Genomic DNA, 57,671 nt, shown 5'->3' on the forward strand with positions numbered 1-57,671 from the left:
CCGTCGGTCACGGAGATGACGGTACCTTGGTTGCGAATGTCGGCAGCCGCGCCGAGACCTTCGATGCGGCTCTTGATCAGTTCGGAAATTTCTGCGGGATTCAGTTGCATTGCTTTGCTCCCAGTCTGGTCAAGGGCTGCACTGTGGCAAACCTCGTTGACAACGACCGGCGGTTGTCAGGAGTGGCATGAAAACCACCGGTAGGAATTGAGCGACTATTGGTTGCGTCGGTTCGGTTACCCGTACTGCGACTCAAGCCAAGAGAGTGGACTTCATGCGTTCGAGGCGAGCCTTGACGGAAGTGTCGAGCACTTCGTCACCCACCACGACGCGCACGCCGCCAATCAGTTCAGCGTCGAGTTCGACCTTGGCTTCCAGTTTGCGGCCAAAGCGCTTTTCGAGCGGCCCCATGATGTCAGCCAGTTGAGCGGCATCGATCGGGAAGGCGCTGTAGATTTGCGCTTCGGACACACCCTGGCGAGCCTTGACCAGCGCCTGGAACTGCTCGACCATCAAAGGCAGAGCGGCCAGACGACCGTTTTCCAGCACGGTGCGCAGGAAATTGGTCAAGGACGTAGCCAGTGTCACCTTGGCTGCCGCCACGATCACATCGAACACCTGGTTCGATGTGACCTTGGGGTTGTCAGCCAGGGCTTGCACTTGCGGATCACGGGCGACAGCTGCCACAGCCTCAAGGGCCTGTTGCCAGGCAATCAGCTCGGCATCAGGCACAGCTTTGAACAGGGCCTCTGCGTAGGGGCGGGCGATAGTGGCAAGCTCAGCCATGATCACAGCTCCGACTTCAGGCGGCTCAGCAGGTCGGCATGGACCTGAGCTGAAACCTCACGACGCAGGATCTGCTCGGCACCCTTGACGGCCAGACCGGCAACCTGTTCGCGCAAAGCTTCACGAGCTTGCACGATCAGTTGCGCGGCTTCAGCCTTGGCATCGGCCACGATCTTGTCTGCTTCGGCCGTAGCACGGCTCTTGGCATCTTCGACCAGGGCATTGCCACGCTTTTCAGCGTCAGCCAGGCGCTTGGCGATTTCGTCGCGGGATTGGTTGAGCTGCTCCTGGACGCTTTTGTTGGCGTTAGCCAGTTCAAGCTTGGCCTTGTCAGCCGCAGCCAAACCGTCCGCGATCTTGCTTGCGCGCTCGTCGAGAGCCTTCGTGATCGGGGGCCACACGAACTTCATCGTGAACCACCACAGGATCATGAAGACCACGATCTGCGCAATCAGCGTTGCGTTCAGATTCACGGCTCGGACCTTTCTCGGTTAATTGAAAAATTCAGTCGAGAAAGACCGATTACTTGGCGATGTTGGCGATGAAGGGGTTCGCGAAGGCGAACAGCATGGCGATACCAACACCGATCAGGAAGGCAGCGTCGATCAGACCGGCCAGCAGGAACATCTTGGTTTGCAGTTCGTTCATCAGTTCAGGCTGACGAGCGGTGGCTTCGAAGTACTTACCGCCCATCAGGGAGATACCGATACAAGCACCCAGAGCGCCCAGACCAATGATCAGACCGCAAGCCAGAGCGACGTTACCCAACACGATTTCCATGATTGCTCCTAGATAGAAAAAAGAAAAGAGAGGTTAGAAAAGAGACTGAAAGTGAAGACCCAAAGATCAGAGGGGGGGATAACTGATCAGTGACCTTCGTGAGCCTGACCGATGTACACCAGAGTCAACATCATGAAGATGAAGGCCTGGAGCGTGATGATCAGGATGTGGAAGATGGCCCAGGCGGTGCCGGCGATGACGTGACCGATCCACAGACCGATGCCGCCCAGCGACGAGAAACCGACAGCGCCCATCAAGGCGATCAGCATGAACACCAGCTCGCCGGCGTACATGTTGCCCCACAGCCGCATGCCGTGGGAAATGGTCTTGGCGCCGAATTCGATCAGGTTCAGACCGAAGTTGGCAGGAGCCAGCAGGATGATGCCGACCGGGCCGTGTGCATGGAAAGGCGCCGTGAACAGCTCCTTGATCCAGCCGAACAGGCCCTTGATCTTGACGTTGTAGTACAGGCAGATCAGCAGCACGCTCAGCGACATGCCCAGCGTGACAGACAAGTCAGCCGAAGGCACGATGCGCAGGTAGGCGTGGTGAGGATCCAGACCCTTGGCCTCGTAGACCTTGCCCCAGATGGTGGGCAGCAGATCCAGGGGCAGCAAGTCCATGGCGTTCATGAAGAAGATCCACACGAACACGGTCAGGGCGACAGGGGCCACGGCCTTGCGGGACGTCGCGTTGTGGATGATGCCCTTGGCTTGCGTGTCGACCAGCTCGACGATCATTTCGATCGCAGCCTGGAAACGGCCAGGCACGCCGGAGGTGGCCTTGCTGGCAGCACGCCACAGCATGAAGATCGCCAACAGACCCAGGGTCACCGACCAGAACAGGGAGTCATAGTTGACGTAGGAAAAATCGGCAATGCTTTGCGCATCTGCATGGTTTTGCAGGTGGCGCAAGTGGTGATTGATGTATTCACCGGCCGTTGGCGCGTGGTGCGCGGCGTTTTCAGCCGTCGCGGCGTGTGCATCAGCAGACATCAGCAACTCTCGTCAAACAAAATTCTTCTTGCGACGCTGCCACACGAGCAACGCCACCCCAATGACTTTCAAGCACAACACCAGGGTCACCAGCATGGCAGCCCAGTTCAGCGGCTTGATCCATACTGGCGCCAGCGCGAGCATCGCGCCGGTCATTCCCAGCTTGAGGATCTCCCATACAAGAAGACCCCCCACGCTGCGCCCCGCGTTGCGTCCGAATACCCCACGCGCCATGAGCGCATTGGGCACCACCGCCACCGCAGCGCCATACAAAGAGGACACTGCTGCAGCCGGACTGCGCGACAGGGCACCCCAGACCAGCGCGACCAGCACCCCGAATGCAGCCTGAACGGCCAGCACATGCCACACGGACATCGAAGGGTGCCTGGCAGAAAGGGCTTGCGCCTCTTCCCGCGTCAGCGGCCGGACAGGGAGGTCGTCGTCTTTGGACCAGTCAGAGTCGTCAAATGGCATGTTGGTTGCCTGCATGGCGTCTGCTACTCGGCACAAAAACGCCGACCCTGGCGTCGGCAAAACCTAAAGATTATACGCACTTACCCGGGAACAGTCCAAGCCCTAGTTGTGCGCTTGTTTGAAACACCCCCTCAGCCACGGGTGCGGCCGCGACAAATCGAGTCGCCCGCGAACCACACCCCCGCGTTACCCCTAACGTTAGATACCCCTCATATAGGTGCCCCACTGGGGCAAGCACTGTGTCGAACAAATCACGCCACGGGCATGCTTCGTTACAAGTCATTAATCGAATTCAATTCAGGTCTCACCCCACTGCTAGAAGCGGGGTTGGGGCTTGTGTTTTCTGAAGCCCGGTGCTCAGGTGGAGTCCAGCATGTCATCAACGGCGAAAAAAGAAAAAGTCAGCACGTTCTTCCGTCCCATCAAGTCGGTGACGGTGAGCAACATCAAGCAGATGTATGACATCTACGCCAGCTACTATGAAAACACCTCGCTGGACATCTTCCTCAACGACCTGAGCAAGAAGTCCGGCGTGATCCTGGTGACACGCAAGTCCGACGACAAGATCGTGGGCTTCTCGACGCAGACCTTTTTTGATATCAAGGTCGATGGCAAGCGTGTGCGCGGCATCTTCAGCGGCGACACCATCATCGAGCAGGCCTACTGGGGCAACAACGCCCTGGCCAACACCTTCTATCGCCGCCTGATCATCGAGCGCATCAAGCGCCCGTTCACGCCGTTCTACTGGTTCCTCATCTCCAAGGGTTACAAGACCTATCTGCTGATGACGAACAACTTCTACAACTACTACCCCAAGGTGGATGGCAACCGCGGCGACCGCAACGAGCGCTACCACAACATCACGCAGGCTTACTGCGAGGCCCTCTTCCCCGAGGCCTTCGACAAGGAAGCCATGCTGCTGGACTTTGGTCAGGAGTATGTGCGACTGAAGGGCGACGTGGCCGACATCACACCCGAACTGAAGGCCGCCAATCCGCACATCGCCTTCTTCGAGAAGGTGAACCCCACCTGGCGTCGCGGCACGGAAGTGCCCTGCCTGGCCGCCTGCGACTACGAAAGCCTGTTCCGCTCCATCGTGGACGTGCCCTGGAAGTGGATCAAGAAGCACATGCTGGGCACACACAAGCCAGCCGGGCTGGACATCGCCAAGCAGCATGCCCAGCAGCAAAGCCGCCAGGAATGGCTGGAATCCGACGCTGATCAGGCCAGCGCGGGATCCAAGGCTTCCTGAGCATGGGCGTCGGCACCACACTCGGACACCAACTCCTCAAACTGCTTGTCGCCCCCGGGCGGCGCCGCTTTGAACAGCACCTCGGCGAACTGGAATCCGTCCAGCGCGCGCGGCTTGCCCGTTGGTTGTCTGCCGCATCCCGCTCACCCGAAGGACAGCGCCGCAACATGCGCGCGGACTGGTCCTGGGAGGAGTTCGTCCGCCAGGTCCCGATCTCGACCTACAAGGACTACGCGGACGTCATCACGGCGCAGCGCGAGCGCAAGCAATCCCTGCTGATCGACTCCCCCGTGATGCGCTACCAGCCCACCAGCGGCTCGACATCCGGCGTGAAGTGGGTGCCCTATACGAAGATGTTCCTGGACGAACTCGACCAGGTCATCACCGCGTGGGTCGGCGATCTGTATCGGCAATTCCCCGGCCAGGGTCATGGCACGCACTACTGGTCACTGTCGTGGATCCCCACCGAGATGCGCAGCCAGACGGCTGGCGACATCAACGACGACATGAAGATGCTGTCATGGGGCAAGCGCCTGCTGGCCTATCTGACGCAAGCAGCCCCCCAGGACATCGCGCTGGCCGAGACCTCGGACGACTCGCTGTTTGCCACCATCGCCTATCTGGCAGCCGATCAGCACCTGGGCTTCATCTCGGTGTGGAGCCCCACATTCGGCCTGGGCCTGCTGGAGCAGATGTCGGTCTGGCGCACGGAGCTGGTCAACGTGCTGGGCTCGGGTCACTGGGGTGCACGCACGCCGCGCATGGCCGGGCTGCCCTGCCCTCAATCACCGCGGGCCGCCCACCTGCTGATGAAGTGGGATGGCCAGTTGCAAGCCCAGTTCTTCGAGCAGCTGTGGCCTCAGCTGGCTGTGCTCAGCGCATGGGACACGGCCGCAGCGGCTCCCTGGGCGCGCAAGCTCAAGAACTTCCTGCCGCACGCCAGCTTTCAAGGCAAGGGCCTGTGGGCCACGGAAGGCGTGGTGACCTTCCCCTTCGACGGGCGCTATCCACTGGCCTACCTGAGCCACTTCTACGAATTCGCCGATGCCGTGGACGGCAAGATCTTTGCGCCATGGCAGCTGCGCGAAGGTCAGGATGTCATTCCCATCATGACCACCGGCAGTGGCTTTGCGCGCTACCAGATGGCCGATGTGATCCGCGTCGAGAAGCCCTTGGGCCAGGTGCCCTGCTTCACCTTCCTGGGCCGCAACGATGGTGTCGACCTGGTGGGTGAAAAAACCAGCGCCACCACGGCGCAGATGGTGCAGGACCAGTTGCATCTGGCCGATGCCATGCCGGTGACCCTGCTGGCGCTGGATGAAGCCCGCAACCGTACGCCCGGCTATGTGCTGCTGGTCGAATGCAGCGCCGACGCACCGCGCGAAGCCATGCAGCGCGCGCTGGCCGACCAGGTCGAAAAGGCGCTGCAAAGCAACTTCCATTACAAGCTCGCCCGCGAGCTGGGCCAGCTGCAACATGCGGCCTGCGTGGCCTTGCCGCACATGCGCGCCATCTACCTGGATCAGTGCCGTGAGCGCGGCATGATCGAAGGCAACATCAAGATCGAACCCTTGCGACACTGGCGCGGCGAAGTGCCGGCCGTGTTGCGTCAGTCGCTGGACAGCTGAACGGCGCCAGCCCTTTCACCCACTCATTTGATCCACTGTTCACCATGGCCATCACCGTACGACAGGGCACCCCCGCCGACAACGCCAAGATGCAGGATCTGATCACCAAGATCACGATGCCTGGCGTGGCACAGATGTGTTTCCAGCGCGCCCCCGACTTCTTCGTGGGCGCCAAGGTCATTGGCGACGAGTTCGTCCTGACCGTGGCCGATGACGACGAGCGCCCTGACGTGCTGGCCGGGCTGACCGTGATCTCCGGCCGCGATCTGTACATCAGCGGCAAGAAGCGCCGCGTGTACTACTCGGGCGACACGCGCGTGGACCCCTACTACCGCCGTCGCGGCATCGCCTCGAACCTGTTCATCGAGCAGAAGAAGCACCGCTCCAACGACGACCTGCTGCAAGGCATCGTGCTCAAGGAGAACACCGCACCGCTGGACGCTGCCAAGAACACGGCCGACGGCGTGCTGTTCGACTACTGGATCAGCCACACGATCGAGACCAGCTTCATCTTCACGCGAAAGATCACGCCACGCATCCCACAGGGTGTGCAGATGCGCGCGGCCACGGCCGCCGATGTGCCATCCATGCAGGCCTTCTTTGATCGCGAAGCCCCGCGCCGCAATGGCTACCCGGTGTATGACTTCACCAGGCTGCTGGCCGGTGACCCGTATTACGCCGGCCTGAGCATCGGCGACTTCGTGCTGGCCACGCGTGACGGCCAGATCATCGGCATGATCGCCGGCTGGAACCAGAAGTCCTACAAGCAGACGCGCATCGTGGGCTTCAAGCCCATCGTGAAGGTGCTGCGCCCGATCTACAACCTGTACGTGGGCATCACGGGTGGCTTCAAGCTGCCTCCGATCGGTGGCGTGCTGAACTACCTGACCTTGTCCAACATCCTGATCGCCAACGACGACCAGGCCGTGCTGCAAGGCCTGATCGACTACGTGATGGCCAACCAGGGTCAGAAGTTCGACGCACTGGCCACGGCCTTCACTCACGGCGACCCGCTGGAAAACGTGCCGCGCGGCTACAAGCGCCAGAAGCTGTTCTCCAGCCACTTCTGGCTGAGCTACGGTGCCGACCCACGACCTGGCATCGACAACCGCCCGCTCTATGTGGAGTTGGGCAGGCTGTAAGGCGATGTCATCAAGGTAGCCGAGCCACCTCGGCTACCAACCGCTCGAAGGTTTGATCCAGCCGAGCCAGGAATGCATCGACATCCTCTGCCGAGGTTTCAGACAACTGCCAGACATTGGGCAAGGCCAGGCGCCCGCCTGCCTCGCAGAGCACCTGCAAAGGCGCCACGCTGCTGACGATGGGAATGAACTGCTCGATGCGCACCGGCACATCCGGCGGATTGATCACCGGCCCGGCGTCACCCAGACTTGTGGAGTGGCAGCTGATCAAGGGGAACTTGTCGTTGCGCTTCATCTGCACACCGATATAACCCACCAGTGTGCGCCCCAGGAACTGCATGAACTCTTCCTGCAGGTAAGTCCAGGACATTTCCCTGCGTGCAAAACGAGCCTGTCCCTCCTTCATCTGCTCGCCCACCGACCGCACACGGTCCACCAGCGACTTGCGCGCGTCTTGCTCGATGATCAGGAAGGCGCCGACATGGTTGCCCCACAGAGGACCATGCCCCGCAGACTCAGGGTAATAGCGGCGCATGTTCACGGAGATCCGGATCACAGCGGCCGCACGGGGATCATCAGGAGATTGATCCAGGAAGGTCTGCGCAATGGCCGCCACCTGAAAGGTGTTGGTGGACACGCCCAGCTTGCGCGCTGCCTGGCGCACCTCCTGCGCACCAATGCGCAATACATGGTGGCGAACGCCCGTGACCGAGAAATTGGGTTGTGGCCGCCTGGGGATACGCTGCACATTCAGGGTCTTGAGCAAGCGGGCCTGCGCGACCTTGTGTTGACGCGAGCGCCAGACCTTGGCGGGCCACTGCCACCAATGATCCGGCGCAATGGCCCCGATCAATGATGGCGCCTCGATGGGCATGGGCGTCATGGGCATGCCATTGAGACCGCGCACCATCTGGTTGACCAGGTGCATCATGGTCATGCCATCGCCGAAGATGTGGGGCACGGCAAACAGGATGATGGCGCGCTGCGCATGCGGCACGAAGCGCACCCGCATGCCGATGCCGCGCTCCAGCGGCAGCACCTCGTTGACCATGCGCTGATGCCAGGCCTCCAACGCCTTGGGATCGTCCACATCGATGTGGGCATCCACCTGAAAGGCCTGCTCGAACAGCTGATCGACCACGTGGTCATCGGGCAGGATGCGGAAGTGGTAACGGTGCAGCCCTGGCTCCAGGATGGCCCGCAGCTTGGGATAGATCGTGACCAGCTCGCGCAGGACGCGTCGAACCAACCCCTCATCCAGCGGCGCATTGAAGCGCAGGATGTAGGGCTGCAGCACGCCGGCTGCCAGCCCCTCCAGCGCCGCATAACCATGCTCGGATCGATTGAGGGGAACGACGTCGGAGGTGATGAATGCCATGCATTTGATGCTGCCAGAAGCTCGCCGCAAGCGGCCTCATGATTTGTGCGGATCACCCCTTGGATAAGGGCCAAAGCAGAAGCCTTGACCGCCATCCCGGAGACCGTTTGGCGGGACTGCCTACAATCCCGGGATGACTGCCGCAGCCTCCACCCCCGACATCGCCCTGCCAAAACTGGCCAATGACCGTTTCCTGCGCGCCTGTTTGCGCCTGCCCACGGACTACACGCCCGTCTGGCTGATGCGTCAGGCCGGCCGCTATCTGCCCGAATACCGCGCCACGCGTGACAAGGCGGGCAGCTTCATGGGCCTGGCCACCAACAAGGAGGCCGCATGCGAAGTGACCCTGCAGCCGCTGGACCGCTACGCCCTGGACGCCGCCATCCTGTTTTCCGACATCCTGACCGTGCCCGATGCCATGGGCCTGGGCTTGAGCTTTGCCGCCGGTGAAGGCCCCAAGTTCGCCTCACCCGTGCGCGACGAGGCCGCGGTGGACAAGCTGGCCGTGCCCGACATGGACAAGCTGCGCTACGTGTTCGACGCGGTCAGCACCATCCGCTCGGCGCTGGCCGACAAGGACGGCGTGGGGCGCGTGCCGCTGATCGGCTTCTCCGGCAGCCCCTGGACACTGGCCTGCTACATGGTCGAAGGTGGCGGCTCGGATGACTACCGCCTGGTCAAGACCATGATGTACCAGCGCCCTGATCTCATGCACCGCATCCTGGCGGTCAACGCCGATGCCGTGGCGCTTTACCTCAATACCCAGATCGAAGCCGGCGCACAGGCCGTGATGGTGTTCGACTCCTGGGGCGGCGTGCTGGCCGATGGCGCCTTCCAGGCATTCAGCCTGGCCTACACGAAGCGCGTGCTGGCCCAGTTGAAGAGAGAGCACAACGGCTTGCGCATCCCGCACATCGTGTTCACCAAAGGCGGCGGCATCTGGCTGGATCAGATCGCGGACACCGGCTGCGATGTGGTCGGACTGGACTGGACCATGAACCTGGGCAAGGCCCGCGCCATGGTGGGTGACCGTGTCGCCCTGCAAGGCAATCTGGATCCCAACGTGCTGTTTGCCGGCCCCGAGCAGATTCAGGCTGAAGTCATCAAGACACTGGACAGCTTTGGTGTGCCCGGCCCGCAGACAGGCCACGTGTTCAACCTGGGACACGGCATCAGCCAGTTCACGCCGCCTGAACACGTGAGCGTCCTGGTGGACACGGTGCACGATTACAGCCGCAAGCAGCGCGGCTGATCACCTCGTCGCACTGTTTTCAGCACGTCAACGGCGCTCGACCACCAGCGGCGTCAATTGCAAGGCATCCCTGGCCTGCTGAGCGGCGGCCAGCGCCTCGCCGCGCGAGCCATAAGGCCCCACTTGCAGCTTGAAGTAGGGCGCCTCGTGAAACACGGCCAGCAAAGGTAGCAAGGACGTCAACTCGGACGCCACTTTCTGCTGCAACCGATCGACCCCGTCACGCTTGCCCAGCGCCGCCAGCTGCACCCAGAAGCCCTTGGCATCCGGCGTGTAGGCCCTGGCTTGCCCCTCCTTGACTGCGGCAGCCACGGCGGTGGACACAGGCTGAGCCGAGGGCACCGGGTCCTCAGATGGCGGCGCGACTGGCAGGCTGGCCTTGCCCGCCACCGACATGATCGGGTCATCCAATGCGGCTGGCTGCGACAAGGCCACTTGTGTTGCGTCACCTTCGGCCGGCGTGCGGCGCCAGGCACCTGTTCTGATCTGATCGAAGGTCAGCCGCTCGATTTCAACCTCGGCGCTCCCCAAGCTGACAATGCCCAGCTTCACAGCGGCTGCATAGCTCAGGTCCATCACGCGCGACGAGTGGAAAGGCCCGCGATCGTTGATGCGCACCAAGGTTTCCTTGCCGTTGCGTACATTGCGCACACGGGCATAGCTCGGGATGGGCAGCGTGCGGTGCGCGGCCGTCAAGCCATACATGCTGAACATCTCGCCGCTGGCCGTGCGCCGACCATGGAACTTCGTGCCGTACCAGGAAGCCACGCCACGCTCCTTCCAGCTCACATCGGCTGCGATCGGCTCGTAGGCCTGCCCCAGCACGACATAAGGCTTGTTCGGGCCACCGGACTTGATAGGCTCGACCTGCGGCACTGGATCGGGCAAGGTGGCCAGATTGGGCGGCGCATCACTGGGCGCGCCGTCCCTGTCTGAAGGCCGGGCACCGGACTCGACCGGCCGAACCCCGGGCGCAGAGGCCCGCGATCCTCCCGGAGGGCTCGACGCGCAGCCTGCCATGAGGGCCACGATCACCGAGAGCGCCAGCACAATCCAGGGGCGGGTGCCCGCAGGGGCGAGCAGATGGCGATTCGGTGGCATGAGACTGGCTTGCATGCTGCGCACCATAACCGATACGCGACAAGCTGTGCACACGGTAAGCCCCTGACGCATTGCGTCACGCGTGGATTGCACATCGCGGCACAATGGCACCCTGTCACCGAACTCGACCAGCCCTCTCTCACCATGTCCAAACCTCTGGAACAGCCCTTCGATCACCCCTTCGAGCGCGGCATGCGCAACCGTCGTGCAGCACTGGGCGATGCCTGGGTGGACAAATCGGTTGCCAAGGCCAACACCTTCAATGCGGAGTTCCAGCACTTCATCACCGACTACGCCTGGCACGGCGTATGGGGTCGTCCCGGTCTGGACTGGAAGACTCGCCGCATCATCGTGATGGCCGTGACCTGCGCGCTGGGCCGTTGGGACGAGTTCGAGATCCACATGCGTGGCTCGCTCACACCCGGCAACGCCCACACGCTGACGCCTGAGGAAGTGCGCGAAGCCCTTATCCAGATCGCCATCTATGCTGGCGTCCCCGCAGCCAATACCGGCTTTGCCAAGGCCCTGGGCATCATGCGTGAACTGGGCATGGAGCCCCCGGCCCACCCAGCCGATCAATCCTGGCATCCCGGCGTCGGCCGCTCGGTGTTCACGAGCACACGCCCCAAGCTGCATGCCACCGTGCGCGAACCCCGGCACGGCAAGGCGGCGCACACCATTGTGTTGAGCCACGCGCTGGGCCAGGACGGTTCCATGTGGGATCTGGTTGCCAACGAGCTGGCCGCCACCTGCCGCGTGATCTGCCCTGACACACGCGGCCATGGCCGCTCGCAGACACCGGCCGAGCCCCTCACCATGACCGAGCTCGCGGCCGACGCAGCCCGTCTGATCGACGAGCTGGCCGAAGGCGAGCCCGTGATCTGGGTCGGCTTGTCCATGGGCGGCATGATCGGCCAGGAACTGGCCATCCGCCACCCCGACAAGGTCAAGGCGCTGGTGCTGGCCAACACCACCAGCAGCTACACGGCAGCCGGCCGCGAAGCCATCGGGCAACGCATCGAGACCGTGGAGTCACACGGTCTGGGCGCCATCAGCACGACCACCATGGCACGATTCTTCAGCGAAGCCTTCCGCCAGCAACAAGCGGCCACCGTTGCGCGCCACCAGCGCCTGCTGGAATCGACCGATCCGGAAGGCTACACCGCCTGCGCTGCGGCTCTGTGTGATGCCGACACTTCCGGCAAGCTGCACCAGATCCGTGTCCCCACCCTGGTCATTGCCGGCAGCCTGGATGAGGGCACACCGGTGGAGATGGCTCAGAACCTGGCCAAGGCCATCGCGGGCTCGCAACTGGTCACACTGCAGGGCTGCGCCCACCTGAGCGCGGTCGAACAGCCACAGGCATTCGCCGAGGTGCTGGGCGAATTCGTCGCTGGCATCTGAGTCAGCCAAAAAGAAAACCCCACCACGCCAGCAGCGTGATGGGGTTCTCGGAGGGTGCCCGGCCGGACTTGGCCTCGCCGGGGCTTGTTTCGCTTGTCTCTTCTACACTCAGGCTGCGCGACGGCGTGCTGCCGCGGCGATGCCGATCAGGCCCAGGCCCATCAGCGCGTAGGTCGCGGGCTCAGGCACCGAAGCCTGCAGCTTGCCGATGAAGTGCACTTCGTTATTGAGCCCCAGCAGACCGTTGTAGGGGCTGCCGATGTTGCCCAGGTTCAACATGGGCACGGTGCCAGCCTTGGCAAAAGCGGCCGCATTGACGCCCGAACCCTTGATGGTCAGCGTCGACGTGGTGCCTTCGGCAAACTTGCCCGTTGCGAAGTCAATGTTCCACTGGTAGGTGTAACCGGCGTCCTTGATCAGTGGCAACAGCCAGCTGTAACCCGAACCCGCAGCCAGACCCGTACCGGAGGTGCTCGCCAACGTGCCGTTGGGGCCGGACAGCCACAGCGCCTCGATGAACGTGCCGGACGAAGTCTTGGCAGGGAAGGGGTTGGCAAGCTGGCTCAGCGTCAGCTGCACACCACCGGTGATGTCGGCGATGTTCAGCGTGGCCACCGAGTAACTCAGGGTCTTGGTGTCCAGCAGGTCCAGAATGGTCGACGTATCAAAGAACGTCTTGAAATCATACGTATAGCTGGCAGCCCAGCTGGCATTGGATGCCAGACTGAGCGCAGCGATGCCGGCGGCAACTGCCGTTCGGCGCACTAGCTTGATCATGGATGCTCCTCTCTTGGCGGGTGGGCGTTGAGGACAGTCCACATACAACTCGAATTGCGTGACTTTTTACCCAACGTTACCCCATCGTATTGATTTAATGCGAGGCATCAAAGAGGGGTTGCCCGCCCCCCCATGTGTGGGGGCCGCAGGCGTCAATTTCACGATCCGATAACACCCGTTGCCCACGCTCGACAGGGCTGCGCTTGATCTATGCTTGCCCCCTTGCCCGAATTGTTCTGATTTTCCCTGTCTGCGCGCCCGATGTCGTCCCACGCTGCCAACGCCGCCCCGCCCATGATGAACCCGGCCCAGATGGCCGCCGTGCAGCACCTCCACAGCCCCTGCCTCGTGCTGGCGGGCGCCGGCTCCGGCAAGACCCGGGTGATCACCCACAAGATCGCGCGCCTGCTGCAACCTGGCGACGGCGCAGACCTCGCTCCTTCGCAGATTGGCGCCATCACCTTCACGAACAAGGCCGCGGCCGAAATGCGCGACCGGGTCAAGGCGCTGATCGGCGCCAAGGCGGCCAGCAAGCTGCTGGTGTGCACCTTCCACTCGCTGGGCGTGCGCCTGCTGCGCGAAGACGGCACCGAACTGGGGCTCAAGCCGCAGTTCTCCATCCTGGACTCCGACGACGTCACCGGCATCCTGCGCGATGCTGGCGCCACGACGGACGCCAAGCTGGCGCGCAGCTGGCAATGGCAGATCAGCCTGTGGAAGAACATGGGCCTCAACAGCGCCCAGGCCATGTCCCACATCAAGACGGACGAAGAGCAGATCGCCGTGCGGGTCATGAAGTTGTACGAAGAGCGCCTGCTGGCCTACCAGGCCGTGGACTTCGACGACCTCATCAGCCTGCCGCTCAAGCTGCTGGCCGAGCACGAGCATGTGCGCCTGAAATGGCAACGCCAGCTGCGCCATGTGCTGGTGGACGAATACCAGGACACCAACGCCACACAGTACGAGCTGCTCAAGCTGCTGGTCGGGCAGCAAGGCATCTTCACCGCCGTGGGTGACGACGACCAGTCCATCTACGGCTGGCGCGGCGCCACGCTGGACAACCTCAAACGTCTGCCGCAGGATTTCCCCAACCTCAAGGTGATCCCGCTGGAGCAGAACTACCGCTCCACCAGCGCGATCCTGCGGGCAGCCAACAACGTCATCGAGAGCAACCCCAAGCTCTTTCAGAAGACGCTGTGGTCGGACCTGGGCGAAGGTGACCCGGTCAAGCTCATGGAATGCGACAACGAAGAGCACGAAGCCGAGCGCACCGTCTCGCACTTCATGATGCTGCGCATGAACCTGCTGGAGCGCCACCCGGGCGATCCGAGCAAGACCGACTGGAGCAACTTCGCCATCCTGTACCGAGCCAACCACCAGGCACGCCCGTTCGAACAGGCCCTGCGCAAGGCCAACATCCCCTACAAGGTCTCGGGCGGCCAGAGCTTCTTTGACCGCACCGAGATCCGCGATCTGTGCGCCTGGTTGCGCCTGCTGCTCAACAACGACGACGATCCGGCCTTCCTGCGCGCCGTGACCACACCCAAGCGCGGCATCGGCCACCAGACGCTGGGCGCCCTGGGCGAGTTCGCCGGCAAATGGAAGGTCAGCCTGTTCGAAGCCCTGTTCGCCGATTCGCTTTCCGCCTGCCTGAGCGCCAAGGCCCTGGGCAGCCTGCACGAGTTCGGTCGTTATGTGAACGACTTCGAATACCGTGCGCGACACACCTACGGCAGCGAAGACGCCAAGGCGATGCTGCTGGAGTGGCTCAAGGACATCGGCTACGAACAGCACCTCTACGACAACGAGGAAAACGAAAAGGTCGCAGCCGCCCGCTGGACCAATGTGATGGACTTCATCGACTGGGTGGCCAAACGCTGCGGCGGCCAGATCGAGAACGATGGGGGCATGAGCCACGAGTCCGAGAAGAAAAGCGTGCTCGAGATCGCCCAGTTGATCTCGCTGATCACCAGCCTGGCCGAGCGCGAAAGCGATCAGAAGATGGTGACGCTGTCGACGCTGCACGCCTCCAAGGGGCTGGAGTGGCCGCACGTGGTGCTGGCCGGTGTCAACGAGGGCTCCCTGCCCTTCTCACGCGAAGAAGGCGAGATCACGCCCATGCAGGTGGAAGAAGAGCGCCGCCTGATGTATGTGGGCATCACCCGCGCCCGGCTGACGCTGGGGGTGAGCGTGCTCAAGCGCCGCAAGAAAGGCCGCGAATACATCCAGGCAATGCCCAGTCGCTTTGTGGCCGAGATGAAGCTGAGTGAAGGCGCAGGCCCGAAGGAAGATCCGCGTGAGAAGCTCAAGCGGCTTCGCGAGGAAATGGCCGCCAAGGCCAAGGCGAACGCAGCGCAACAGGCGGCCAATCGCTAGTTACGCGCGGATGCGATCAGTAGCAACCACAACTTGACTTCGCGTTAAACCGGCCTCAACAATGCTGAAACCACGCTCCCCAACGTAGGGAGGGTGGGCGCCGTCCAAGACGGCATCCCATAACCATCAGGAGGATTTCATGCACACCATGCTCACTCGTGGCGGGCTCATTTTGAGCGCCTGCCTGCTTGCCTCAGTTAGTGGCCAGGCATTGGCTCAGACCGCTTTTACCGAGCCATCCTACGACTTCGGCCCCATCAACAGCTTTGCTGTACTGAATGACCCGAGTCATGCCGGAAACACCTCGACCTACGCAAAGCAACTGTCCTTTTCTCTGGACAGCGCAAGCGACGTCCGGCTGGATCTGCGATACGTGTGGTACTCGTACAGAAGCCTGGTCACCAGCGGCTTCTACAACGAGTCGTTCAAGCTCTACGACAGCGCACACACCCTTGTCGGCACGGGCAGCCTTGATTCGTCGTTTGCCGGCGGTTACTGCACCGGCGAGATCAGATACCAGCAATGCTGGGCCAACCACGGCCTGACGCTGGCGACGAACCTGTCCGCGGGCAACTACTCGATCGAATTCTCCGGCACCCGCGATTTTGGTCCGTACACACCGAATTTGTATTTCGGCGTCAGCAAAGCGGATGCTGCTGCGATTGATCAGTACTACAAACAAATCACGCCGGCTGGCGCCGTACCCGAAAACAGCACCATCACCCTGATGGGCCTGGGCTTGATCGGGCTGCTGCTGACCCGTCGCCCGTCACGCCAGGCACTAGACAACACCATCCAACTCTCGAGGAGCAGCAAATGAAACACATCACCACCGCACGCTTGACATGCACCATGATCATGGCAATGGCCGCGGCAAGCCACCATGCACAAGCCCAAAGCTGGAACGCCATCGACCTGGGCGTCAGCACAGCCACCGCACTGAATGAAGCGGGGCAGGTGGTGGGCTTCTTCAGCACGGCCAGTGGTGCCACGCATGCATTTGCCACAGGCGCCAATGGGAGCGGCTTTGTGGATCTGGGTACCCTGGGCGGCACAAACAGCCGCGCGTGGGACATCAATAATGCAGGACAGATTGTGGGCGCGGCCGATACAGCAGGCGGCACCAGCAATGCGTTCATCACGACCGCGAATGCCGCCACGCTGACCAACTTGGGCACATTCGGCGGCACGAACAGCTACGCCAACGGCATCAACAACAACGGACAGGTTCTGGTTGGCTACACTGCGGCCGGCGCATCACGCACCGCCTTGCTGACCCTCAGCACCACGAGCACCAAGGAACTGACCCCATACGGCTACAGCGGACACTACCTGGTCGCGCAAACGGCATCGGCCTCCAGTCTCAATGACCTGGGCACGGTCGTAGGTTCCAAATACGAGTCCTGCAATTGCACGGCCAATGCTTACGTGTTTCAAGGTCCTGGCTACCTGGTCACGGGTAGCTCGACCATGGACAGCAGCGCCAGCGATGTGAACAACCAGAACCAGGTCGTTGGTCGAATGAACCTGACCCAGGGTTCGAGTGGCCCCGCCTACAGGGCCGGCTACGCCGTCTTGTCGAGCGCAGGAGGCAGCACTTTTCAGGACATTGGAACCTTGGGAGGCGCATCCGCCTACGCCAACGGCATCAACAACGCGGGGCAAATCGTTGGCGCAGCCGCTACGGCGTCAGGGCAATTCCATGCATTCCTGACCGGCCCTGGCGGTGTCAACATGCTGGACCTCAATAGCCTGGTCAGCCTGACGGACGGCAGCTACCTCACCGGCGCAACGGACTTGAACGACCTCGGTCAGATCATTGCCTCGGCCAGCAACGGTCACAGCTACCTGCTGAGCGCGGTCCCTGAACCCTCTACCCTGGCCTTGGGCCTCCTGAGCGGGTTGGCATTGGCCCTGGCGACGGCTCAAAGACGGCGCCAGAAGTGAGAGCAAGTACTCACTTCTTTGCATAAGCAAAAAAAACCCGAGACGGTGATCTCGGGTTTTGAATATTCCACCAAAAGGAGGAGTGGAGGAGACAAACGAAACAAGCACGTGTGGGACGCCTCAAAATTCGAAAAGTTCCACGCGGCTGAAACAAATTGTATCTGCCGTGATGTTTTTACGCAAGGGTTCGCCCGAGGCACAATGCGAGCCCAATACGAGCCCCAATCACGAGCCCATTTCGCCAGCTTCCCTCCCTGGCGCGCAAGGACACATCACATGGAATGCACGATCAACTGGCAACCCGCTTCCGGCATGGCCTTCATGGCTGAAACCGGCAGCGGTCACATCATCAACATGGACGGTGCGCCTGAGGGCGGTGGCCGCAATCTGGCCCCCCGTCCCATGGAAACCGTGCTGGCGGGCACCGGGGGTTGCACGGCGTACGACGTCGTCCTGATCCTCAAGCGTGGCCGCCATGACGTCCGCGGCTGCCAGGTCAAGCTGACGGCCGACCGTGCCGAAACGGATCCCAAGGTCTTCACCAGGATCAACATGCACTTCGTGGTGACCGGTGTGAACCTGACGGAAACCGCCGTGGCCCGCGCCATCCAGATGTCGCACGAGAAGTACTGCTCGGCTTCGATCATGATCGGCAAGACCGCCGAGATCACGACCAGCTTCGAGATCGTTGCGGCCTGATCCCCTGCGGATCAGATGTGGTGCGCCGCCGTGGTCATGACCTTGGCGGCCAGTTTCATCAGGCCACGTACGGGCTTGGGCAGCTCGACGCCCCCGGCCTGCAAGGCCGCGTTGGCATGGGCGACTTCGTCGTCGCGCATCTGAGCCACGATGGCCTTGGAGGCCTGATCCCCTGCGGGCAGGCGGTCCATGTGGCTGTTGAGGTGGTGCTCCACCTGGCGTTCGGTTTCCACGACGAAACCCAGGCTGATCTTGTCACCTGCCTTGGCGGCCAGCAAGCCGATGCCGAATGCGCCGGCATACCAGAGCGGGTTGAGCAAGCTGGTGCGGCTGCCCAACTCCTTGAGGCGTTGCTCCGTCCAGGCCAGGTGGTCGGTTTCTTCGCGCGCCGCCGCATCGAACTGGGCCTTGAGCACCGGGCTGTCCGTGCCCCAGGCCTGCGAAGCGTACAGTGCCTGCGCGCACACCTCGCCCACGTGGTTCACCCGCATCAGCGCGGCTGACAGGCGCTTTTCTTCTGCACTCAAGGTCGTGCCCTCTGCCGCAGCTTGCGGGCAAGGGCGCGCCGCCGTGTGCTCGGCAAACACCGTGCGCAGGGCCGTGTCGAAGGACATGAGCAGGCGGTCCATGCCGTCATGACGGATGGCCGACGAAGAGGTAGAGGAAGGAGCGTTCATAGGCGAATGGTAGTACCGCAAGCCAACACGGCGCTTGCGCAGGCTCAACGCTGCATGAGCCCCCGGCTCTTGGCAATGGACATCAACATGCCCAGCCCGAGGCCCAGTGTGACCATGGCCGTGCCCCCGTAGCTGATGAAGGGCAGCGGCACGCCCACCACGGGCAGGATGCCACTGACCATGCCCATGTTGACGAAGGCATAGGTGAAGAAGCTCAAGGAAATGGCGCCGGCCAGCAGGCGCGAAAACAGCGTGGGCGCCTGCGCCGCGATCACCAGCCCCCGGAAGATCAGCGCCAGGAAGCCCACCATCAGGGTGACGCCGCCAGCCAGGCCATGCTCTTCGGCATAGGCGGCGAAAACGAAATCGGTGGTGCGCTCAGGGATGAATTCCAGGTGGGTCTGCGTGCCCTGCATGAAGCCCTTGCCCATCACCCCGCCCGAGCCGATCGCGATCATGCCCTGGATGATGTGGAAGCCTTTGCCCAGTGGGTCCGTGGTGGGATCCAGCAGCGTGCAGACACGGTTCTTCTGGTAGTCATGCAAGCCCACCCAATTCACGCCGGGCTGGCACAACTGCGCCTGGTAAGACACGATGAGGATCACACCCACGGCCCCGACCAGCAGTACGGGCACGATCAGGCGCCAGTTCAGCCCGGCAAAGAAGATCACGTAAAGTCCGGACGACATCACCAGCATGGCGGTACCCAGATCCGGCTGCTTGAGGATGAAGGCCACCGGCAACAGCACCAGCGCCCCGGCGGCTGCGAAATCAAGGCCACGCAACTGTCCTTCGCGGCGCTGGAACCACCAGGCCAGCATCAAAGGCATGGCGATCTTCAGGATCTCGGAAGGCTGGATGACCATGCCCAGGTTGAGCCAGCGCGTGGCGCCCTTCTTGGTGATGCCAAACAAGGCTGTGGCCACCAGCAGGATCACCCCCACCGTGTACAGCGGCACAGCCAGAGCCATGAGACGTTGCGGCGGCACCTGCGCCACCAGGAACAGCATGAGCCCGGCCAGCATCATGTTGCGGGACTGATCGATGAAACGCGAGCCGTTGTCAAAGCCCACGGAGTACATGTTGACCAGGCCCAGACCACACATGAAGACCACGATGCAGATCAGGGGCAGATCGAAGCCTTGAAACACGGGCTTGATGCGCTGCCACCAGGAAGGTTTGTCAAAGGCCACGCTCATGGCTGCTCCTTCGATGCGGCGGGGCTGACCGCGCTGGTCTGTGGACGAGATGCGGGGGCCAGCACCGGCACACTGGCGGTGCTGTCTGATGCAGGCGCCGTTGGCGGCTTGGGAGCCGAGGCTGACCTGGCGACCGAAGCGGGCGCGGAAGCCGACGACGCAGCAGCAGGGGCAGAAGCTGCCGACGCCGCGCCATCCGGCACGGTCGGCACATCCGCACCAAAGGCATCCAGGCCGCGGGGCAGCGGCATGGCCGAGGCCTTGCGTGGCACGCCGATCGGGCTGGCCGCCTTGCCGAGCTGTACGGCGGCGATGTCTTCCTCGCTGGGGTAGACGTCCATCAGGAGATAGTCCAGCACACGGCGGGCGATGGGCGCTGCGGCTTCGGCGCCAAACCCGGCGTTTTCGACGATCACGGCCAGCGCGACGCGCGGCTTGTCCAGCGGGGCAAAGGCTTCATACAGCGAATGGTCGCGCTTGTACTCGTCCACCTTGGACGCCACGTACTTTTCGTTCTGCCGCAAGCCCACCGCCTGGGCCGTGCCGGTCTTGCCACCACTCTGATAACCGGCGCCCATGAACACGCGGGTGGAGGTGCCTTCCTGCGTCACGCCAAACATGGCATCACGGATGAAGGCGGTGTGCTCCGGCTTGTAGACGACAGGCGTCAGGGCCTGACTGGAGCTGACACGGCGCTGGCGGGTCAGCACATCTTCGATTTCACGGACGACACGCGGCTGGTAGCGCTGGCCGTCACTGACGACCGTGGACAAGGCCGTGGCCATCTGCAGCATGGTGAAGTTGTTGTAGCCCTGGCCAATGCCCAGCGAGATGGTTTCCCCGGCATACCAGCGACGCTGCTCGGCACGCTTGTAGGCATTGCGCTTCCACTCGGTGGACGGCAGGATACCCGTGAGCTCACCCTTGAGGTCGATGCCCGTCAGGCGACCGAACCCCAGCGGGGCCATCTGGTCATGAATCAGGTCCACGCCCAGTTCGTTGGCCAGCGAATAGAAGTACACATTGCTGGACTTCACGATGGCGCGGCGCATGTCCATCGCCCCGCCCAGCTCGTTCTCCGGGCTGCGGAACTTGTGGCCCCCGAACATGAAGAAGCCGTTGTCCATGATGACGGTGCTGGGGCTGCGCTTGCCCGTGTTCAAGGCTGCCAGCGCCATGAAGGGCTTGTAGGTGGACCCGGGTGGATACGTACCCCGCAGCGCGCGGTTGAGCAATGGCTTGTCCGGCGACTCGTTGAGGTCCTTCCAGTTTTCGCTGTCGATGCCGTCCACGAACAGATTGGGGTCGAAGGTCGGCTTGGACACGAAGGCCAGCACCTCGCCGTTGCGCGGATCGATGGCCACCAGGGCGCCGCGGCGATCACCGAACAGGCGCTCGATCAGGGCCTGCAGCTTGATGTCGATCGACAGGTGGACGGTGTTGCCGGGCGTCGCCGGGTTGGAGCGCAAACGCCGCACCGCTCGGCCACCCGCGCTGGTCTCGACCTCTTCGAAGCCGGTGATGCCGTGCAACTCGCGCTCGTAGCTTTGCTCGATGCCCAACTTGCCAATGTATTCGGTGCCACGGTAGTTGGCCAACTCCTCATCGGGCCATTCGTCCATCGCATCAGCTTCTTTCTGGTTGATGCGGCCGATGTAGCCCAGCACGTGGCTGGCCAGCTCACCATAGGGGTAATGGCGAAACAGGCGCGCCTGGATATCGACCCCAGGGAACCGGAAGCGTTGAGCGGTGAAACGCGCCACCTCCTCGTCCGTCAGACGCGTGCGGATGGGGATGGACTCGAAGCTCTTGGATTCTTCACGCAGGCGTTTGAAACGACGGCGATCACGGGCCTGGATATCGACGATGTGCGACAAGGCTTCGATCGTGGCCTCGACATCGTCCACCTTGGAGGGCGTGATCTCCAGCGTGTAGGCCGAGTAGTTGTTGGCCAGCACCACGCCATGGCGGTCGACGATCAACCCCCGGTTGGGCACGATGGGCACCACGGCAATGCGGTTGTTCTCGGCCTGGGTGGCCAGGTCATCATGACGCACGACCTGCAGCACGTACAGGCGAAACACCAGCAAGCCGAAACAGAACAGCACGAAGCCGGCCGCCGCCCACAGGCGGGCCCGGAAACGGCTGAGTTCCTGCTCGAGGTTCTTGAGTTCGGTCATGCGGGGCGCCCGGATGCAGTCCGACTCACAATGGCCGGTTCTTGTCGCGGTCAGGCGCGCGGCGTTGCGGCGCCAGCAGCACGAAAGACGCCAGCGGCCACATCAACGACTCCAGCAAGGGCGCCACCACCAGCCCCCAGCCGGGGAAAGCCGCACCGGCGATCATGCGCACCAGCAGCGAAACCGCATGTGCCGCCACGAACAAGGGCACGATCTGCACGGCCTGAGAGGCCACCGTGAACCACAGCAGGCGGCGGTGCACGGTAATGGCAAAGAAGCTCAGCAGCGTGTAGGCCAATGCGTGTTGACCCAGCAAGGCGCCCTGGTGCACATCCATGATCAGGCCCAGCACGAAGGCCGAGCCCACGCCCACTCGGCGGGGCTGGTGCACGTTCCAGAACACCAGCGCGACGGCCAGGAAGTCCGGCACCCCGGCCACGCGGCCCCAGGGCAGCATGTCCAGACTCAAGGCCAGGAAGAGCGAGAACCAGATGAAAAAGGGGTTGACGGGCAACAGCAGTTCGCTGCCACGGGGCATCATGGCTTGGCTCCCGAGGCCGCCTTGGCGGCATGGTGACCCTTGCCATGTCGGCCCGAGGCGTCCACCGCAGAGGCGGATGCTGCGGCATCGGCCGGGCGCTCCGGCATCTTGCTGGCCGTGGGCTCGAGCAGCAGCACATGGCGCGTGCTGTCCGGATTGGCGGTCGGTGCCAGGGTGATGCGGGCAAAGGCCGAGTCAGCGCGGCGGTCCACCTGCAGCACCTTGGCCACGGGCAGCCCAGCCGGGTAGACGCCATCCAGGCCTGAGGTTTGCAGCACGTCGCCCACCTGCACGTCGGCGTTGCCGGCCATGAAGCGCAACTCCATGCCATGCGCCTGTGGTGTCCCGTAGGCCACACCACGTTGCTGTGTGCGCACATTGACCACGGGCACGGCCGCGTCCTTGTCGGTCACCAGCGTGACTTCAGAGGTCAGCGGATACACGCGCGTCACCTGGCCGAGCACACCGGCTTCATCGATCACGGGCGCGCCCAGCACGACGCGGCTGGCACTGCCCTGATCGATCACGACCTTGCGGGTGAAAGGGTCCGGCGCGTCATACAGGATTTCAGCGGCCATGCTGGCCACCTCGATGCGCGGGCGCAATGCCAGCAAGCCACGCAGGCGGGCGTTTTCGCGCTCCAGCTGGTCAGCGCGCATCACGCGTTCCGATTGCTGGGCCACCAGGCGTTGCGCCGCCAGTTGAGATTGTTTGGCCGCATCCAGGCCCGAGAAGTAGTGCCCGGCGGTGTCCCACCAGCGTGCGGGTGCCATCAGCACCTCCTGCACGGGTTGCAGCATCGTGGCCACCACGGCACGCAGGGGCTGGGTCATCTTCCAGCGCGCGTCGGCCACCATGAGGAAGACCGCCAGCGCCGAGAAGAACATCAGACGTGTGAACGCCGACGGCCCTTGCTTGAAGAAGGGCGGTGGCGTTCGGTCCAGCGTGGCCAACGGCATGGCGGCGTGTCAGCTCCCAAAACACGACAGGCGCCATCTTGAGGGGCGCCTGTGGTCACGACAAGGGTGGTTTATTCCGATGTGAAGATGCTGCCCAGGCGCTCCATGCGCTCCAGGGCCATGCCGCAACCGCGGACCACGCAGGTCAGCGGGTCTTCGGCAACCAGCACCGGCAGGCCGGTTTCTTCGGCCAGCAGGCGGTCCAGATCGCGCAGCAGCGCGCCGCCGCCAGTGAGCATCATGCCGCGCTCGGCGATGTCGGCGCCCAGCTCGGGCGGCGTGTGCTCCAGCGCCATCTTGACGGCCGAGACGATGTTGTTCAGCGGGTCGGTCAGGGCTTCGAGGATCTCGTTGCTGGAGATGGTGAAGCTGCGCGGCACGCCTTCGCTCAGGTTGCGGCCCTTGACTTCCATTTCCTTGACTTCGCTGCCGGGGAAGGCCGAGCCGATGTTCTTCTTGATCGCTTCGGCGGTGGGTTCGCCGATCAGCATGCCGTAGTTGCGGCGGATGTAGGCAATGATGGCGTCGTCGAAGCGGTCACCGCCCACGCGCACGCTGCCCTTGTAGACCATGCCGCCCAGGGAAATGACGCCGACTTCGGTGGTGCCGCCGCCGATGTCCACCACCATAGAGCCGGATGCGTCCGACACCGGCAGGCCGGCGCCGATGGCCGCGGCCATGGGTTCTTCGATCAGGTACACCTCGGAGGCGCCGGCGCCCAGCGCCGACTCGCGGATGGCACGGCGCTCGACCTGTGTCGAACCGCAGGGCACGCAGATGATGATGCGTGGGCTCGGCTTGAACATCGAGCGCGGATGCACCATTTTGATGAACTGCTTGAGCATCTGCTCGGTGACGGTGAAGTCGGCGATCACGCCGTCCTTCATCGGGCGGATGGCCTCGATGTTGCCCGGCACCTTGCCCAGCATGGCCTTGGCCTCGTGGCCGACCGCCTGGATGGTCTTCTTGCCATTGGGGCCGCCTTCGTGGCGGATGGAGACAACCGACGGCTCGTCGAGCACGATGCCCTTGTCACGCACGTAAATCAGCGTGTTGGCAGTGCCCAGATCAATGGCCAGGTCGGTCGAGAAATAACGACGGAATGTTCCGAACATGGAATGCTGCTCCGGCAACCAGGGAGTGACGCAACAACGCTGCAGCGCGAACCACCAGCTGCGGGGGGTGATGGATAACCTAAGATAATACCTTATGACCCGCCCTTCTCCGGTGCGGACACCCCCTGTATCACCTACTGTCACTCTTGCAACACCATGGCATTGACCTCCAGTGACGTCAGCCGCATTGCCCAGCTTGCCCGGCTGGACCTGCGTGAAGACGAACGCGCCGCGATGCTGGACCAGCTCAACGGCTTTTTCGACATCGTCGAAAAAATGCGTGCGGTCGACACCACCGGTGTCGAGCCCCTCTACACCCCCCTGTCGGCCATCGAAGACGTGACGCTGCGTCTGCGCGAGGACGTGGTGACCGAATCCGACCAGCGCGAGGCCAATATGGCCAACGCCCCGGCCCGCGAAGCCGGCCTCTTCCTTGTGCCCAAGGTGATCGAATGAGTGCCCCTGCCCTGCATGACCTGACTCTGGCACAAGCCAGCGCGCAGCTGGCCAGCGGCCAGACCACCAGCGAGGCGCTGACCCGCCACGCCCTGGCGCGCATTGACGCCCACGCCCACCTGGGCGCCTTCCTGCATATCGACACCGACGGCGCCCTGAGCGCCGCACGCGCTGCGGACGCCAGGCGCGCCGCCGGCCAGGCCCTGGGCGCGCTCGACGGCCTGCCCATCGCCCACAAGGACATCTTCGTCACGCAAGGCCAGCCCACCACGGCAGCCTCGAAGATCCTGACCGGCTACCAGAGCCCCTTTGACGCCACGGTGGTGGCCAAGCTCAAGGCCGCTGGCGCCGTGAGCGTGGGCAAGCTCAACTGCGACGAGTTCGCCATGGGCGGCTCCAACGAGAACTCCGCCTATGGCGTGGCCCGAAACCCCTGGGACACCCAGCGCATCCCCGGTGGCTCCTCGGGCGCCTCGGCCGTGGCCGTGGCCGCGCGCCTGGTGGGCGCCACCACCGGCACCGACACCGGCGGCTCCATCCGCCAGCCCGCCGCCCTGACCGGCATCACCGGCATCAAGCCCACCTATGGCCGCTGCTCGCGCTACGGCATGATCGCCTTCGCCTCCAGCCTGGATCAGGCCGGCCCGATGGCCCGCAATGCCGAGGACTGCGCCCTGCTGCTGCAGGCCATGAGCGGCTTCGACGAGCGCGATGCCACCAGCGCTCAGCAAGCCGTGCCCGACTGGGTCGGCAGCCTCAAGGCGCCGCGCGCGGGCGCCACCGCGGCCCAGCCTCTGGCCGGCCTGCGCGTGGGCGTGCCGAAAGAGTTCTTCGGCGCCGGCGTCAGCGCCGACGTGCTGGAAGCCACCCGCGCCGCCCTGGCCCAGTTGCAGCAACTGGGCGCCACCCTGGTGGACGTCAGCCTGCCGCGCACCGAGCTGTCCATCCCGGTGTACTACATCATCGCCCCGGCCGAGGCCTCGTCCAACCTGAGCCGCTTCGACGGTGTCAAGTTCGGGCACCGCGCCAAGCAGTACGGCGATCTGGCCGACATGTACCGCAAGACCCGCGCCGAAGGCTTTGGCCCCGAGGTCAAGCGCCGTATCATGATCGGCACCTATGTGCTCTCGCACGGCTACTACGACGCCTATTACCTGCAGGCCCAGAAGCTGCGCCGCATGATCGCCGACGACTTCCAGGCCGCCTTCAAGGCCTGTGATGTGATCGCCGGCCCGGTGGCCCCCACGGTGGCGCGCCCCATCGGCTCGCAGACAGACCCGGTGGCCGAGTACCTGGCCGACATCTTCACGCTGCCCGCCTCGCTGGCCGGCCTGCCCGGCATGAGCGTGCCGGCCGGCCTGGGTGATCACGGCTTGCCCGTCGGGCTGCAATTGATCGGCAACTACTGGCAGGAGGGTGCACTGCTGCACACCGCACACGCCTTCCAGCAGGCCACCGACTGGCATCAACGCGCACCGCAAGGACTGTCATGACCGCTGCTGCCCACACCACCGACACCATGACCGTGCGCCACCTGGAGGTGGACCTCAGCACGGGCTTTGAGCGCTACTGGAACGGAGGCGACGCCTACCGCTCCACGGTGTTCAACGCCCTGTCGTTCATGTTCCCGGTGGGTGAGCAGTTCTTCATCGACTCGGTGCGGCGCTACGCCAAGCAGGTCGAACAACAAGGCCAGGCCGAGTTGCTGCGCGACATCAAGCTGTTCATCGGCCAGGAGGCCACCCATCGCCACCTGCACCGGCAGTACAACGACCAACTGATCCAGCTGGGCTATGGCGACTGGGTGGAGCGCACCTTGCAGAAGGTCATCAATTTCTTTGGTGACAAGACCCCGCGCCCCGACCTGGCGGCCACCGTGGCCTACGAGCACTACACCGCCCTGCTGGGCGACGGCCTGCTGCGCCACGCCTCCTGGACCGAGCGGATGGACCCGACCATGAAGTCGGTCTGGATGTGGCATGCCGCCGAGGAGTCCGAACACAAGGCCGTGGCCTTCGACACCTACCAGGCCACCGGCGGCGGCTACTGGCTGCGCGTGCTGATGTTCCTGTTCGTGACCTTCGAGTTTTTTGTCTACACCTTCGTGCAGACCTCGATCATGCTGCACCGCGACCGCCAGCTCTTCAAGTGGCGCACCTGGCGCAGTGCGATCGGCATGTGGTGGGGCAAGGACGGCATCGTCTGGCACATGCTGCCCCACTGGCTGGCCTACTTCAAGCCGGGCTTTCATCCCTGGCAACACGACAACCACGAGCTGCTGCAGCGCTGGCAACAAGACCATGCCAGCGACTACCGTGCCCTCCCCGGCACCCAGCCCACCCAACCTGCGCCCCAAGGCGCCTGATCCCCATGAGTTCTTTGTTGATCCGCGGCTTTGAAGTCGTCATCGGCCTGGAAACCCACGTCCAGCTCACCACCCGCTCCAAGATCTTTTCGGGCGCCTCGACCCAGTTCGGCGCCGAGCCCAACACCCAGGCCTGCCCGGTGGACCTGGCCCTGCCCGGCACCCTGCCGGTGATGAACAAAGGCGCGGTGGAGCGCGCCATCGCCTTCGGCCTGTCGGTCGGTGCCACGGTGGCTCCGCGCTCGATTTTCGCGCGCAAGAACTACTTCTATCCTGACCTGCCCAAGGGCTACCAGATCAGCCAGTACGAGATCCCCGTGGTGCAGGGCGGCACGGTGAGCTTCTTCGTGGGCGAGCAGGAGCACACCGTGCGCCTGGTGCGCGCCCACCTGGAAGAAGACGCAGGCAAGTCCCTGCACGACGACTTCGTCGGCTTCAACGGCGAGAAGTCCAGCGGCATCGACCTCAACCGCGCGGGCACGCCCCTGCTGGAGATCGTGACCGAGCCGGACATGCGCTCCAGCGCCGAAGCCGCCGCCTACGCCAAGGCCCTGCACACCCTGGTGGTGTGGCTGGGCATCTGCGACGGCAACATGCAGGAAGGCTCCTTCCGCTGCGACGCCAACGTGTCGGTGCGCCGCCCGGGTGCGCCCCTGGGCACGCGCCGTGAGATCAAGAACCTCAACAGCTTCAAGTTCCTGCAGCAGGCCATCGACGTCGAGATCCAGTACCAGATCGACCAGATCGAGGACGGCCACGCCATCCAGCAGGCCACGGTACTCTTCAACCCAGACGCCAACGGCGGCCGGGGCGAGACCCGCGCCATGCGCACCAAGGAAGACGCGCACGATTACCGCTACTTCCCCGACCCTGATCTGCCCCCGCTGGTGATCGCCCCCGAGTGGATCGAGCGCGTGCGCAGCGAGATGCCCGAGCTGCCCAGCGTGATGGCCGAGCGCTTCGAGAAGGACTACGCCCTGCCCGCCTATGACGCGACGATGATGACGCAGTCCAAAGCCTTTGGTGCGTTCTTCGAGGCGGCGGCCAAGGCCTGTGCTCAGCCCAAGCTGGTCTCCAACTGGCTGATGGGTGAGGTCTCTCGCCGCCTCAATGCCAGCGAGCAGGACATCAGCGCCAGCCCGGTGAGCGCCGCCGTGCTGGCGGCCATGATTGGCCGCATCAGTGATGGCACGGTGTCTAACAATGCCGCCCGACAGGTCTTCGATGCGCTGTGGAATGGTGAACACGCCGAGGTGGCCGACGCCACCGCGCGAGTCGATGCCGTGATCGAGGCCAAGGGCCTCAAGACCATGAACGACACCGGCGAGCTGGACCGCATCATCGATGAGGTGCTGGCCGCCAATGCCAAGTCGGTGGAAGAGTTCCGCGCCGGCAAGGACAAGGCCTTCAACGCCTTGGTGGGTCAGTGCATGAAGGCCAGCAAGGGCAAGGCCAATCCGGCCCAGGTCAACGAGCGACTCAAGCAGAAGCTGGGCGGGTGATCAGCGGACCGTCGGCCTGGCGGACACGCCTGGTTTGCTGACCGCCACGCCTGAAGCGGCCGAGGCCGCAGGGGTGGCGCTCACATCGGGGATGGACCCGGGCTCGGCGCCTGCCCACAGCTTGCGCAAACGGGCCAGTTCCAGGTCATAGAGGGCATTGATGCGCACCATCTCGGCCCGCTGGTTTTCGATGATCTCAAGCTGCGCCTCTTGAGAGGCCTGGTTGCCCTCCAGGGACGAGCGCAGCTTGAAGGGCATGGGCTTGCCCTTGTAGAACTCGGCGTCGGCCAACAAAGGCTTGCGCTCGGCCTTCAGGTCGGCAACACGTTTTTCTGAAGAGGCCATGGCCTTGCGCACATCGTCGAGCGCCGACTGACGCGCCTTGTTGTGGGCCGCCTCATGGGGATAGCGTCCCATGAGGTTGCGGTCACGGCGTACCGCATCCTTGTAGGCCAGCTCAGCGGTTTCCTTCTGGCGGCGCGCTTCTTCGGCCGCCGCACGCTCCTGCGGAGTCTGCCTGGGGGGCAACACCTTGCGCTGCGATCCATCCTTGTTGAGCACGCGCTGTTCGCGGTCCAGGCATTCGGGAATGGGGCGATCGGATGTCAGACGCTTGCCATGCGCATCCACACAGCTGTAGATCCCCCCCTGCATGGTGTAAGAGGACGTGCCCGTGGCCGCCTGCGCCGCCTGAACACTCACCCACACAGCCAGCCCACCCAGCCACCAGGCTGACACCTTGGCGGCGCTTGATTCAGCTCGAGGGGGTGTGGACAAGGGCATCGACGACAAGCTCCTGGTGGGTGACAGAGGACAACTCAGACGCCGTAACGCTGACGGTAGGCCAACACGGCCGGGTGGAAGGACGCCATCGACGGATCTGACTGATGTTCCAGATACTGCAACAGGTCGGCCAGGCTCGCAATGGAAACAACCGGCAATTTGTAGCGCTGTTCGACTTGTTGCACGGCGCTCTCGTCGCAGTCGACCCCATTGAGCGTGGCTTTTTCCTGACGATCCAGGGCGATGGCGACACCGCAGGGCGTGGCGCCCGCCGCGGCGATCATGTCGATGGACTCGCGCACCGAGGTGCCCGCGGAGATCACATCGTCGATGATGAGCACCCGCCCCTGCACCGGCGCCCCGACCAGGGTGCCACCCTCGCCATGGTCCTTGGCCTCCTTGCGGTTGTAGGCAAAGGGCTTGTTGTGCCCCAGGCGGGCCAGCTCGATGGACACGGCCGCCGCCAGGGTGATGCCCTTGTAGGCCGGGCCGAAGAGCATGTCGAAGGGCAGGCCCGAGTCCACCAGGCGCTGTGCATAGAATTGCGCCAGTCGACCCAGCTTGGCGCCATCGTCGAACAGCCCCGCATTGAAGAAGTAGGGCGACAGGCGCCCGGCCTTGGTCTTGAATTCACCAAAGCGCAGCACCTTGGACTCAACTGCAAAGGCCACGAACTCCTGGGCCAGGGCATGGGAGGGAGAGGGGTTGTTCATAACGAGGTCTCAACGTGTTTCGACTGGTATCCCTCAACCTCAACGGCATCCGCTCGGCGGCCACCAAAGGACTGATCCCCTGGACGGAGGGACACGCCGCTGATTGTATGGGGGTGCAGGAGCTCAAGGTCCATGTCGATGACATGCCCGCGCCCCTGAAGTCCTTTGCCGGCATGAATGGGCACTTCCATCACGCCGAGAAAAAGGGCTACTCCGGGGTGGGCCTGTACACCCGGCATGAGCCCTCCGATGTGATCGTGGGGCTGGGTGAGCATGACAGCAGCGGCGAATTCGACCCCGAAGGTCGCTACGTGGAGCTGCGCTTCGACAAGCCCGGGCGCCCGCTGTCGATCATCAGCTGTTACTTCCCCAGCGGCTCCAGTTCGGAGGAGCGCCAGGAGGCCAAGTTCCGCTTCCTGGACGTGATCGAGCCCCACCTGGCCCGCCTACGTGGTCAGCGCGAGTTCATCTTGATGGGCGACGTCAACATCGCCCACCGCGAGGCGGATCTCAAGAACTGGAAGGGCAACCTCAAGAACAGCGGTTTCCTGCCCGAAGAGCGGGCCTGGATGACCCGGCTGCTGGACCCTGCGGGCAACACACGCCTGGTCGACGTCTACCGTGCCCTGCACCCCGACACCACCGATGAGTGCTACACATGGTGGAGCAACCGGGGCCAGGCACGCGCCAAGAACGTGGGGTGGCGCATCGATTACCACCTGGCCACCCCGGGTCTGGCCGAGACGGCACGCCAGGCGGCAGTGTACAAGGAGCAATGGTTCAGCGACCATGCGCCGCTGACCATTGATTACGACTTCAGTGTGTGAGCAAACGCCCCGCGCCATCTGAGACTTAGCCCCCACCCCATGGCCATCAAAAAATCCGACCTGTATTCATCCCTCTGGGCCAGCTGCGATGAACTGCGCGGCGGCATGGATGCCAGCCAGTACAAGGACTACGTCCTGTTCATGCTGTTCATCAAGTACATCAGCGACAAGTACGCTGACTCGGACGACTTCGCGCCACCCGTGGTCATCCCCCCGGGCGCCAGCTTCAAGGACATGATCGCCCTCAAGGGCAAGGCCGACATTGGCGACAAGATCAACACCGACATCATCCAGCCGCTGATCGACGCCAACAGCCGCCTGGCCCGCAGCGACTTCCCCAACTTCAATGACCCCGAGAAGCTGGGCACCGGCGCCGAGATGGTCGAGCGCCTGAGCAACCTGGTCAGCATCTTCCAAAAGCCAGAGCTGGATTTCTCGCAAAACCGCGCCGAGCACGACGACATCCTGGGCGATGCGTATGAATACCTCATGCGCCACTTCGCGACTGAGAGCGGCAAGAGCAAGGGCCAGTTCTACACGCCCTCTGAAGTGAGCCGCGTCATTGCCAAAGTCATTGGCATCTCGCCCGCCAACACCCGCGCCAGCACCACCGCCTATGACCCCACCTGCGGATCAGGCTCGCTGCTGCTGAAGGTGGCCGCCGAGGCCGGCAACAAGATCACGCTGGAAGGCCAGGAAAAGGACGTGACCACCGCCGGCCTGGCGCGCATGAACATGATCCTGCACGACTTCCCCACGGCCAACATCGTGAGCGGCAACACCCTGGCCAGCCCGAAGTTCAAAGATGGCGAACAACTGCGCACCTACGACTACGTGGTCGCCAACCCGCCCTTCAGTGACAAGGCCTGGACCACCGGCCTGACCCCCGCCACCGACCCCTACCAGCGCTTCACCTGGGGCGAGCCCCCCGCCAAACAGGGCGACTACGCCTACCTGCTGCACATCGTGCGCAGCATGAAGGCCACCGGCAAAGCCGCGTGCATCTTGCCGCACGGCGTGCTGTTTCGGGGCAATGCAGAAAGCGTGATCCGCAAGCAGTTGCTGAACAGCGGCATCCTCAAAGGCATCATCGGCCTGCCCGCCAACTTGTTCTACGGCACCGGCATTCCAGCTTGCATCCTGGTGCTGGACAAAGAGAACGCATCCGCACGCAAGGGCGTGATGATGATCGACGCCAGCAAAGGCTTCATCAAAGACGGCAACAAGAACCGCCTGCGCGAGCAAGACCTGCACCGCATCGTCGATGTGTTCCAGAAGATGGCCGATGTGCCGGGCTATGCCCGCATGGTGCCGCTGAGCGAAATCGCCAGCGACAAGAACGATCACAACCTCAACCTGCCCCGCTACATCGACAGCAGCGAGCAAGAAGACATCCAAGACCTGAGCGCCCACCTGAGCGGCGGCATCCCTGACCGCGACCTGTTTGGCGCGGGCAGCACCTTGGGCCCGTATTGGCAGGTCATGCCCACGCTGCGCGCCACCTTGTTTGCACCGCTTCGCGAAGGCTACAGCCAGCTGCAGCAACCCGTGGCCGAGGTCAAAGCCGCCATCCTGGGCCACGCAGAGTTCATCGCCTTTCAGGCCAGCGCCACCCAACTGTTTGCCACCTGGCAAGCGCGCAACGAACCGCGCATGAAGGGCCTGCAGGTGGGCGACCACCCCAAAGCCTTCATCGAGCAATTGTCTGAAGACCTGCTGGCCACCTTCAAACCCGCCCCGCTGGTGGACGCCTACAGCGTGTACCAACACCTGATGGATTTCTGGGCGCAGGCCATGCAAGACGACGCCTACACCGTGGCCCAAGACGGCTGGGTGGCCAAGCCCACCCGCATCATCGAGACCGACAAGAAAGGCAAGAAAAAAGACAAAGGCTGGGCCTGCGACCTGGTGCCCAAGGCCTTGATGGTGGCGCGCTACTTTGCCGCCCAACAAGCCGCGCTGGACGCCGAACAAGCCAAGCTGGACGCCACCAGCAGCGCCATCACCGAACTGGAAGAAGAACACAGTGGCGACGATGGCTCAGGCGCCGTGTTTGCCGGCTTCGACAAGATCAACGCGGCAGCGGTGAAAGACCGCATCAGAGAAGTCAAGGCCGACCCGCAACAAGATGACAACAGCGCACTGGAATTGAAAGTGTTGAACGAATGGCTCAAGCTCAGCAGCGATGAGGCCAGCTTGAAAAAACACGTGAAAGAGCTGGACGCGCAACTCGACCAATTGGCTCATGACCACTACGCCCAACTGAGCGTGGCCGAGATTCAGCAGCTGGTGGTGAACGACAAATGGCTGGCGCGCATGAATGCCGATGTGCAGGGTGAACTGGAACGCGTGAGCCAGACCCTGACGCGGCGGATTCGGGAGCTGGCGGAGCGGTATGCCGTGCCGTTGCCGGGGCTGGTGGATGAGGTGGCGGCGCTGTCGGCCAAGGTGGGGGCGCATTTACAGCGCATGGGGGTGGCATGAGTTTGACTTCAACTACGCCCGACTGGCCAATCAAACCACTATCCACGGTGATCGTGGAGATGCGTGGCGGTGCCCCGCTCAAGCCCAATGACTTCACAAAAGACGGTGTGAAGGTTCTGCCCAAAGGGGCAGTGGGACGAACTGGTTGGTTGGATGTCACCGAGAAGGACTTGCAGTACTGCTCGCATGACTATGCCAACGCGCATCGAACCAATCAAATCGATGAGCAATACACGGTTGTTGTCCTCCGTGACTTGGTCCCAAGTGGGCCAAGTATTGGTTTGATAGTGCGGATTCGTGACCCTGAGCGATGGCTCTTGGCGCAGGGCGTTTACGGCTTCAAGTTGAACGATGAGCTTGATCCGTCGTACCTGTCCCAACTGTCGAATACGCAGTGGTACCGAAAGCTGATGAATCAGATCATGGTGGGCAGCACACAAGTGCACATCACCAACACTGCGTTCAAGGCGGCATCAGTCCCCATGCCCCCGCTCGCCGAACAACGTGCCATCGCCACCACCCTCTCCGACGTCGATGCCCTGATCGCCGGGCTGGAGCGGCTGATCGCCAAGAAGCGCGACATCAAACAGGCCGCGATGCAGCAACTACTCACCGGCCAAACCCGCCTGCCGGGGTTCAGTGGGGAGTGGGATTACTTCCGGGTGGCCGAACTTGAAAAACTTGGCCTTCTACGGCTAGGCCGAGGAAACGTCATATCAAAGAAAGACATTGACGCAACGCCAGGCGATTGCCCGATCTACTCATCTTCCGTCAAAAACGATGGTGAGTTTGGCCGATATGGAAACTTCATGTTTGACGAGGAACTGATTACTTGGTCGGTAGATGGCGGAGGCAACTTCTTCTATAGATCGAAGCACCGTTTTTCAGTCACGAATGTGTGTGGCTACATGCGCGCAGACTCAATGCGATTGAACTATAGGTATCTGGCTGCGCAGCTTCAATTCGAGCACGGGAAGAAGACCTTCGACTATCAGTCAAAAGCTCATCCAAGTGTCGTTCGCGCCGAGTACTTGATACCCATACCAAAAATCGAAGAACAAACCGCCATCGCCATCGTCCTCTCCAACATGGAGGCCGACCTCGCCACCCTCGAATCCCGCCTCATCAAAACCCGCGCCATCAAGCAAGGCATGATGCAGGAGTTGTTGACAGGAAGGACGCGCCTGATATGAATGAAAACGTCACCAATGAAGACGGGCCGAAAAGTCGCAATCGCATCGTGGCCTTCGTGGACATCCTGGGCGCCAGCCAAGCTGCGCTTTCGCAGCAACCTTCTGCATTGGTGGGAAACATCTTCCGCTTGGGTAGGGCCATGCAATGGACTCACCGAGTCCACAGCACCAGCCCAGATGGCGGGGTAACAACTCAAGAATTCAAACCCGGTGTTGCACAGTTCAGCGACTGCCTGCTGCTTTGGAGCGATCCGCTCGACGGCTTGGAGCCCGAGCAGTTCGTCGGTACCGCAGGATCATTTCTTTGGAACTTGTGCGCTGAATTGGGTAGCTTGCTGTTGAGAGGTGTACCGTTCAGAGCAGGCGTCAGCGAAGGCCCCGTGTTCATCTACCCAGAACTGAATATCTTCGCTGGCCGCCCCATCGTTGAGGCAGTCAAATTGGAGGGTGCTCAAGACTGGTTGGGCGCAGCAATGCTGTTTGCAGACCGCCCCGACCGACTCATCCAACGGCCCGACCAAGTTTATGGCGTTGGTGAGCGCTCCATGTTCGAACACATCGTGGTGCCCGCAACACCTGTTCCGCTTAAGGAAGACATAACAACTCAATTGTCGGGTGATGCAATCCTGGCATTGAACTGGGCTCTTTCGGCAAAAGAGTCTCAGGGCCCCACCTACCAAGCATTGAAAACAAAGCTGCAAGCGCTGCAGGCAAATGCTGGTGCCACCGCTCAACGCAAATACGAACTGGCGGTGCAATTTCTCGCGACTGTCGAGTCCATCAGCCTTGGTCACCCATCTGACAGCGCGAAGGTGAATGGACGATGAGCGAACGCTACCAGGTCAACGGCCCCGAAGGCGAGTTCGAGCCCGCCTCGAACAGACTGGTGCTGCGTAACTTGGTGGGCATCACGTCACCGGATGACATGGACGCCCTGGAGCTGCGGCTGCTGCTTGAGCTGTACGACGAGGTGCTGCTGCACAACCTGCCAGACCGCACCCTGACGGTGGCTGACCTCAAGCACTGGCATCACCTGTGGCTGGGCAATGTGTATGCGTGGGCAGGGCAGGAACGCTCGGTGAACCTGGGCAAGGGCGGCTTTCAGTTCGCCACCGCCGGGCTGCTGCCGGGTTTACTGCGCGATTTCGAGCGGCAATGCCTTGCGACATGGACACCCTGCGACAAGCTGGCCCCAGACGAGGTGGCCCACGCCATCGCCGTGACGCATGTGGAGCTGATCTTGATTCACCCGTTCCGCGAGGGCAACGGGCGCCTGTCACGCCTGCTGGCGGATGTGATGGCTGTGCAGGCAGGCCACGAACCGCTGGACTATTCCAGCTGGGAGCAAAACAAGCCGGCCTACATTGGTGCGATTCACGCCGGGATTTCGGGCAACTACGGCCCCATGCGCCAGTTTGTGGACCAGGCCATGGCCGCTGGCGATGCCAGCCTCAGCGGGCCAGCTTGATGTGGGGAAACCGTACCGTGGGCTGCTTCAACCTTTGCTCCAACAGCACAACGCTTTGGCCTGTTTCGACAGCCGTGGAGCTGGCCACAGACCGCAGCACGGCTTTACGGCTGGGTGTTTTGCGTTGGGGCGCTGTGGATTTGGGCATGCGGTGGGTGTGCGAGGTAAGTCTGTGAATTTTATCGACATTTCATGCTTTGCTGGGGCTGAATTTGGGGGATGGCGGATCACCCCGCAAGTCACCCGCCAAGTCACCCCGCAAGTAGCCCAACAACTCACCCCCTATGTGACCCCCGAAGTCACCCCCGAAGTCAGCGACCCAGTCACCGCACCAGTTGCCGACCCAGTCAGCGACCCACTCACCGGGCAAGTGACCGTGCAAGTTACCGGGCAAGTCAGCCTGCCCACCACCCTCAAGGACTGAGCCATGCCCCCCGCCCTGCGCCCTGAACGGGTCACCCAAAACCGCGTCGTCGCCCGCCTCACGGCCCCCACCAGCGCGGGCGGCCTGGGCTACGCCAACCTGGGCGACTGGGGCAAGCGCGAGGGCAACCGCTGCATCGAGCCCGATCTGCTGCGCGCCAACCTGCAACAGCGCGGCTATTCGCCCGTGCAAATCGCCCAAGCCCTGCAAAAGCTGATGGCAGCGGCCGATGCCACCGGCATCACCCTGTACCAGGCCAACCTGCGCACCTACCAGTGGCTGCGCTATGGCGTGCCGGTGCAGGTGGCCGCAGGCGTGCCGCACGACACGGTGCACCTGATCGACTGGGCCACGCCCAACAACAACCACTTTGCCCTGGCCGAAGAGGTCACCCTCAAAGGCGGGCACGAGCGCCGACCCGACATCGTGCTGTACGTCAACGGCATCGCCATGGTGGTGCTGGAGCTCAAGCGCAGCTCGGTGGACGTGGCCAATGGCATCCGCCAACTCATCACCAACCAGGAAGAGATCTTCAACCTGGGCTTTTTCAGCACCGTGCAACTGGTGCTGGCGGGCAGCGATTCGCAAGGCCTGCGTTACGGCACCACCGGCACGCCCGAGAAGTTCTTTGTGGAGTGGAAGCACCACCCAGCCGCCAACGTTGAAGGTGATCCCAACCTGGCCGAAGGCGCTTTGCTGGATGCCCCCTTGCTGCAAATGCTGACACCCCACCGGCTGCTCGATCTGGTCCGCAACTTCGTGATCTTTGATGGCGGCCAGAAAAAGGTGCCGCGCCTGCACCAGTACGAGGGCGTGAAGGCCGCACAAGAGCGCCTGGCGCGCCAAGAGGGCGGCGTGATCTGGCACACCCAGGGCAGCGGCAAGAGCATCTTGATGGTGCTGTTGGCCAAGTGGCTGCTGGAGCACGACCCCAACGCCCGCATCCTGGTGGTGACAGACCGCGATGAGCTAGACAAGCAAATCGAAGGCGTGATGCGCAACGCCGGGGTGATTGGGGCTGAAGCCCCGTCGCCACGCATCTTGTCGCGCCGCGATTTGCTGGACAAGCTGGGCGCGCCTTCGCCACGGCTGATGTGCGCGCTGATCCACAAGATCGACGCCGCTGACCTGAAGGATGAGCCGCCCCGCCTGGCGGGCCGCTTCTATGTGTTCGTGGACGAATGCCACCGCACCCAGGGCGGCGACATGAACAAGCAGATGAAGCGGTGGCTGGCCAGCGCCGTGTTCATTGGTTTTACCGGCACGCCGCTGCTGCGTCGCGACAAGCAAACCACGCGCGAGGTGTTTGGCACCTTCATCCACACCTACAAGTTCAACGAGGCAGTGGCCGACAAGGTGGTGTTGGACCTGAAGTACGAGGCCCGCGCCGTGCCCCAGCGCCTGACCTCACCCAAGGCGGTAGACGACTGGTTTGAAAAAGCCGCCAAGGGTTTGAACAACTACCAAAAGTCCATGCTGCGCAAGCGCTGGGCCACCATGGAAGAGCTGATGAGCTCAGGCGAGCGCAAGCGGCGCATCATGGCCGACATCATTCACGACTTTGGCGTGCGCCCCCGTTTGAACAACGACCGGGGAACGGCCATCCTGGTGGCCGCATCCATCTACGACGCCTGCCACTACTTCCGAGAGTTTCAGGGCACCAGCTTTGGCAAGCTCTGCGGCATCATCACCTCGTTCGAGCCCAACCACAACGCCATCTCGCAAGAGCCCAAAGACAGCGACGAGCGCTACAAATTCGACACCTACACCCAGCATGTGCTCAAGCCGGGGCAAACCACCACCCAGTACGAAACCGAGGCCAAGCGGCGTTTCATTGAAGAGCCCGCCAACCTGAAGCTGCTGATCGTGGTGAGCAAGCTGCTGACGGGCTTTGACGCGCCCAGCTGCACCTACATCTACCTGGACAACGAGCTGCGCGACCACAACCTGTTCCAGGCCATTTGCCGCACCAACCGCCTCGATGGCGAAGACAAGGACTACGGCCACATCGTTGACTACAAAGAGTCGCTGGAGAACGTACAGAAGGCCCTGGCCGTGTACACCTCTGACGAACTGGACACCGACAGCTGCGGCGAAGGCGCCGATTTGACCGTGAAGGATTGGCGCGAAGAAGGCCGCACCAAGCTGGACGCGGCCCGCGAGGCCCTGATCTACCTGTGTGCGCCGGTCAAACAGCCGCAGGGCATCGAGCAGCACATTCACTACTTCTGCGGCAGCGCGTGCGATGCGGCCGCACTGAACGACACCGAGCCCCTGCGCATTGCCTTTTACAAGGCGGTGGCAGCTTATGTGCGGGCCTACGCCGACCTGGCGCAGAACCTGGAAGAAGCAGGCTACAGCGCCACGCAGATCGACGCCTTCGAGAAAGAAACCGTCTTCTACACCGAGCTGCGCGCGGCCATCAAGAACCACGCGGGTGAGGAGCTGGACACCAAGCCCTTCGAGGCCGACATGCGCCACCTCATCAACACCTACATCCAGGCCGACCCGGCGGATGTGTTGGGCAATTTGAGTTCGCTGTCGCTGACCGAGCTGATCATTGAAACGGGCATCCACGATGCCATTGCCCGCAAGCTCAATGAGAAGGGCAAGCTATCAAACAATGCGATCGCCGAAGGCATCATCAACAACGTCCGCAAGACCATCATCCGCGACCAGTTGACCGACCCCAAGTTCTACGAGCACATGAGCAAGCTGCTGGAAGACCTGATCCAGCAACAGCGGCACGACACCGAAAGCTATGCTGAGTTTCTGAAAAAGGCCGAAGCGCTGGCCAAGCAACTGGGTGGCAAGGGTGGTGCTGACAGCGATCAGTTGCCAGCTGCCCTGCGTGGCAACAAAGAAGCGACGGTGCTCTACAACAACCTGCCCGGGGTATTGATGGCGGCTGAGGCGGCCAACTCCACGGCAGACCACCTGGCAGCAGAGCCCCCGGCCACGTATGGCGACGAATTCCTGAGCCTGGCGCTGAGCCTGGACAAAGCCATCCGCGACAAAGCCCCCGCAGGCTGGAAGGGCGACCCAGCTCGCGAGGCGCAGGTGCTCAATGCCATCTTCCCCGTCATGAAGAAGAACAAGGCCGCCACACTGGCCATCTTCGAAATCATCAAGAACCAACCAGGGTATTGAGCGGTGGAGACCACGCACAACACCACACCCCTCGAAGAGATCGTGCTGGGAGCCCTGCGCATCAGCCTGGTCCGCAAGCGCGTGAAGAACGTGCACCTGACCGTGCATCCGCCCGAGGGGCGGGTGACGCTGGTGGCGCCCGAGAACACCCGCCCAGAGATAGCGAGGGCCTATGCCATCTCAAAACTGGTCTGGATACGCCAGCAACAAGCGGCCTTGAAAGCTCAAGCGCGTGAGGCGCCGCGTCAGTTCCGTGAACGCGAAAGCCACGAGTTGTGGGGTCGTCGCCATTTGATGACGGTGCAAGTGGCCGATGCCAAGCCCTGCGTGAAACTCGACCACAAGCGCATCACGCTTACCGTGCGGCCTGAGCATGACTTGGCCAAACGCGCCGAGGTGATACACGCCTGGCACAAATCACTGCTGCATGGCCTGGTGCCAAAACTGATTGCGCAATGGGAGCCCAAGCTGGGTGTGCGTGTGTCAGGCTACTTTTTGCAGCGCATGAAGACCAAATGGGGCAGCTGCAACCACCGCGCGGGTCACATCCGGCTCAACACCGAGCTGGTCAAAAAGCCCAAGGACTTGGTGGAATACGTGGTGGTACACGAAATGCTGCACCTGCTGGAGCCCACCCACAACGACCGCTTTGTGGCTTTGCTGGACAGGCACTGGCCGCAATGGCGTGAGGCGCGTAAAGAATTGAATGCCTTGCCCTTGGGGATTTGAACCTCAAAGACCAGGCCCCGCAACCCGGATTGCCTTGCGGGGCCTGGTGAATCGCCTCAGATCAGATCAGATCAGTTCAGTTCAACGCACTGGTAGGCACCACCGGCAGCACCACGCTCGACGGCCGGAAGGCATCGTTGTAGAGCATGGTGGTGCCGCCAACTGCCTTGGCTTCCTGCGGCTTGGACCACACGCCCTGAGCCTGGTTGCTGGCGCTGATGGCCACGCGCAGGCGCTGCCCCTTGCGCACCACGGCAGCCGCCGGGAACACCTCGACCGGCACCAGCATGGCCTGGCCAGGCACCACCGGCAGCCGTGCAGCCTCGGTGAACGGATGCCACGGCTGGATCATGATGCCCTTGACGAAGCGCGAGCGGCTGGTGTCGACGGCACGGTGGCTGGCCGCCTGCAGGCCGGTGGAGATCGGCGTGGCCTTGCCCAGGATATCGACCACATCCACGCGCACGGCCACAGCCGCCTCGGTCCGATTGGTCGACATCCAGATGTCGGCCTGGATCGGACCGTTGATGTACATGTCGCTGGTCATGGGCGCGGTTTCGAAGATCAGCGCCTTCTGAGCCCGCTCGACCGTGTTGCTGTTGGTGTAGCAGGCCTTGGGCAGCAGGCCGGCCATGCCCAGCGTCCATTGTTCGTAGCTGCTCGAGCAATCGCTGCCGTCGTTGATCGTGACCTTGGCGTTGACCGCCTTGCCGCTGTCGCTCTTGGCGTACTCGACCACCGCCGGGGTGGGCTCGCTCACGGTGCCAGCCGACTTCTCGATGAGCCCGGGCTTGGTCAGACTCAGGCTCTTGTCGGCGCGCAGGTAATAGCGCTGCGGCGTCATCTGCGGGTGCGGCCAATCGGTGGCGCGTGCATACCGCGTGCTGCCCAGGGCGCCGTAGCCCTCGACGTACTGCGTCACATTGGGCAGCGTCGCCGCTCCGGTGTTCATGCCCTTGAGGTACTGGTCAAACCACTGCAGCATCAGCGATGCCGATTTGGGTGCCCCCTTGGCCAGGATCGTGTCCGCCCCGGATGCCCCCGCCAGCACAGCGCCGATATGGCTGCCTTTGAGCACCACCAGCTTGGTGTTGGCGTTGCGCTTGATCTGCTCGTACAGCAGAGGCTCGTCACGCTGGAAGATGTCGTTGTTGCTGCCCACGATGAAAGTGGGAACCTTGATCTTCGAGGCGCCTTCGATGGGCGAACGCAGCGACCAGAAGTTGCCGTCGTCGGTGGCATACCCGGTGGTGCCCTGCAGCGAGTTGTCCACCGTCGGCAGGTACCAGCTGTCGATCGACTCCAGGTGCTGCTGGTTGGCCGCCGTGATCTGGTCAGCAAACTGCGGGTACTTGTCGATGGCCGCACCGTTGGCCACGCTGAGCGAATGTGTCAGCGGCAGCCACAGACTGATGAACTGCGCGTTGAGCAAACCGCCCACACCCACGGTGCCGCGGTAGGCATCGCCCATGGGCACCTGAGCAAACACGGCCTTGACCGCCGGGTGCTGGTTCTTGGCCGTCAGCAGGCTGGTGATGCCCAGATACGACGTACCCGCCAGGCCCAACTGGCCGTTGAACCAGCTCTGCTGAGTGATCCAGTCCACCGCTGCGGCGTAGCCCGCCTGCTCCAGCTCGCCCAGCAGCTCCGAGCGGCCGCTGGACATGCCCGAGCCCTGCACGTCGACGGCCACCGAGATGTAGCCGCGCTTGTTCATGAACGGGTCCTGCCCCCCCACCAGCAAGGTGTTGCCCGTGCCCATGACCTCGCCCAGCAACTGACCAACGTCGATGCGGTAGGCCGTCTGCGACAGGATGACCGGAAACTTGCCTGGCACCGGGTTGCCCTTGGCATCGGCAGGCACCGACACCAGCGCCGCGATCTTCTCGCCACGCGAGGTGGTGATGAACTGCAGGGGCAGCGTCACCGAGTTGGGGTGGTCCTCGGCGCGGGTGTATTCCTTCCAGGTACTTGAGGCATTGCTCGTGATCGCCGGGTTGGTCTGCGTCGTGCTGCTGCGGGTGCCCAAGGTGGTGGTCTGGGCGATGGCCAGGCTGGCCGCGCCGGCGGCCAGCAGGGCTGCGGCCACGCCGCGAAGCGCGAAGGAGGAGTAGGTGGACATGTCGTCTCCGTTGGAAGTGTGTGTCAGGCGAATGCGGATGTTGCAGATACTAGGGAATCAGCCCTCACGGCGGCTATAGCCGCACAGACCAATCCATTGACTTGAGTGGCAGAGGTTTTCCCTAGGAACGCGCATTGACGCCTTTGCTTTGTCGCCAATCCGACGGTGTGAGGCCCGACCAGCGTCGAAATGCGCGGTGAAAGCTGGCCACCGATGAGAAGCCCAGCGACTCGGCGATCTGCTTGAGTGGCTGTCGACCTTCGGCCAGCAAGCGCTCGGCCGTCAGGCGCTGGCACTCCTGGAGCAGATCGGCATGCGTCGTGCCCAGCAGGGCCAGCTGGCGCCGGAAGCTGCGCTCGTTCATGCCCAGGTGCTCGGCGGTGTCCGAAACGGTGGGCAGCCGGGGAAAGGCGTTCAGCAACCATTGCCGCACCTGCTCCGCCAGATCGGTGCCAGCCTGCATCGCGGCCAGGAGGGCCTCCGCGCGGGTCCGGGCGCTCACATAGGCCACCGGGTCATGACTGGGCATGCGCATGTCCAGCAGCGCGGGGTTGAACCCGATCGCGCACTCCCGGCGGTCATAGCGGATGCAGGAGCCGAAGGTCGCGGCATAGCGATGTTCATGACCGATCGGCGGCGGATGGGGGAAGTCGACATGGTGGATGTCATCGTTGCCTGCACCCGCGAAGCGCAGCATCTGCACAGCGCTGGTCGAGACCATCTGCAGGCGGAACTGCCCACCCACGCCGCCGAGCACCACCGGCTGCACGATCAGCCGGGCGGCATCACGGTCCTCGATCAGCTCCACCTCGGAGCGCTCAATCGACAGCGGTGCAAACCGGCGGATGTCATCGAGCATCTGGCGCAGGCTGGAGGTCGACAGCACCAGCGGCACCAGGGCGCCATAACGCATCAGCGCCAGACTCTTGCCTGCCACCAGACCAAAGGCCGGATCCCCGGTGGACTCCACGGCCGCCTCCATCATGCGGGCGAACAGGTCGACCGGCACCCAGGGGCCATCCTCCGGCAGGTCGTCTGCCGATTCAATCCCGCATCGGCGCAGCACCTCGCTGGAATCGAAGCCTTCGACGTCCAGGGTATGAGCCAGAATCTTGAGGTTGATGGGCGACAGTCGCATGGGGAGCAATCACGAACAGCAAACAGCGGGGGCGCCCACCGGTGAACAAGCTCGCTAGTCTGCGTGTTTTCGATGCATCGATGAAGACGCACAGGCCGGTGATTTCCCTAATGAACGCGGATCGCTTAACCACGCCGCCCCGTCGGGCGTGAGCCACGGCAGATTCAGGGCGTTTGCAAACAGCCCGGGCTTCAGATAGTGTTTGCGGCGTGACATCGATTGCTGCGCGAGCCCTTCATTCATGGATCTGAACCTGTCCACGCCCGGACTGCAGGCGCTGGACCCTGCACAACTCCACCACGCCTGCGATCCCTTGCAGTTCGGCTTCCAGACCACGGCCGAACTGGAGGATCTGACCGAGCTGATCGGCCAGATGCGCGCCGTCGATGCGGTGCACTTCGGCACCGGCATGCGCCATGAGGGCTACAACATCTTTGTGCTCGGCCCCTCGGGCATGGGCAAGCGCACCATGGTGCGCCAGCTCCTGACCCAGCGCGCGCGCGGCGAACCCGATCCGCCCGACTGGTGTTACCTGCACCACTTCGATCAACCCCACAAGCCGCGGGCCATGCGCCTGCCGGCAGGCCGTGGCGCCGAGCTGCGCGACCAGATGGCGCAACTGGTCGACTACCTGCGCACGGCCATTCCGGCGCTGTTCGACAGTGACGACCACCGCGCCAAGGCCGAAGCCATTCAGGAGGAGTTCAACCAACGGCAGGAGGCCCGACTCAAGGCCCTGGGCGACGAGGCCGAGGGCCACAAGATCATCCTGTTGCGCACCCCCAGCGGCTTCACCTTCGTGCCCACCCAGGACGGCGAGGTGATCCCGCCCGATGACTACGCCAAGTTGCCTGATGAGGAAAAGCACCGCATCGCCACGGCCATGGCGGCGCTGCAGGACAAGCTCGGGCACATCCTGGAAGACCTGCCGCGCTGGCGCAAAGAACGCGCCGAGCACCTCAAGCGGCTAGATCAGGACACCACGCTGCAGGCAGTCAAGCACCTGATCGACGACATCCGCGCACGCTTTGCCGACCTGCCGGCCGTGCTGGCCTATCTGGATGTCGTGCAGAAGGACATGCTGGAGCATGCGGACGATTTCAAGAGCCCCGATGAAACCACGCAGTTGGGCGGTGGCCTGGCCGTCGTCACCCACGAGACCTTCCATCGCTACCAGGTCAATGTGCTGGTGACCCAGACACCGGGCACGGGGGCGCCCATCGTGAGCGAAGACAACCCCAGCTATGGCAATCTGATCGGCCGCATCGAACACCTGTCGCAATTGGGTGCCCTGATCACGGACTTCACACTGATCAAGCCCGGTGCACTGCACCGCGCCAACGGCGGCTACCTCCTGCTGGACATCCGCAAGGTGCTGATGCAACCCTTTGCCTGGGAAAGCCTCAAGCAGGCCATGCAGTCCCACGAGATCCGGCTCGAATCGCTGGCGCAGGTCTACAGCCTGGTGAGCACGGTGTCGCTGGAGCCCGAACCCATCCCGCTGGACGTCAAGGTCATCCTCTTTGGTGACCCCCTCTTTTATTACCTGCTGCAAGAGGTCGACCCGGATTTCAGCGAGCTGTTCAAGGTGGCCGCAGATTTCGAGGATCGCATCGAGCGCAATGCCGACACCCACCAGCTCTATGCACGCATGGTGGCCACCCTGGTGCGCAAGGACCAGTTGCTGCCTTTCGATCGCACGGCGGTGGCCCGTGTCATCGATTTCAGCGCGCGGCTGGTGGAAGACGCCGAGCGCCTGAGCACCCACATCCGCAGCGTGGCCGACCTGCTGCGCGAGGCCGATTACTGGGCTCGCCAGTCGGGCCACGGCACCGTGGCGGCCCACCACGTGCAGCAGGCCATTGATGCACAGATCCGCCGCCAGGACAGCATCCGCACGCAATTGCACGAAGCCATCCTGCGCGGCACGATCCTGATCGACACACAAGGCACCGTGACCGGGCAGATCAACGGTCTATCGGTGCTGGAGATGGGGGACTTCGCCTTTGCGCAGCCCACGCGAATCACCGCCGTCACACGCCTGGGCGATGGCGAGGTGATCAACATCGAGCGCGAGGCCAAGCTGTCGGGCTCGCTGCACTCCAAGGGGGTGCTGATCCTGTCGTCCTTCCTGGCTGGGCGCTATGCACGCCAGCAGCCCCTGCCCTTGTCGGCCAGCCTGGCGTTCGAGCAGTCCTATGGCCATGTGGATGGCGACAGCGCCTCGCTGGCCGAGACCTGCGCCCTCCTGTCCGACCTGGCCCGACTGCCACTGAAGCAGAGCCTGGCCGTGACGGGCTCCATCAACCAGATGGGACAGGTGCAGGCCATCGGCGGCGTCAATGAAAAGATCGAAGGCTTCTTCGACATCTGCTCGGCGCGCGGCCTGACGGGCGATCAGGGCGTGCTGATTCCATCAGCCAACATCAAGCACCTGATGCTGCGCCACGATGTGGTGGCCGCCGCACGAGCCGGCACCTTCCGCATCCATGCGGTCGACAGTGTCGATGAGGCCATGGCCCTGCTGACAGGCCTGCCCGCCGGTGAGCCCGACGACCAAGGCACCTACCCTCCCGGAAGTGTCAACCACGAGGTGGTCAGCCACATCCAGGCATTGAGCAAACTCTGGAAATCTCTGGAGGAGCCCTCGGAGCCGGAGCCCAGCCGACCATGGCGTAAAAGCGCACGAGGACACCCCCCAGCCCGATGAGAGGCCTCCCTGAAAGGACCGCATTGACTTTGCCCTTCCTCCGACGTGGCGCCAGACCTGGCCCGATCTTCATCGTCGCCGCATTCGCGTTTGCCTTGTGGAGCTTTCTGGAGGTGGCCGAAGAGGTGCTCGATGGCGGCGCCCATGCGTTTGACCTCACCGTCCTGAACCTGCTGGGCATGCACAGCCCGTCGGGCCTGGGCGACAGACCCGCATGGATGCTGGCCATGGCTCGCGACATCACGGCCCTGGGCAGTGTCACCGTGCTGGGGCTGATGGTCTCGGCGGTCATCGTCTTTCTCGCCATCGCCGGTCGACACATGACCGCACTGTTCGTGCTGATGGCCACCACCAGCGGCGTACTGACCATGACGGCGCTCAAAGGCATCTTCCATCGCCCCCGCCCGGAACTGCTGGCGCATGGCGACTATGTGATGCTGGCCAGCTTCCCCAGCGGGCACGCCATGGTGTCAGCACTTGTCTACTTGACGTTGGGCGCATTGCTGTCGCAATTGATGTCCTCGGCCAGGCTGAAACTCTTTGTCATGGGTGCCATGCTGATCCTGACCGGGCTCATCGGCATCAGCCGGATCTACCTGGGTGTTCACTGGCCCACCGATGTGATGGCCGGCTGGGCGGCTGGTACGGCCTGGGCGCTGGCCTGCTGGGGCGCGGCACAGTGGTACAGGATCCACCATGGGGGCCGTGCATGAAAGGCCAATCCTTGGGCAGGCGCCTGGGCTACGCCCTGAACGGGCTGAGACTGGCAACGAGGCAGGAAAAAAGCTTGCGCACCCACTTGCTGGCCACGGTCGCCGTGGTGTTGGTGCTGAGCCTCACCCGGGCATCGGCTCTGTGGTGGGCCGTGATGGCGCTGACCGTGGGCCTGGTGATCGTGGCCGAGCTGATCAACTCGGCACTGGAGACCCTGATCGATCATCTGCACCCCGAGCGGCATCCGGCCATCGGCGCGGCCAAGGACATCGCGGCCGGCGCCACCCTCCTGGCCAGTGTGGTGGCACTGGTGGTCGGCGCGAGCTATCTGGTGGACTGGCTGGGGAGATGAGCGTCGGCCCGTCCGCGCACCCTCAGCCGGCCTCCCCCAGTCGCCCATCGCGGAAATCCCGCAGCGCCTGGTAGATCTCTTCCTGGCTGTTCATCACGAAGGGACCGTACTGGGCAATCGGCTCACCCAGGGGCTGACCCGCAATCAGCAGCAGCCGGGTCTCGCCCTGCGCCTCGATCACCACGCCATCGGACGTGGCTGCATTGGCCAGCAGCGCCATGCGTTGGGCGGGCACGGCCTGCCCCGCCACAGTCGCCTCGCCCCGGTACACATAGACAAAGGCATTGTGGGTGGGCGGCAGGACCTGCTCGAAACGCGTCCCGGCGGGCAGGTGCACATCCAGGTAGAGCGGGGCCGTGGCCTCCCGGGTCACTGCGCCGACCACGCCATGACTGCGGCCGGCAATCACGGTCACCAACACCCCGGCCGGCGTCTTGAACCTGGGCAACTCTTCGGCCTTGAAGTCCCGATACCAGGGCGCCATCATCTTGTCGCGCCCGGGCAGGTTCAACCAGAGCTGAAAGCCCTCCATCACGCCATCGGCCTGCTGAGGGATTTCAGAATGGACCACGCCACGGCCGGCGGTCATCCATTGCACGCCCCCATTGTCCAGCAGCCCTTCGTGCCCGGCGCTGTCGCGGTGCAGCATGCGCCCCGCGATCATGTAGGTCACGGTCTCGAAGCCGCGATGCGGGTGGTCCGGAAAGCCCGCGATGTAGTCATCGGGCCGGTCGCTGCCAAAGGCATCGAGCATCAGGAAGGGGTCGAGCCGGCGCTGCAGGTTCTGCGTCAGCACACGGGTGAGCTTGACCCCGGCGCCGTCGGACGTGGCTTGCCCCACGACCAGGCGCTCCACCGCACGTGGCTGCTTCACCGTCGTTGTGACGTCGATCGTGGTGTTCATGGTGTGCTCCTGTTGGACCAAGTGAAAAGGCCCCGCGATCAGGCCAGCGCGGCGTCGAGGTCAGCCTCGGCTTGGGCAAAGCCCGCAGCCGCTGCATCCGGCCCCATGGCCAGACCTTCAGCGTAAATGAAGTGCACATCGCTCATGCCCAGGAAGCCCAGCAGGGTCTTCAGATAGGGCACCTGCGAATCCGCAGCGGTGTCACGATAGCGTCCGCCACGGGCCAAGGCCACGTAGACCGTCTTGCCCTGGAGCAGACCCTGGGGGCCCTTGTCGGTGTAGCGGAAGGTGACGCCCGCGCGGGCAATGGCATCGATCCAGTTTTTCAGCTGCACGGGCACCCCGAAGTTGTACATCGGCACGCCCAGCACGATGGTGTCATGGGCCTGGACTTCAGCGATCAAGGCATCGTCCAGGGCCACCCGAGCGGCTTGCTCGGGGGTGCGCTGGTCTGCCGGGGTGAACAGGGCACCCAGCGCCAGCTCGTCCAGCACAGGGTGAGGGGTGATGGCCAGGTCGCGCAGCGTGAGGGTGGCGCCAGGATGCGCGGCTTGCAGACGGGCCGTGACCGTGTCGGCCACGCGGGTGGAGTTGGCACCTTCACGGCGGGCACTGGCGTTGATTTGCAGGATGTTCATCTGAGGTCCTTGAGGGGTGTGTTCGCGATGAATGAACTCTATTCCTCAACAATTCACCAGAGAATCCCTTTGAATGGATATCATTATTCCAAAATTGAAATAATACAAAACCAACCAGGGGAAAACCCGCCATGCAAAACGCGATTCATCGCTACAGTTCCCATGGGGCCCGGTCGATAGCGGATCATGGCCCTTCCCTCGCAGAGTCCCCCGTTGTCAACCTCCGCGGATCGTCATCCCCTGAGTGCGCTGCTGCTGAGCACCGACTGGAAACAACGCCTGCGCCTGCGCCGCATGCTCACGGGCTCGTTGGGCTACCTGGTGACCGCCCTGCTGCTGCACTGGGCTGCCGCGCATGGGGTGTTGCCCGCAGCCCCCGTGTGGGCGGTCAGCGGTGCGATGCTGGCCCTGGTCGCCCTGCTGTACATCGTGATCCGCTGTGGCTGGAACCGCCGCTTCAAGGATCCCTCGCTCACCTTGTTCCAGATGCTGGCACCCGCCTCCCTGGCCGGCTGGATCTATTCGTTCAGCGGCGTGTGGCGCGACGCCATCCTGGTGGCGCTGGTCCCCGTGCTGATGTTCGGGTTCAGGCACCTCAGCCCGCTCAAGATTCGCCTGCTCAGCGCCTATTCGATGTTCTGCATCGCCGCAGGCATGGTGTGGCTGGTGCATCACCAACCTCAGACCTACGACATGGGCAAGGAGCTGGTGCGCTTCATGTTGATGGCGGTGGCAGTGGCCTCGATCTGGCAGTTCTCCAACTCGGACGACGTCGAGCACTCCGAGGCCATGCAGGCCCTGCTGAACCTGATCTTCACCCAGGATCCCAAGCAGCGCATCCGCATCCAGCGCTTCATGGTGGCCGCCGTGAACTTCCTGATCTGCACGGTCGTGCTGGCGTATGCGGCCAGCACCGGTGCCGTGCGAGCCGAGCCGGCGCTCTCCCTGGGCACCTACATGATGACCACGGTGCTGACGTTTTACGTGCTGCTGCGCAGCGGCATCAATCTGCAGTTCGAGGACCCGGCGCTGACCATGCCCCAGATCGTGGTGGCGCTGACCTCCGTGGTGTGGGCCTATGCGATCCTGGAAGGCTCACGCGGCGCCGCCCTGATCCTGCTGGCGCTGGTGCTGGTCTTCGGCATGTTCAACCTGAGCGCCCGCCACACCCGGCTGGCCGCCCTGTTCGCGCTGACCTTGCAAGGTCTGACCATGCTGGCCATGGCCACCCTGGACCCGACCCGCTACACGGTGCGCCAGGAGTTGACGCACTTCCTGTTTGCCTGCACCTCGCTGCCCACCATCTCCCTGCTGTCAGGGCAGTTGAGCGAGCTGCGTGCCCGCCTGCAAGCCCGCAAGGAGGAGCTCAGCCAGGCGCTGGCGCGCATCCAGACCCTGGCCACCCGGGACGAGCTCACCGGCCTGTTCAACCGGCGGCACATGATGGAATCCCTGGCGCTGCAAAAGCAGTTCAGCGACAGTGGCGGTCGCATCTTCTGCATCGCCATCCTGGACATCGACCACTTCAAGCAAGTCAACGACACCTACGGGCACGGTGTGGGTGACGAGGTGCTGCGCAACTTTGCCAAGACCGCCCGATCGGTCCTGCGAGAAGCCGATGTGATCGCCCGCTGGGGTGGCGAAGAATTCCTGCTGATGTTCACCGATTGCCGACTCGATCATGCTGAGGCCGGTCTGGCGCGCGTGCGCGATGCGGTCACCCATACCCAGGTCTCCAGCACCGTGCCAGAGTTGCGCATCACCTTCTCGGCCGGTTTGACCGAGCAGCGCTACGAAGAGACGCTGGACCAGAGCATCGAACGCGCCGACCAGGCGCTCTACCAGGCCAAGCACAGCGGCCGCCACCGCACGGTCACGACCTGAGCCCTGTCAGCCGACGAACTTGTCCAGCAGGGCCAGCTCCTTCTTGAGGTCCCGGCACATGCGGGTGATGACCTCTTCGATCTTCTGCTTCGCGCGTGGGTCCTTCAAGGCGGATTTCTCGGCCACCTGCAAGGCATGCGAGAAGGAATCGCCATCGTGCACCTTCCAGGTGGCCCAGAACTCGTCCTTGAGCTGGGGCGTGTTCTTGATGGTGTTGTGCACGGCCTTGCAAGGCAGCTTGCATGCCTTGTCCCAGGCCTCTCGGGTGGGGGTGCGCAGACACAGATCCAGGCCCTTGCCCAGCGCCTGCAGGTGGGGCCCGATGGTCTTGCGCAGGTGGCCCGCCGCCTTGACCAGGCCCTTGCGGGCCTCATCAAAGGGCTTGAAGATCATGTTCAGATCCTTGAGGTCGTCGGCCACCTGCGCCGACTCCTTGCTCATGTCCACCACCAGCGCCACCACGGACCGTGGCGCCTTGGCATTGGCCTGCGCCAGCTTGACCATGGCCAGCGCCTGCTTCTTGACCTCCAGCGCCTGGCTGACCAGGGGCACCACCTGGCTGCGGTAGGTGTTCTTGGCCTGCTTCTCGCACAGCTCCAGCTCGTCAAGCGACTCGAAGGTCTTGTTGCGAGGCGGGCGCAAGTCTTTGAAATCGACCTTCTTGTAGAGCACCTCCATCTTGACCAGGGCCTGGGCCAGCGACTTACCCGCATCGGTGGTCGACATGGGCGCGCCCAGCTTGAGCCACTTGGCGGCCGACAGGCTGTCGGGCAGCCGGGTGTCCTTGTCGAAGGCGTCGAAGACGTCAAACGGCGGCATCAGAGCACCCCCTCGCCCAGTTGCTGCGAGTGCAGCAGCGCACGCAGGCGCATCGGCTTGAGCGGCTTGCGCAGCACCGTGATGCCACGGTCTGCGGCCCCTTGATCCACCGCCGGGTCATCCTCCCCAGTGACCAGGGAAATGATGGGCCCCTCGCCAATGATGGTGCGGATGCGGTCGGCTACCTGCAGGCCGGTCTCGTTGTCGGCCAGCGAGTAATCCAGCAACACATGCCAGGGTTTGTCAAACTCCTGGCTGAGGATGGCCATGGCCTCGTCACCACAGCTGCACATGCTCACGCGCACCCCCCAGTCGTGCAGCATGCGGTTCATGGCATCGCGCACCAGCGGATCGTCCTCGACGAACAGGACATGGAGATCGGACTCCAGCGTGTGAACGTCTTCAGGAGCTTCCTCGGCATGGGTGGGCGAATCAACCGGCAAGGTCACGGCAAACAAGCTGCCCTTGCCGGGGCTGGACTGCACATCGATCTCATAACCCAGGGCTGCGCACAAGCGATGCACCGTGGACAGCCCCAGTCCATAGCCCTTGTCGCGCTGGCGCTCGGGATTGTTGACCTGAAAGAAGTCATCGAAGATGCGATTCTGATCCTGAGAGGACAGGCCCACGCCCGTGTCGGCCACCACCAGCGCACAGCCACCCGGGCGCCGGCGCACCCCCACCAGGATCTTGCCCTGATCGGTGTAGCGAATGGCGTTGGACAGCAGATTTCCCAAGATGCGCTCAATGATAGAGGGGTCGGCATGCACCCACAGGGAGGTGGGCACCATGCGCAATTGAAGCCCCTTGGCCTCGGCATTGGGCTTGAGCTGAATCAGCACCTGATCGATGACTCGCTGCAGAGGCACAGCGGCCGGTTTGGCGTGCAGGTGGGCCGTCTCGGCGTGGGTCACGCCCAGGATGGCATCGAAGAGCCCGGTCAGGCTGGTGACGCAGGAGCCGATGTGATCGATCAGCTCACGCCGCTCGGCCTCGTGCGGGTCCTTGCGCAACAAGGCCGTGTACAGCCCCAAGGCGTGCAGAGGCTGCTTGAGGTCGTGGCTGGCCGCACCCCAGAAGCGGGTTTTTTCGGCACTGGCCAGCTCGGCCAGGGCGGCCTCTTGCGCGGCCTTGGCGACCAGGGCGTGCTGCTGCTCCAGCATCTCGGTGGCCTCGATGCGCATGGCCTCGATGTCGCGCCAGGATTGCCCCGCGGCCTGCCCCGCCATCCAGCAGGACCGCCCCAGCAGCGCCGCCAGCACCAGCAGGCCGGTGGCCGCCGTGAGGCTGAGGGGCGTGGCCCGCCACAGCAGGTAGGCCGCCACCGGCACCACCATGCCGATGAGGAAGGCGCAGATCAGCGGCCGACGCGCATGCTCGGCGAACCAGGAAGACACGGTGGTGTTCACGACGGCAGACATGGCAGACCCTCAGAGCAGACGCTCGCGCAAGGCCTGGCTGACGGCCTCGGTGCGGTTGCTCACGCCCATCTGATCGAAGATGGCAGCCCAGTGGTCCTTGACCGTGCGCTCGGAGATGCCCAACAACTGGGAGATCTCCTTGTTGGACAGCCCTTTGGCGGCCAGACGCAGGATGTCCTTGCGCTTGTCGGACAAGGTGGTGGTTCCCACCGCCTGCGACGGATCCACATCAAACACCGCGCCACCATTGAACAAGGTCTTGAGGGCATCGACCAGCGATGCAATGTCACGGTCCTTGGACAGGCAGGCCACACACCCCAGGCTGCGCGCCTGTCGGGCCATGGCCGCATCAGGCTCGCCACACAGCAAACCGCGCGCCACCGTGGGGTGCTGCTGCGCCACGCGCCCCAGCAGGCTCAAGCCATCGCCGTCGGGCAGATTGAAGTCGGACAGACACAGATCGATGTCATCGTCCGATGCCAGCACCGCCAGCGCCGAGGTTTGCCCGTCGGCCAGCACAATGCGCAGCGCGGGCATGGCCTCGCTCAAGGCACGGCGCACGCCCTCCCGGTAAAGCGGGTGGTCGTCGACAAACAAAAGGGTGTACATGGTCCGGATGATCCCATAGGTGCGCGGATGGCACACCCGTCCAAAAGGACGGGTCCACCCTGGCGTGCTCACCCGTACTTTGGTACGGTTGTCCGGGACGGACGCGTCCGGCACGATGCGTGGCATTCAGGAAGGATCTTGCCATGTTGACCACCACCGCCGCCCGCACCGCCGAGCTGATCGATACCGCCCCCGGCCTGTGGGGCAACATCCACCGCCGCCCGCTGCGCCGCGTGGCCCTGGTGCCGGAGCCCCAGAAAGCCCCGGCCCTTGATCTGGCTGAGATGACGCAACTGTGGCGAGACATCCAGTCGATGTCCGCCCACGAGGTCGACACCGGCCTGCTCCACCTGCTCAAGCGCCTGTGCCAGATGCTGTCGGCCGATGCGGTGCGCTGGCAGTTGCAAGGCACCCTGCGCTCGGGCAAGACCATGACCCTGGCCACCCAGCACTGGAGCGAAAGCCTGGAGCTGCACGATGACGGTCTGAGCAGCGACGGGCCCGAGCTGACGCTGCCCCTGCCGATGGCCAACAAACTGACCATGCACTTCACCCTGGTGCGCGAGGCAAGAGGCGACACCTTCAGCAGCCATGATCGCCAGTTGCTGGAGCTCGCTCTGGGCGGGCTGTCGCGCTGGCTGCACTGGCTGGCACTGAGCCATGGCCCCCTGAGCCCGGCTGGCCCCATGCCCCCGCACCAGCGCAAGGTGCTGCTGTTGCTGGTGACCGGCCGCTCGGAAAAACAGATCGCCTCCGACCTCAACCTGAGCACCAACACGGCCCACCAGTATGTGACGGCGCTGTATCGGCGTTATGGGGTGCGCAACCGGCCTTCGCTGGCGGCGCAGTGGCTGGGGTGATAGCCCACCGTCGCAGCATATTGGTCAGCGACTTCTGCGCACATTCACCCGCGCTCTTTCATGACTGCCATCTCGTCAGTGCCTGATCTCTCCAGCCGCGTCGATAACTTGTTCAGCAGGGCGTTGCTTAGAATGTCCCGGGCAAGCCCCCCCCAAAGGTGAACGTCGATATATCGTTCGCGCGATACACGCATATGCTCCCGCTGCACGCCCTCCCTGATAAAACCAACCCTCTCCAACACGCTCTCCAGCAAGCGAATTCGTGGGTTGTCGCCGTAAAAAGCCACGCTCACCTTGTGCAAACAGGCACGCCGGAATGCGAACTCCGCCAGAAGAGCTGACGCCTCCAGGACCACCACGCCATGCGGCACCTCATCGACGAAACCGATGATGAACTCGGCGCGACGAGAAACCAGATCCATCGAAACGAACGAAGCAATCCCGATCGGCCCAGCGTTCTTGCGATCAATCAGGAACATCTGAGCGCCTAAATCGACCGGCGACTGACCCAACTGCATTCCGAGTTGCGCCGCTATCTGCTCCACAGACATGCCACGCACCTTGGCGGCATAGTTGCGATTGACGGTACTGGCAAATGTATCGTCCATGAAGCTTCGCTTCAGCCACGCGGCATCTTCAGCGGATGGCCTGCGCAAAGTCAAGCGGTGACCGACCACGGGCTCCCACCAGAACGCCCCCGCCCGCCAACACATATCCTCAAACCATACCGGAGGTATTGCATCGGCAATATCGACGACATCTCGCAACACATCGCGGGCCTCGCCCGCCCGGCAGTTCTTGATCAGCAGATCACACAAACGATGAGCAGCGTGCACGCGAAGGGCCGAAGTTTCCCCCGTAAGGTGAAGTACTTGCGTCAGCAATGCGATGGCTTCGGTGTCATTCCTTCGGGTCATGGCCATTCGCGCCATTCCCATGAGAGCCGCACCATTGTCGGCCCGCAACGCCATGGAGCGTTTAAACGCCGCATCTGCCTCAGCCCCCGCCCCTTGAGACAACAGAGCATGGCCCAGGCTACTCCACGCGTCGGCGTTTCCCGGCTGCGATATCACCTGCGCCCGCAGCTTGTCCAGGATACGCATGTATTGCACTCCTTCTCAAACAACATCAAAGATGAAAAGGGCTGACCCCGAAAGGTCAGCCCCTTGTTGCCACAAAGGCCTAGAGAACGCCTCAGACCCAGTTGGCTGCGATGGCCGCGCTAAGGGATGTCTGGTAGTTCGCAGGCAAGGTGGTCTGACCGACTGCGGGCGGCGAGAACGACGCCATCGCGTTCACCAAGTTCTGCACCCCCGTAACGTTCAGAGCCTTCCCGTCAGACAACTTGATGCTTTCAACCTGGTTACTCGCTGAGGCATACCAGTTGTTCACCGTGAAGGTATCGCCCGTACCAATGACCGAGATTTCGAGGTTGTTGGTGTTGTCCACCCGACGCAGCCAAACCTGATCAGAGGTCACACCGGACAGCACGTTGAGCAAGTCGGTACCACCGGAGTCGTCCAGGACGTCCGCCCCCTGATCACGGCCCCACGAGAAGGTATCGTTGCCCACACCAGAGGACAAGGTGTCGCTGTTCAAGCCGCCCGACAAGATGTTATTCCCATCACCACCGAACAAGGTATCCGCTCCCGCGCCACCACTGAGCCTGTCAACACCCGCCTCACCGAACAACATGTCGTCGCCATCATCGCCAGAGATGATGCTATTGCCCTCACCACCGAACAAGGTATCCGCTCCCGCACCGCCACTGAGCCTGTCGACACCCGCCTCACCGAGCAACATGTCGTCACCTTCATCACCAACCAAGGTGTCGTTACCGTCACCACCCATGAGGCTGTCATTGCCGACACCCCCGCTGATGCTATCTCCACCAGTCATCCCAAGGATCGTGTCGTTGCCTTCCATACCATAGAGGCTGTTATCCGCGGCAGAACCCGTGATGTGGTTATTCAGAGCGTTACCCGACCCAACCTTGCCTTCCATGACGAGGTTCTCAACGTTGTCGGCCAGGACGTAGTCCGCAACAGCGGCATAGACCGTGTCCGAGCCCAGGTCAGCATTCTCGACCACCGAATCGACCCCAAGGATGCTGTATCCATCGGCATCGAGGGTTTCATCGACATAGTAGACGTCATCCCCAGCGCCGCCCGTCAGAACATCGATCCCGAGACCTCCATCCAACGTGTCGTTGCCACTCCAACCGACCAGGGTGTCATCGCCATCAAATCCGAAGAGATGATTGTCAAGGCTGGAGCCACCGATGTTGTTGTTCAGCGCATTGCCTGTTGCCGACTCAGCCTTGGCCCCCATGACAAGGTTTTCTACGTTGTCGGGCATCACGTAGTTCTGCCCTTCCCACAAAGAAATGGTGTCGGTCCCGCCATCTGCGGCCTCCACGACCACATCCAATCCCTGTGAGAGGCCATATTCGTCAAAGGTCTCTTCCACAATGTATACGTCGTCGCCGCTGCCCCCCACCAGGGTGTCGACACCGATGCCGCCATCCAGGGTGTCGTTGCCATAGCCACCAACCAGTGAATCATTGCCTTCGGTTCCCAGCAGTTCCAGGTCACCCGAAAGAACCGGGTCTGTCTGCGCGCTGCTGACAGCTTCGACGTTGCCCAACCCATCTGTATAGATGGCTTGTACGGACAACTGCTGACCAACATCTGCTTGTCCGAGAACATAGGATTCACCCGTGGCAACAATGGCGCTATCACGGA

At 63.1% G+C, this 57,671-nt stretch carries 50 protein-coding genes (1 of these 50 running past the window's edge); 25 read left to right on the forward strand and 25 right to left on the reverse strand.

Annotated features, from left to right (window positions below):
- Nucleotides 1-252 precede the first annotated feature (252 nt).
- From VFW93_RS06000 to VFW93_RS06020, 5 genes are all read right to left on the reverse strand, one after another.
- A complete protein-coding gene (locus VFW93_RS06000) occupies nt 253-786 on the reverse strand; it encodes a F0F1 ATP synthase subunit delta (RefSeq protein WP_329693078.1) in 534 nt (177 codons plus the stop codon).
- A 2-nt stretch (nt 787-788) separates the two neighbouring features.
- The gene (locus tag VFW93_RS06005) at nt 789-1,259 is read right to left on the reverse strand and encodes a F0F1 ATP synthase subunit B (protein WP_329693079.1); all 471 of its coding nucleotides are present in this window, start codon (nt 1,257-1,259) and stop codon (nt 789-791) included.
- Between the two features lie 49 nt (nt 1,260-1,308).
- Nucleotides 1,309-1,566, reverse strand: a complete 258-nt coding sequence (gene atpE / locus VFW93_RS06010) for a F0F1 ATP synthase subunit C (RefSeq protein ID WP_329693080.1) — start codon at nt 1,564-1,566, stop codon at nt 1,309-1,311.
- Between the two features lie 86 nt (nt 1,567-1,652).
- On the reverse strand, nt 1,653-2,561 hold the full coding sequence (gene atpB / locus VFW93_RS06015) for a F0F1 ATP synthase subunit A (protein WP_329693081.1): 909 nt from the start codon (nt 2,559-2,561) through the stop codon (nt 1,653-1,655).
- Between the two features lie 12 nt (nt 2,562-2,573).
- Nucleotides 2,574-3,035, reverse strand: coding sequence for an ATP synthase subunit I (locus VFW93_RS06020; RefSeq protein ID WP_329693082.1), 462 nt, complete (start codon nt 3,033-3,035; stop codon nt 2,574-2,576).
- A gap of 373 nt (nt 3,036-3,408) precedes the next feature.
- Here VFW93_RS06020 and VFW93_RS06025 point away from each other — a divergent pair, with 373 nt between their 5' ends.
- Genes VFW93_RS06025 through VFW93_RS06035 form a run of 3 tightly spaced genes read left to right on the forward strand, consistent with a single transcriptional unit; the run spans nt 3,409 to nt 7,057 of the window.
- Nucleotides 3,409-4,287, forward strand: a complete 879-nt coding sequence (locus VFW93_RS06025; protein WP_329693083.1) for a hypothetical protein — start codon at nt 3,409-3,411, stop codon at nt 4,285-4,287.
- A 2-nt stretch (nt 4,288-4,289) separates the two neighbouring features.
- Nucleotides 4,290-5,915: a GH3 family domain-containing protein gene (locus VFW93_RS06030; RefSeq protein ID WP_329693084.1), complete on the forward strand. Its 1,626-nt coding sequence runs from the start codon at nt 4,290-4,292 to the stop codon at nt 5,913-5,915.
- Between the two features lie 44 nt (nt 5,916-5,959).
- A complete protein-coding gene (locus VFW93_RS06035) occupies nt 5,960-7,057 on the forward strand; it encodes a hypothetical protein (RefSeq protein ID WP_329693085.1) in 1,098 nt (365 codons plus the stop codon).
- Nucleotides 7,058-7,067: 10 nt separating this feature from the next.
- On the opposite strand, the gene VFW93_RS06040 is transcribed toward VFW93_RS06035, so the two are convergent.
- The gene (locus VFW93_RS06040) at nt 7,068-8,435 is read right to left on the reverse strand and encodes a hypothetical protein (RefSeq protein WP_329693086.1); all 1,368 of its coding nucleotides are present in this window, start codon (nt 8,433-8,435) and stop codon (nt 7,068-7,070) included.
- A 133-nt stretch (nt 8,436-8,568) separates the two neighbouring features.
- Between VFW93_RS06040 and hemE the strand changes: the two genes are divergently transcribed.
- On the forward strand, nt 8,569-9,687 hold the full coding sequence (gene hemE, locus VFW93_RS06045) for a uroporphyrinogen decarboxylase (RefSeq protein ID WP_329693087.1): 1,119 nt from the start codon (nt 8,569-8,571) through the stop codon (nt 9,685-9,687).
- 27 nt (nt 9,688-9,714) lie between these two features.
- Here the strand turns inward: hemE and VFW93_RS06050 are convergent, their stop codons facing one another.
- The gene (locus VFW93_RS06050; RefSeq protein WP_329693088.1) at nt 9,715-10,803 is read right to left on the reverse strand and encodes a septal ring lytic transglycosylase RlpA family protein; all 1,089 of its coding nucleotides are present in this window, start codon (nt 10,801-10,803) and stop codon (nt 9,715-9,717) included.
- Between the two features lie 129 nt (nt 10,804-10,932).
- Here VFW93_RS06050 and VFW93_RS06055 point away from each other — a divergent pair, with 129 nt between their 5' ends.
- The gene (locus VFW93_RS06055) at nt 10,933-12,192 is read left to right on the forward strand and encodes an alpha/beta fold hydrolase (protein ID WP_329693089.1); all 1,260 of its coding nucleotides are present in this window, start codon (nt 10,933-10,935) and stop codon (nt 12,190-12,192) included.
- Between the two features lie 108 nt (nt 12,193-12,300).
- Here VFW93_RS06055 and VFW93_RS06060 read toward each other — a convergent pair whose 3' ends face one another.
- A complete protein-coding gene (locus VFW93_RS06060; protein WP_329693090.1) occupies nt 12,301-12,969 on the reverse strand; it encodes a PEP-CTERM sorting domain-containing protein in 669 nt (222 codons plus the stop codon).
- 261 nt (nt 12,970-13,230) lie between these two features.
- Here VFW93_RS06060 and VFW93_RS06065 point away from each other — a divergent pair, with 261 nt between their 5' ends.
- From VFW93_RS06065 to VFW93_RS06080, 4 genes are all read left to right on the forward strand, one after another.
- The gene (locus VFW93_RS06065; protein WP_329693091.1) at nt 13,231-15,345 is read left to right on the forward strand and encodes an ATP-dependent helicase; all 2,115 of its coding nucleotides are present in this window, start codon (nt 13,231-13,233) and stop codon (nt 15,343-15,345) included.
- 139 nt (nt 15,346-15,484) lie between these two features.
- A complete protein-coding gene (locus VFW93_RS06070) occupies nt 15,485-16,165 on the forward strand; it encodes a hypothetical protein (RefSeq protein ID WP_329693092.1) in 681 nt (226 codons plus the stop codon).
- Entirely contained in the window at nt 16,162-17,292 is a 1,131-nt protein-coding gene (locus VFW93_RS06075; protein ID WP_329693093.1) for a hypothetical protein, read from the forward strand. The genes VFW93_RS06070 and VFW93_RS06075 overlap by 4 nt, the downstream gene beginning before the upstream one ends.
- A 276-nt stretch (nt 17,293-17,568) precedes the next feature.
- On the forward strand, nt 17,569-17,991 hold the full coding sequence (locus VFW93_RS06080) for an OsmC family protein (protein ID WP_329693094.1): 423 nt from the start codon (nt 17,569-17,571) through the stop codon (nt 17,989-17,991).
- Between the two features lie 11 nt (nt 17,992-18,002).
- Here the strand turns inward: VFW93_RS06080 and coq7 are convergent, their stop codons facing one another.
- From coq7 to VFW93_RS06110, 6 genes are all read right to left on the reverse strand, one after another.
- A complete protein-coding gene (coq7, locus tag VFW93_RS06085; protein WP_329693095.1) occupies nt 18,003-18,668 on the reverse strand; it encodes a 2-polyprenyl-3-methyl-6-methoxy-1,4-benzoquinone monooxygenase in 666 nt (221 codons plus the stop codon).
- 44 nt (nt 18,669-18,712) lie between these two features.
- A complete protein-coding gene (gene rodA, locus VFW93_RS06090; RefSeq protein WP_329693096.1) occupies nt 18,713-19,867 on the reverse strand; it encodes a rod shape-determining protein RodA in 1,155 nt (384 codons plus the stop codon).
- On the reverse strand, nt 19,864-22,047 hold the full coding sequence (gene mrdA / locus VFW93_RS06095) for a penicillin-binding protein 2 (protein ID WP_329693097.1): 2,184 nt from the start codon (nt 22,045-22,047) through the stop codon (nt 19,864-19,866). Before mrdA ends, rodA begins: the two co-directional genes overlap by 4 nt.
- Before the next feature lie 25 nt (nt 22,048-22,072).
- A complete protein-coding gene (mreD, locus tag VFW93_RS06100) occupies nt 22,073-22,588 on the reverse strand; it encodes a rod shape-determining protein MreD (RefSeq protein ID WP_329693098.1) in 516 nt (171 codons plus the stop codon).
- Complete coding sequence (gene mreC, locus VFW93_RS06105; protein WP_329693099.1) at nt 22,585-23,547, reverse strand: rod shape-determining protein MreC; 963 nt, start codon at nt 23,545-23,547, stop codon at nt 22,585-22,587. Before mreC ends, mreD begins: the two co-directional genes overlap by 4 nt.
- 71 nt (nt 23,548-23,618) lie before the next feature.
- A complete protein-coding gene (locus tag VFW93_RS06110) occupies nt 23,619-24,662 on the reverse strand; it encodes a rod shape-determining protein (RefSeq protein WP_329693100.1) in 1,044 nt (347 codons plus the stop codon).
- A gap of 156 nt (nt 24,663-24,818) precedes the next feature.
- On the opposite strand from VFW93_RS06110, the gene gatC reads away from it, so the two are divergent.
- Genes gatC through gatB form a run of 4 tightly spaced genes read left to right on the forward strand, consistent with a single transcriptional unit; the run spans nt 24,819 to nt 28,985 of the window.
- Complete coding sequence (gene gatC / locus VFW93_RS06115) at nt 24,819-25,118, forward strand: Asp-tRNA(Asn)/Glu-tRNA(Gln) amidotransferase subunit GatC (RefSeq protein WP_329693101.1); 300 nt, start codon at nt 24,819-24,821, stop codon at nt 25,116-25,118.
- Nucleotides 25,115-26,611, forward strand: a complete 1,497-nt coding sequence (gatA, locus tag VFW93_RS06120; RefSeq protein ID WP_329693102.1) for an Asp-tRNA(Asn)/Glu-tRNA(Gln) amidotransferase subunit GatA — start codon at nt 25,115-25,117, stop codon at nt 26,609-26,611. Before gatC ends, gatA begins: the two co-directional genes overlap by 4 nt.
- Nucleotides 26,608-27,483, forward strand: a complete 876-nt coding sequence (locus VFW93_RS06125) for a metal-dependent hydrolase (RefSeq protein ID WP_329693103.1) — start codon at nt 26,608-26,610, stop codon at nt 27,481-27,483. Before gatA ends, VFW93_RS06125 begins: the two co-directional genes overlap by 4 nt.
- Nucleotides 27,484-27,488: 5 nt before the next feature.
- Complete coding sequence (gene gatB / locus VFW93_RS06130; protein ID WP_329693104.1) at nt 27,489-28,985, forward strand: Asp-tRNA(Asn)/Glu-tRNA(Gln) amidotransferase subunit GatB; 1,497 nt, start codon at nt 27,489-27,491, stop codon at nt 28,983-28,985.
- Here the strand turns inward: gatB and VFW93_RS06135 are convergent, their stop codons facing one another.
- Nucleotides 28,986-29,768: a DUF4124 domain-containing protein gene (locus VFW93_RS06135; RefSeq protein ID WP_329693105.1), complete on the reverse strand. Its 783-nt coding sequence runs from the start codon at nt 29,766-29,768 to the stop codon at nt 28,986-28,988.
- Nucleotides 29,769-29,803: 35 nt separating this feature from the next.
- Nucleotides 29,804-30,481 carry an orotate phosphoribosyltransferase gene (pyrE, locus tag VFW93_RS06140; RefSeq protein WP_329693106.1) on the reverse strand — a complete coding sequence of 226 codons (678 nt, stop codon included), beginning with the start codon at nt 30,479-30,481 and terminating at the stop codon, nt 29,804-29,806.
- A gap of 14 nt (nt 30,482-30,495) precedes the next feature.
- Here pyrE and VFW93_RS06145 point away from each other — a divergent pair, with 14 nt between their 5' ends.
- The 7 genes from VFW93_RS06145 to VFW93_RS06175 all read left to right on the forward strand — a co-directional run bounded on the left by VFW93_RS06145 (nt 30,496) and on the right by VFW93_RS06175 (nt 40,756).
- Nucleotides 30,496-31,308 (forward strand): exodeoxyribonuclease III, encoded by an 813-nt coding sequence (locus VFW93_RS06145; RefSeq protein ID WP_329693107.1) that lies wholly within the window; start codon nt 30,496-30,498, stop codon nt 31,306-31,308.
- A gap of 39 nt (nt 31,309-31,347) precedes the next feature.
- Complete coding sequence (locus tag VFW93_RS06150; protein WP_329693108.1) at nt 31,348-33,792, forward strand: class I SAM-dependent DNA methyltransferase; 2,445 nt, start codon at nt 31,348-31,350, stop codon at nt 33,790-33,792.
- Entirely contained in the window at nt 33,789-34,985 is a 1,197-nt protein-coding gene (locus tag VFW93_RS06155) for a restriction endonuclease subunit S (RefSeq protein ID WP_329693109.1), read from the forward strand. Before VFW93_RS06150 ends, VFW93_RS06155 begins: the two co-directional genes overlap by 4 nt.
- Nucleotides 34,982-35,812 (forward strand): hypothetical protein, encoded by an 831-nt coding sequence (locus VFW93_RS06160; RefSeq protein ID WP_329693110.1) that lies wholly within the window; start codon nt 34,982-34,984, stop codon nt 35,810-35,812. Before VFW93_RS06155 ends, VFW93_RS06160 begins: the two co-directional genes overlap by 4 nt.
- Nucleotides 35,809-36,453 carry a Fic/DOC family protein gene (locus VFW93_RS06165; RefSeq protein ID WP_329693111.1) on the forward strand — a complete coding sequence of 215 codons (645 nt, stop codon included), beginning with the start codon at nt 35,809-35,811 and terminating at the stop codon, nt 36,451-36,453. The genes VFW93_RS06160 and VFW93_RS06165 overlap by 4 nt, the downstream gene beginning before the upstream one ends.
- Nucleotides 36,454-36,880: 427 nt before the next feature.
- Entirely contained in the window at nt 36,881-40,027 is a 3,147-nt protein-coding gene (locus VFW93_RS06170; protein ID WP_329693112.1) for an HsdR family type I site-specific deoxyribonuclease, read from the forward strand.
- Between the two features lie 3 nt (nt 40,028-40,030).
- Nucleotides 40,031-40,756 (forward strand): SprT family zinc-dependent metalloprotease, encoded by a 726-nt coding sequence (locus tag VFW93_RS06175; RefSeq protein WP_329693113.1) that lies wholly within the window; start codon nt 40,031-40,033, stop codon nt 40,754-40,756.
- 76 nt (nt 40,757-40,832) lie between these two features.
- Here VFW93_RS06175 and VFW93_RS06180 read toward each other — a convergent pair whose 3' ends face one another.
- Both VFW93_RS06180 and VFW93_RS06185 read right to left on the reverse strand, forming a co-directional pair.
- Nucleotides 40,833-42,878 (reverse strand): CocE/NonD family hydrolase, encoded by a 2,046-nt coding sequence (locus VFW93_RS06180; RefSeq protein ID WP_329693114.1) that lies wholly within the window; start codon nt 42,876-42,878, stop codon nt 40,833-40,835.
- 121 nt (nt 42,879-42,999) lie between these two features.
- Complete coding sequence (locus VFW93_RS06185; protein WP_329693115.1) at nt 43,000-44,016, reverse strand: helix-turn-helix domain-containing protein; 1,017 nt, start codon at nt 44,014-44,016, stop codon at nt 43,000-43,002.
- Nucleotides 44,017-44,257: 241 nt separating this feature from the next.
- Here VFW93_RS06185 and VFW93_RS06190 point away from each other — a divergent pair, with 241 nt between their 5' ends.
- Genes VFW93_RS06190 through VFW93_RS06200 form a run of 3 tightly spaced genes read left to right on the forward strand, consistent with a single transcriptional unit; the run spans nt 44,258 to nt 47,792 of the window.
- Nucleotides 44,258-46,726 carry an ATP-binding protein gene (locus VFW93_RS06190; protein ID WP_329693116.1) on the forward strand — a complete coding sequence of 823 codons (2,469 nt, stop codon included), beginning with the start codon at nt 44,258-44,260 and terminating at the stop codon, nt 46,724-46,726.
- Nucleotides 46,727-46,755: 29 nt separating this feature from the next.
- The gene (locus tag VFW93_RS06195) at nt 46,756-47,439 is read left to right on the forward strand and encodes a phosphatase PAP2 family protein (RefSeq protein WP_329693117.1); all 684 of its coding nucleotides are present in this window, start codon (nt 46,756-46,758) and stop codon (nt 47,437-47,439) included.
- A complete protein-coding gene (locus tag VFW93_RS06200) occupies nt 47,436-47,792 on the forward strand; it encodes a diacylglycerol kinase (RefSeq protein WP_329693118.1) in 357 nt (118 codons plus the stop codon). Before VFW93_RS06195 ends, VFW93_RS06200 begins: the two co-directional genes overlap by 4 nt.
- A gap of 22 nt (nt 47,793-47,814) precedes the next feature.
- On the opposite strand, the gene VFW93_RS06205 is transcribed toward VFW93_RS06200, so the two are convergent.
- Nucleotides 47,815-48,696, reverse strand: a complete 882-nt coding sequence (locus tag VFW93_RS06205) for a pirin family protein (protein WP_329693119.1) — start codon at nt 48,694-48,696, stop codon at nt 47,815-47,817.
- 38 nt (nt 48,697-48,734) lie between these two features.
- Nucleotides 48,735-49,334 (reverse strand): FMN-dependent NADH-azoreductase, encoded by a 600-nt coding sequence (locus VFW93_RS06210; protein ID WP_329693120.1) that lies wholly within the window; start codon nt 49,332-49,334, stop codon nt 48,735-48,737.
- 213 nt (nt 49,335-49,547) lie between these two features.
- On the opposite strand from VFW93_RS06210, the gene VFW93_RS06215 reads away from it, so the two are divergent.
- Nucleotides 49,548-51,218 (forward strand): diguanylate cyclase, encoded by a 1,671-nt coding sequence (locus tag VFW93_RS06215; RefSeq protein ID WP_329693121.1) that lies wholly within the window; start codon nt 49,548-49,550, stop codon nt 51,216-51,218.
- Between the two features lie 6 nt (nt 51,219-51,224).
- On the opposite strand, the gene VFW93_RS06220 is transcribed toward VFW93_RS06215, so the two are convergent.
- From VFW93_RS06220 to VFW93_RS06230, 3 genes are read right to left on the reverse strand one after another with little or no spacing between them, the layout of a single operon-like run.
- Complete coding sequence (locus VFW93_RS06220; RefSeq protein WP_329693122.1) at nt 51,225-52,037, reverse strand: hypothetical protein; 813 nt, start codon at nt 52,035-52,037, stop codon at nt 51,225-51,227.
- Entirely contained in the window at nt 52,037-53,458 is a 1,422-nt protein-coding gene (locus VFW93_RS06225) for a hybrid sensor histidine kinase/response regulator (RefSeq protein WP_329693123.1), read from the reverse strand. Before VFW93_RS06225 ends, VFW93_RS06220 begins: the two co-directional genes overlap by 1 nt.
- A 9-nt stretch (nt 53,459-53,467) precedes the next feature.
- Nucleotides 53,468-54,067: a response regulator transcription factor gene (locus VFW93_RS06230; RefSeq protein WP_329693124.1), complete on the reverse strand. Its 600-nt coding sequence runs from the start codon at nt 54,065-54,067 to the stop codon at nt 53,468-53,470.
- 143 nt (nt 54,068-54,210) lie between these two features.
- Here VFW93_RS06230 and VFW93_RS06235 point away from each other — a divergent pair, with 143 nt between their 5' ends.
- Entirely contained in the window at nt 54,211-54,927 is a 717-nt protein-coding gene (locus tag VFW93_RS06235) for a helix-turn-helix transcriptional regulator (RefSeq protein WP_329693125.1), read from the forward strand.
- A 44-nt stretch (nt 54,928-54,971) separates the two neighbouring features.
- On the opposite strand, the gene VFW93_RS06240 is transcribed toward VFW93_RS06235, so the two are convergent.
- The gene (locus tag VFW93_RS06240) at nt 54,972-56,030 is read right to left on the reverse strand and encodes a GNAT family N-acetyltransferase (protein WP_329693126.1); all 1,059 of its coding nucleotides are present in this window, start codon (nt 56,028-56,030) and stop codon (nt 54,972-54,974) included.
- Between the two features lie 91 nt (nt 56,031-56,121).
- Nucleotides 56,122-57,671, reverse strand: the 3' portion of a protein-coding gene (locus tag VFW93_RS06245; RefSeq protein WP_329693127.1) for a VCBS domain-containing protein. 4,741 nt of this gene lie beyond the right edge of the window; the window shows 1,550 of its 6,291 coding nt (coding positions 4,742-6,291); the start codon falls outside the window, past its right edge; its stop codon occupies nt 56,122-56,124.

Origin of the sequence: Aquabacterium sp. (assembly GCF_036279675.1) — a bacterium.
Classification (GTDB): Bacteria; Pseudomonadota; Gammaproteobacteria; order Burkholderiales; family Burkholderiaceae_C; genus Aquabacterium.

Bases quoted from the DNA above. Each gene is read 5' to 3' on its own strand.
- VFW93_RS06000 (WP_329693078.1), bottom strand. From the start codon at position 786: ATGGCTGAGCTTGCCACTATCGCCCGCCCCTACGCAGAGGCCCTGTTC.
- atpE (WP_329693080.1), bottom strand. From the start codon at position 1,566: ATGGAAATCGTGTTGGGTAACGTCGCTCTGGCTTGCGGTCTGATCATT.
- atpB (WP_329693081.1), bottom strand. From the start codon at position 2,561: ATGTCTGCTGATGCACACGCCGCGACGGCTGAAAACGCCGCGCACCAC.
- VFW93_RS06020 (WP_329693082.1), bottom strand. From the start codon at position 3,035: ATGCCATTTGACGACTCTGACTGGTCCAAAGACGACGACCTCCCTGTC.
- VFW93_RS06025 (WP_329693083.1), top strand. From the start codon at position 3,409: ATGTCATCAACGGCGAAAAAAGAAAAAGTCAGCACGTTCTTCCGTCCC.
- VFW93_RS06030 (WP_329693084.1), top strand. From the start codon at position 4,290: ATGGGCGTCGGCACCACACTCGGACACCAACTCCTCAAACTGCTTGTC.
- VFW93_RS06035 (WP_329693085.1), top strand. From the start codon at position 5,960: ATGGCCATCACCGTACGACAGGGCACCCCCGCCGACAACGCCAAGATG.
- VFW93_RS06040 (WP_329693086.1), bottom strand. From the start codon at position 8,435: ATGGCATTCATCACCTCCGACGTCGTTCCCCTCAATCGATCCGAGCAT.
- hemE (WP_329693087.1), top strand. From the start codon at position 8,569: ATGACTGCCGCAGCCTCCACCCCCGACATCGCCCTGCCAAAACTGGCC.
- VFW93_RS06050 (WP_329693088.1), bottom strand. From the start codon at position 10,803: ATGCAAGCCAGTCTCATGCCACCGAATCGCCATCTGCTCGCCCCTGCG.
- VFW93_RS06055 (WP_329693089.1), top strand. From the start codon at position 10,933: ATGTCCAAACCTCTGGAACAGCCCTTCGATCACCCCTTCGAGCGCGGC.
- VFW93_RS06060 (WP_329693090.1), bottom strand. From the start codon at position 12,969: ATGATCAAGCTAGTGCGCCGAACGGCAGTTGCCGCCGGCATCGCTGCG.
- VFW93_RS06065 (WP_329693091.1), top strand. From the start codon at position 13,231: ATGTCGTCCCACGCTGCCAACGCCGCCCCGCCCATGATGAACCCGGCC.
- VFW93_RS06070 (WP_329693092.1), top strand. From the start codon at position 15,485: ATGCACACCATGCTCACTCGTGGCGGGCTCATTTTGAGCGCCTGCCTG.
- VFW93_RS06075 (WP_329693093.1), top strand. From the start codon at position 16,162: ATGAAACACATCACCACCGCACGCTTGACATGCACCATGATCATGGCA.
- VFW93_RS06080 (WP_329693094.1), top strand. From the start codon at position 17,569: ATGGAATGCACGATCAACTGGCAACCCGCTTCCGGCATGGCCTTCATG.
- coq7 (WP_329693095.1), bottom strand. From the start codon at position 18,668: ATGAACGCTCCTTCCTCTACCTCTTCGTCGGCCATCCGTCATGACGGC.
- rodA (WP_329693096.1), bottom strand. From the start codon at position 19,867: ATGAGCGTGGCCTTTGACAAACCTTCCTGGTGGCAGCGCATCAAGCCC.
- mrdA (WP_329693097.1), bottom strand. From the start codon at position 22,047: ATGACCGAACTCAAGAACCTCGAGCAGGAACTCAGCCGTTTCCGGGCC.
- mreD (WP_329693098.1), bottom strand. From the start codon at position 22,588: ATGATGCCCCGTGGCAGCGAACTGCTGTTGCCCGTCAACCCCTTTTTC.
- mreC (WP_329693099.1), bottom strand. From the start codon at position 23,547: ATGCCGTTGGCCACGCTGGACCGAACGCCACCGCCCTTCTTCAAGCAA.
- VFW93_RS06110 (WP_329693100.1), bottom strand. From the start codon at position 24,662: ATGTTCGGAACATTCCGTCGTTATTTCTCGACCGACCTGGCCATTGAT.
- gatC (WP_329693101.1), top strand. From the start codon at position 24,819: ATGGCATTGACCTCCAGTGACGTCAGCCGCATTGCCCAGCTTGCCCGG.
- gatA (WP_329693102.1), top strand. From the start codon at position 25,115: ATGAGTGCCCCTGCCCTGCATGACCTGACTCTGGCACAAGCCAGCGCG.
- VFW93_RS06125 (WP_329693103.1), top strand. From the start codon at position 26,608: ATGACCGCTGCTGCCCACACCACCGACACCATGACCGTGCGCCACCTG.
- gatB (WP_329693104.1), top strand. From the start codon at position 27,489: ATGAGTTCTTTGTTGATCCGCGGCTTTGAAGTCGTCATCGGCCTGGAA.
- VFW93_RS06135 (WP_329693105.1), bottom strand. From the start codon at position 29,768: ATGCCCTTGTCCACACCCCCTCGAGCTGAATCAAGCGCCGCCAAGGTG.
- pyrE (WP_329693106.1), bottom strand. From the start codon at position 30,481: ATGAACAACCCCTCTCCCTCCCATGCCCTGGCCCAGGAGTTCGTGGCC.
- VFW93_RS06150 (WP_329693108.1), top strand. From the start codon at position 31,348: ATGGCCATCAAAAAATCCGACCTGTATTCATCCCTCTGGGCCAGCTGC.
- VFW93_RS06155 (WP_329693109.1), top strand. From the start codon at position 33,789: ATGAGTTTGACTTCAACTACGCCCGACTGGCCAATCAAACCACTATCC.
- VFW93_RS06160 (WP_329693110.1), top strand. From the start codon at position 34,982: ATGAATGAAAACGTCACCAATGAAGACGGGCCGAAAAGTCGCAATCGC.
- VFW93_RS06165 (WP_329693111.1), top strand. From the start codon at position 35,809: ATGAGCGAACGCTACCAGGTCAACGGCCCCGAAGGCGAGTTCGAGCCC.
- VFW93_RS06170 (WP_329693112.1), top strand. From the start codon at position 36,881: ATGCCCCCCGCCCTGCGCCCTGAACGGGTCACCCAAAACCGCGTCGTC.
- VFW93_RS06180 (WP_329693114.1), bottom strand. From the start codon at position 42,878: ATGTCCACCTACTCCTCCTTCGCGCTTCGCGGCGTGGCCGCAGCCCTG.
- VFW93_RS06185 (WP_329693115.1), bottom strand. From the start codon at position 44,016: ATGCGACTGTCGCCCATCAACCTCAAGATTCTGGCTCATACCCTGGAC.
- VFW93_RS06190 (WP_329693116.1), top strand. From the start codon at position 44,258: ATGGATCTGAACCTGTCCACGCCCGGACTGCAGGCGCTGGACCCTGCA.
- VFW93_RS06200 (WP_329693118.1), top strand. From the start codon at position 47,436: ATGAAAGGCCAATCCTTGGGCAGGCGCCTGGGCTACGCCCTGAACGGG.
- VFW93_RS06205 (WP_329693119.1), bottom strand. From the start codon at position 48,696: ATGAACACCACGATCGACGTCACAACGACGGTGAAGCAGCCACGTGCG.
- VFW93_RS06210 (WP_329693120.1), bottom strand. From the start codon at position 49,334: ATGAACATCCTGCAAATCAACGCCAGTGCCCGCCGTGAAGGTGCCAAC.
- VFW93_RS06220 (WP_329693122.1), bottom strand. From the start codon at position 52,037: ATGCCGCCGTTTGACGTCTTCGACGCCTTCGACAAGGACACCCGGCTG.
- VFW93_RS06225 (WP_329693123.1), bottom strand. From the start codon at position 53,458: ATGTCTGCCGTCGTGAACACCACCGTGTCTTCCTGGTTCGCCGAGCAT.
- VFW93_RS06230 (WP_329693124.1), bottom strand. From the start codon at position 54,067: ATGTACACCCTTTTGTTTGTCGACGACCACCCGCTTTACCGGGAGGGC.
- VFW93_RS06235 (WP_329693125.1), top strand. From the start codon at position 54,211: ATGTTGACCACCACCGCCGCCCGCACCGCCGAGCTGATCGATACCGCC.
- VFW93_RS06240 (WP_329693126.1), bottom strand. From the start codon at position 56,030: ATGCGTATCCTGGACAAGCTGCGGGCGCAGGTGATATCGCAGCCGGGA.